This window comes from Streptomyces sp. NPDC048566, from assembly GCF_043199735.1.
Taxonomy (GTDB): Bacteria; Actinomycetota; Actinomycetes; order Streptomycetales; family Streptomycetaceae; genus Streptomyces.
The window spans coordinates 57,004-99,282 of record NZ_JBICWL010000022.1; the positions used below are offsets into that span (position 1 = coordinate 57,004).

General features: G+C 70.8%; 36 protein-coding genes and 1 pseudogene. 26 read left to right on the forward strand and 11 right to left on the reverse strand.

Features of this window, described 5'->3' with window-relative positions:
- Window positions 1-42: 42 nt before the first annotated feature.
- The 7 genes from ACGFS9_RS26195 to ACGFS9_RS26225 all read left to right on the forward strand — a co-directional run bounded on the left by ACGFS9_RS26195 (window position 43) and on the right by ACGFS9_RS26225 (window position 11,581).
- Window positions 43-2,328, forward strand: a complete 2,286-nt coding sequence (locus ACGFS9_RS26195) for an ABC transporter family substrate-binding protein (RefSeq protein ID WP_393256683.1) — start codon at window positions 43-45, stop codon at window positions 2,326-2,328.
- A 191-nt stretch (window positions 2,329-2,519) separates the two neighbouring features.
- Window positions 2,520-4,427, forward strand: a complete 1,908-nt coding sequence (gene typA, locus ACGFS9_RS26200) for a translational GTPase TypA (RefSeq protein WP_393256647.1) — start codon at window positions 2,520-2,522, stop codon at window positions 4,425-4,427.
- A gap of 841 nt (window positions 4,428-5,268) precedes the next feature.
- Window positions 5,269-6,303, forward strand: coding sequence for an ABC transporter permease (locus tag ACGFS9_RS26205; RefSeq protein WP_393256648.1), 1,035 nt, complete (start codon window positions 5,269-5,271; stop codon window positions 6,301-6,303).
- Between the two features lie 150 nt (window positions 6,304-6,453).
- The gene (locus ACGFS9_RS26210) at window positions 6,454-8,262 is read left to right on the forward strand and encodes an ABC transporter substrate-binding protein (RefSeq protein WP_393256649.1); all 1,809 of its coding nucleotides are present in this window, start codon (window positions 6,454-6,456) and stop codon (window positions 8,260-8,262) included.
- A gap of 95 nt (window positions 8,263-8,357) precedes the next feature.
- Window positions 8,358-9,338: an ABC transporter permease gene (locus ACGFS9_RS26215; RefSeq protein WP_393256650.1), complete on the forward strand. Its 981-nt coding sequence runs from the start codon at window positions 8,358-8,360 to the stop codon at window positions 9,336-9,338.
- A 10-nt stretch (window positions 9,339-9,348) separates the two neighbouring features.
- The gene (locus ACGFS9_RS26220; RefSeq protein WP_393256651.1) at window positions 9,349-10,410 is read left to right on the forward strand and encodes an ABC transporter ATP-binding protein; all 1,062 of its coding nucleotides are present in this window, start codon (window positions 9,349-9,351) and stop codon (window positions 10,408-10,410) included.
- Window positions 10,411-10,423: 13 nt separating this feature from the next.
- Complete coding sequence (locus ACGFS9_RS26225) at window positions 10,424-11,581, forward strand: ABC transporter ATP-binding protein (RefSeq protein WP_393256652.1); 1,158 nt, start codon at window positions 10,424-10,426, stop codon at window positions 11,579-11,581.
- A 64-nt stretch (window positions 11,582-11,645) separates the two neighbouring features.
- Here the strand turns inward: ACGFS9_RS26225 and ACGFS9_RS26230 are convergent, their stop codons facing one another.
- Window positions 11,646-12,380, reverse strand: coding sequence for a class I SAM-dependent methyltransferase (locus tag ACGFS9_RS26230; RefSeq protein ID WP_393256653.1), 735 nt, complete (start codon window positions 12,378-12,380; stop codon window positions 11,646-11,648).
- Between the two features lie 276 nt (window positions 12,381-12,656).
- On the opposite strand from ACGFS9_RS26230, the gene ACGFS9_RS26235 reads away from it, so the two are divergent.
- Both ACGFS9_RS26235 and ACGFS9_RS26240 read left to right on the forward strand, forming a co-directional pair.
- Window positions 12,657-13,175 (forward strand): DinB family protein, encoded by a 519-nt coding sequence (locus ACGFS9_RS26235; RefSeq protein ID WP_393256654.1) that lies wholly within the window; start codon window positions 12,657-12,659, stop codon window positions 13,173-13,175.
- A 3-nt stretch (window positions 13,176-13,178) separates the two neighbouring features.
- A complete protein-coding gene (locus ACGFS9_RS26240) occupies window positions 13,179-13,571 on the forward strand; it encodes a VOC family protein (RefSeq protein ID WP_393256655.1) in 393 nt (130 codons plus the stop codon).
- 174 nt (window positions 13,572-13,745) lie between these two features.
- Here the strand turns inward: ACGFS9_RS26240 and ACGFS9_RS26245 are convergent, their stop codons facing one another.
- The 5 genes from ACGFS9_RS26245 to ACGFS9_RS26265 form a co-directional block, all read right to left on the reverse strand.
- Window positions 13,746-14,792 (reverse strand): ABC transporter ATP-binding protein, encoded by a 1,047-nt coding sequence (locus ACGFS9_RS26245; protein ID WP_393256656.1) that lies wholly within the window; start codon window positions 14,790-14,792, stop codon window positions 13,746-13,748.
- 26 nt (window positions 14,793-14,818) lie between these two features.
- The gene (locus ACGFS9_RS26250) at window positions 14,819-15,856 is read right to left on the reverse strand and encodes an ABC transporter ATP-binding protein (protein WP_393256657.1); all 1,038 of its coding nucleotides are present in this window, start codon (window positions 15,854-15,856) and stop codon (window positions 14,819-14,821) included.
- 70 nt (window positions 15,857-15,926) lie between these two features.
- A complete protein-coding gene (locus tag ACGFS9_RS26255) occupies window positions 15,927-16,907 on the reverse strand; it encodes an ABC transporter permease (RefSeq protein WP_393256658.1) in 981 nt (326 codons plus the stop codon).
- A gap of 105 nt (window positions 16,908-17,012) precedes the next feature.
- Window positions 17,013-18,779: an ABC transporter substrate-binding protein gene (locus ACGFS9_RS26260; RefSeq protein ID WP_393256659.1), complete on the reverse strand. Its 1,767-nt coding sequence runs from the start codon at window positions 18,777-18,779 to the stop codon at window positions 17,013-17,015.
- Between the two features lie 82 nt (window positions 18,780-18,861).
- Window positions 18,862-19,890: an ABC transporter permease gene (locus tag ACGFS9_RS26265; protein ID WP_393256660.1), complete on the reverse strand. Its 1,029-nt coding sequence runs from the start codon at window positions 19,888-19,890 to the stop codon at window positions 18,862-18,864.
- Window positions 19,891-20,504: 614 nt separating this feature from the next.
- On the opposite strand from ACGFS9_RS26265, the gene ACGFS9_RS26270 reads away from it, so the two are divergent.
- From ACGFS9_RS26270 to ACGFS9_RS26290, 5 genes are read left to right on the forward strand one after another with little or no spacing between them, the layout of a single operon-like run.
- Window positions 20,505-22,136: an ABC transporter substrate-binding protein gene (locus ACGFS9_RS26270; protein ID WP_393256661.1), complete on the forward strand. Its 1,632-nt coding sequence runs from the start codon at window positions 20,505-20,507 to the stop codon at window positions 22,134-22,136.
- A gap of 54 nt (window positions 22,137-22,190) precedes the next feature.
- Window positions 22,191-23,114, forward strand: coding sequence for an ABC transporter permease (locus ACGFS9_RS26275; protein WP_393256662.1), 924 nt, complete (start codon window positions 22,191-22,193; stop codon window positions 23,112-23,114).
- The gene (locus ACGFS9_RS26280; RefSeq protein WP_393256663.1) at window positions 23,107-24,126 is read left to right on the forward strand and encodes an ABC transporter permease; all 1,020 of its coding nucleotides are present in this window, start codon (window positions 23,107-23,109) and stop codon (window positions 24,124-24,126) included. Before ACGFS9_RS26275 ends, ACGFS9_RS26280 begins: the two co-directional genes overlap by 8 nt.
- Before the next feature lie 6 nt (window positions 24,127-24,132).
- On the forward strand, window positions 24,133-25,119 hold the full coding sequence (locus ACGFS9_RS26285; protein WP_393256664.1) for an ABC transporter ATP-binding protein: 987 nt from the start codon (window positions 24,133-24,135) through the stop codon (window positions 25,117-25,119).
- A complete protein-coding gene (locus ACGFS9_RS26290) occupies window positions 25,100-26,161 on the forward strand; it encodes an ABC transporter ATP-binding protein (RefSeq protein ID WP_393256665.1) in 1,062 nt (353 codons plus the stop codon). Before ACGFS9_RS26285 ends, ACGFS9_RS26290 begins: the two co-directional genes overlap by 20 nt.
- Window positions 26,162-26,396: 235 nt before the next feature.
- Here the strand turns inward: ACGFS9_RS26290 and ACGFS9_RS26295 are convergent, their stop codons facing one another.
- On the reverse strand, window positions 26,397-28,523 hold the full coding sequence (locus ACGFS9_RS26295; protein WP_393256666.1) for a prolyl oligopeptidase family serine peptidase: 2,127 nt from the start codon (window positions 28,521-28,523) through the stop codon (window positions 26,397-26,399).
- Window positions 28,524-28,731: 208 nt separating this feature from the next.
- Between ACGFS9_RS26295 and ACGFS9_RS26300 the strand changes: the two genes are divergently transcribed.
- Window positions 28,732-28,926, forward strand: coding sequence for a hypothetical protein (locus tag ACGFS9_RS26300; protein ID WP_081219228.1), 195 nt, complete (start codon window positions 28,732-28,734; stop codon window positions 28,924-28,926).
- A gap of 13 nt (window positions 28,927-28,939) precedes the next feature.
- Here the strand turns inward: ACGFS9_RS26300 and ACGFS9_RS26305 are convergent, their stop codons facing one another.
- Together ACGFS9_RS26305 and ACGFS9_RS26310 are read right to left on the reverse strand one after the other, a co-directional pair.
- The gene (locus ACGFS9_RS26305; protein ID WP_393256667.1) at window positions 28,940-29,149 is read right to left on the reverse strand and encodes a DUF397 domain-containing protein; all 210 of its coding nucleotides are present in this window, start codon (window positions 29,147-29,149) and stop codon (window positions 28,940-28,942) included.
- A complete protein-coding gene (locus ACGFS9_RS26310) occupies window positions 29,146-30,021 on the reverse strand; it encodes a helix-turn-helix domain-containing protein (RefSeq protein ID WP_393256668.1) in 876 nt (291 codons plus the stop codon). Before ACGFS9_RS26310 ends, ACGFS9_RS26305 begins: the two co-directional genes overlap by 4 nt.
- A gap of 155 nt (window positions 30,022-30,176) precedes the next feature.
- Between ACGFS9_RS26310 and ACGFS9_RS26315 the strand changes: the two genes are divergently transcribed.
- The 8 genes from ACGFS9_RS26315 to ACGFS9_RS26350 all read left to right on the forward strand — a co-directional run bounded on the left by ACGFS9_RS26315 (window position 30,177) and on the right by ACGFS9_RS26350 (window position 38,332).
- Complete coding sequence (locus ACGFS9_RS26315) at window positions 30,177-30,659, forward strand: ATP-binding protein (protein WP_393256669.1); 483 nt, start codon at window positions 30,177-30,179, stop codon at window positions 30,657-30,659.
- A gap of 181 nt (window positions 30,660-30,840) precedes the next feature.
- A complete protein-coding gene (gene mshB, locus ACGFS9_RS26320; protein ID WP_393256670.1) occupies window positions 30,841-31,725 on the forward strand; it encodes an N-acetyl-1-D-myo-inositol-2-amino-2-deoxy-alpha-D-glucopyranoside deacetylase in 885 nt (294 codons plus the stop codon).
- A 46-nt stretch (window positions 31,726-31,771) separates the two neighbouring features.
- Window positions 31,772-32,197: a DUF6113 family protein gene (locus tag ACGFS9_RS26325; RefSeq protein WP_393256671.1), complete on the forward strand. Its 426-nt coding sequence runs from the start codon at window positions 31,772-31,774 to the stop codon at window positions 32,195-32,197.
- A 160-nt stretch (window positions 32,198-32,357) separates the two neighbouring features.
- Complete coding sequence (locus ACGFS9_RS26330) at window positions 32,358-34,577, forward strand: hypothetical protein (protein WP_393256672.1); 2,220 nt, start codon at window positions 32,358-32,360, stop codon at window positions 34,575-34,577.
- A 200-nt stretch (window positions 34,578-34,777) separates the two neighbouring features.
- A complete protein-coding gene (locus tag ACGFS9_RS26335; protein ID WP_393256673.1) occupies window positions 34,778-35,755 on the forward strand; it encodes an ABC transporter ATP-binding protein in 978 nt (325 codons plus the stop codon).
- Window positions 35,752-36,492 (forward strand): ABC transporter permease, encoded by a 741-nt coding sequence (locus ACGFS9_RS26340; protein ID WP_393256674.1) that lies wholly within the window; start codon window positions 35,752-35,754, stop codon window positions 36,490-36,492. Before ACGFS9_RS26335 ends, ACGFS9_RS26340 begins: the two co-directional genes overlap by 4 nt.
- A 5-nt stretch (window positions 36,493-36,497) precedes the next feature.
- Window positions 36,498-37,721, forward strand: coding sequence for a sensor histidine kinase (locus ACGFS9_RS26345; protein WP_393256684.1), 1,224 nt, complete (start codon window positions 36,498-36,500; stop codon window positions 37,719-37,721).
- On the forward strand, window positions 37,718-38,332 hold the full coding sequence (locus tag ACGFS9_RS26350; RefSeq protein WP_393256675.1) for a response regulator: 615 nt from the start codon (window positions 37,718-37,720) through the stop codon (window positions 38,330-38,332). The genes ACGFS9_RS26345 and ACGFS9_RS26350 overlap by 4 nt, the downstream gene beginning before the upstream one ends.
- Window positions 38,333-38,418: 86 nt before the next feature.
- On the opposite strand, the gene ACGFS9_RS26355 is transcribed toward ACGFS9_RS26350, so the two are convergent.
- Together ACGFS9_RS26355 and ACGFS9_RS26360 are read right to left on the reverse strand one after the other, a co-directional pair.
- Window positions 38,419-39,270, reverse strand: a complete 852-nt coding sequence (locus ACGFS9_RS26355; protein WP_393256676.1) for a tetratricopeptide repeat protein — start codon at window positions 39,268-39,270, stop codon at window positions 38,419-38,421.
- On the reverse strand, window positions 39,267-40,364 hold the full coding sequence (locus tag ACGFS9_RS26360; protein ID WP_393256677.1) for a GNAT family N-acetyltransferase: 1,098 nt from the start codon (window positions 40,362-40,364) through the stop codon (window positions 39,267-39,269). Before ACGFS9_RS26360 ends, ACGFS9_RS26355 begins: the two co-directional genes overlap by 4 nt.
- Before the next feature lie 141 nt (window positions 40,365-40,505).
- Between ACGFS9_RS26360 and fdxA the strand changes: the two genes are divergently transcribed.
- The 3 genes and pseudogenes from fdxA to ACGFS9_RS26375 all read left to right on the forward strand — a co-directional run.
- Window positions 40,506-40,826, forward strand: a complete 321-nt coding sequence (gene fdxA, locus ACGFS9_RS26365) for a ferredoxin (RefSeq protein WP_393256678.1) — start codon at window positions 40,506-40,508, stop codon at window positions 40,824-40,826.
- Window positions 40,827-41,044: 218 nt separating this feature from the next.
- On the forward strand, window positions 41,045-42,142 hold the full coding sequence (locus ACGFS9_RS26370; RefSeq protein WP_393256679.1) for a bifunctional succinyldiaminopimelate transaminase/glutamate-prephenate aminotransferase: 1,098 nt from the start codon (window positions 41,045-41,047) through the stop codon (window positions 42,140-42,142).
- Window positions 42,108-42,279, forward strand: a pseudogene (locus ACGFS9_RS26375) (methyltransferase); the annotation flags it as partial. The gene ACGFS9_RS26370 and the pseudogene ACGFS9_RS26375, both read left to right, overlap by 35 nt.

Here is a 42,279-nt window from a genome sequence, read left to right on the forward strand (position 1 = left end):
CACATGCCCCAGACAGCGGAGCGTCCCCCGGAGGTTGCAGTGATGTCCCACGACGGCGTCGGACTGCGCGCGGTGATGCGCTCGGCCGCATTCCTCACCGCGGGCGCGCTCGCGGTACCCGCCCTCTCCGCGTGCAGCGCGGACGAGGAGGCGAACCGGCCGGCGGCCGCGCAGGACATCGCCCCCGCGTCCCGGGCCCGGGTCTCCGACGGCGGCACCCTGCGCTGGGCGGTGGACGCGGTACCGCAGACGCTGAACACCTTCCAGGCGGACGCGGACGCCGCCACCAGCCGGGTCGCGGGCGCCGTCCTGCCGTCGATGTACCGGATCGACGCGAACGGCCGCCCGCAGATCAACCCCGACTACCTGGAGTCGGCCAAGGTCGTCGACACCGAGCCCAAGCAGGTCGTGCTCTACAAGCTCAACCAGCAGGCCGTCTGGAGCGACGGGCGCGAGATCGGCGCCGCCGACTTCGCCGCCCAGTGGCGTGCCCTGTCCGGCAAGGACTCGGCCTACTGGACGGCCCGCAACGCGGGCTACGACCGCATCGAGAAGATCGAGCGGGGCAAGAACGACCTGGAGGTCCGCGTCACGTTCGCGCGGCCCTACGCCGACTGGAAGTCGCTGTTCTCGCCGCTGTACCCGAAGAGCGTCATGGGCACCGCGGACTCCTTCAACGACGGCGCCCGCCGCAAGCTCAAGATCTCCGCCGGGCCCTTCGCGGTGAAGAAGGTCGACGTCAAGGGCGGCGAGGTGCGGCTCACCCGCAACCCGCGCTGGTGGGGCAGCCCCACCAAGCTGTCCGAGATCGACCTGGTCGCCGTCGCCCGGGACGAGCGGGCCGCCGCGCTCGCCGCCGGCAAGCTCGACATGGCCGAGGTCGACCCCGCGGACGCCGAGCGCATCACCGCCGCCCACGGCCGGTCCGGGCCCCAGGGCAGCGCCTCGGCCACGGGCTCGGCGCAGGCCACGCCGGGCGGCGGGAAGGCCGGCAAGGGCGGGAAGGGCGACTCCGGTGGGAAGGCGGGCGGAGGCGAGGACTACGGGGACGGGGACGACGCCAAGAGCGGCAGCGAGGAGTCCTCGGACGGCGAGGAGAAGGACACCACCGGCGCCGGCGGCGGCACGGCGAAGGCGGCGGAGCGGCAGGCGGCCCTGAGCGCGTTCGAGGTGCGCAGGTCCCTCGAACCCGCCTACACCCAGCTCGCCCTGAACGGCTCCGAGGGCCCCCTGGCCGACGAGCGGGTCCGCCGCGCCGTGGCCCGCGCACTGGACCGCAAGGAGCTGGCCAAGACGGTCCTCAAGCCCCTCGGCCTGCCCGCGGAGCCGGTCGGCAGCCACCTCGCGCTCGCGGGCCAGGACGCCTACGCCGACAGCAGCGGCGCGCTCGGCGACCAGGACACCGCCGAGGCGCGGGCCCTGCTCGCGGACGCCGGCTGGGTGCCCGGCGGGCCGGTCACCGAGCAGAAGAAGACGGAGAAGGCGGCCGGCTCCAAGGGAAAGAAGGCCGACACGGACGACAGCTCGGGCGACGACGGCACGTACATCGTCGGCGAGGACAACAAGCCCGCCGAGGCCGAGCGGGAGCTGCACCGGGACCCCCGGGACCACACGAGCGCCCACGAACGGACCGGCGCGCAGTCGGGCATCCAGGCCGACGAGCAGCAGGCCGGCAAGCAGTACGCCCGGCAGGGCGGCGCCCCCGGGGCGTACGCGCCCAAGGGCACGGCCGCCCCCGCGGGCGCCGCGTCCGGCGCGCTCGCCAAGGACGGCAAGGCGCTGACCCTCCGCTTCGTCCTGCCCTCCGGACAGGGGTCGGAGTCGCTGCGCGCCGTCGCCGACAAGATCGCGCAGATGCTCCAGCGCATCGGCATCCGCACGGACATCACGAAGGTCTCGGACGCGAGCTACTTCAAGGACCACATCGCCTCGGGCCAGTACGACCTGGCGCTCTACTCCTGGCCCGGGTCCGCCTTCCCGGCCACCGACGCCCGCCCGATCTACGCCAAGCCCGTCCCGGCGGCCGACGGGTCGCTGAGCGTGGAGCAGAACTACACGCGGGTCGGCACCGACCGGGTCGACCAGCTGTTCGACCAGGCACTGTCCACCCTGGACGAGGGCGAGGAGCGCTCGCTGGTCCGCAAGGCCGACGCCCGCATCTGGGCCGCGGCCGGTTCCATCCCCCTCTACCAGCGCCCCCAGCTGACCGCCGTGCGCCGCACTCTCGCCAACGCCGGAGCCTTCGGTTTCCAGACCCCGGTGTACGAGGACATGGGCTTCCTGAAGAAGGGCGGGCAGCCCGGTCCGAGCGCGTCGAAGACGGGATGACCTGCGGCTGAACCGCGCGGGTCCGCCGGGTGGCGGGCCCGCGCGGTGCCGTCCCCCGTGGCCCTGCGGAGGTTGCCTCCGCCAGGGCCACGTACCATGGGGTAAGGCCGTGGCGTGTCCAGCCCGGCAGGGTCCGCGTAGCACTGACGTACGCGCAGGCCGTCCACTCACCCCGGGAGAAGCGCCTCAATATGGCCACGCGCCACGACATCCGCAACGTCGCCATCGTCGCCCACGTCGACCACGGCAAGACCACCCTGGTCGACGCCATGCTCAAGCAGGCCGGTGCCTTCGCCGCGCACGCCGCCGAGTCGCTCGACGACCGCATGATGGACTCGAACGACCTGGAACGTGAGAAGGGCATCACGATCCTGGCCAAGAACACGGCCGTCAAGTACCACCCGAAGGATGGCGGCGACGCCATCACGATCAACATCATCGACACCCCCGGCCACGCCGACTTCGGCGGCGAGGTCGAGCGCGGCCTGTCGATGGTCGACGCCGTCGTCCTGCTCGTCGACGCCTCCGAGGGCCCGCTGCCGCAGACCCGCTTCGTGCTGCGCAAGGCGCTGCAGGCCAAGCTGCCCGTCATCCTGTGCATCAACAAGACGGACCGCCCGGACTCGCGCATCGACGAGGTCGTGAACGAGGCGTACGACCTCTTCCTCGACCTGGACGCGGACGAGGACCAGATCGAGTTCCCCATCGTCTACGCGTGCGCGCGCGACGGCGTGGCCTCGCTGACCAAGCCGGAGGACGGCACCGTCCCGGCCGACAGCGACAACCTGGAGCCGTTCTTCTCCACCATCCTGGAGCACGTCCCGGCCCCCTCCTACGACGAGGCCGCCCCGCTCCAGGCCCACGTCACCAACCTGGACGCCGACAACTTCCTCGGCCGCATCGCGCTGCTCCGCGTCGAGCAGGGCGAGCTGCGCAAGGGCCAGACGGTCACCTGGATCAAGCGCGACGGTTCGATGTCGAACGTCCGCATCACCGAGCTGCTGATGACCGAGGCGCTCACCCGCAAGCCCGCCGAGATGGCCGGCCCCGGTGACATCTGCGCCGTCGCGGGCATCCCGGACATCATGATCGGCGAGACGCTCGCCGACACCGAGAACCCGATCGCGCTGCCGCTCATCACGGTCGACGAGCCGGCGATCTCCATGACCATCGGCACGAACACCTCGCCGCTGGTCGGCCGCGGCGGCACGGGCAAGGGCGCGGACGCCAAGGCCGCGGTCAAGGACCGCAAGGTCACCGCCCGCCAGGTCAAGGACCGCCTCGACCGGGAGCTGATCGGCAACGTCTCGCTGCGGGTGCTCGACACCGAGCGGCCGGACGCCTGGGAGGTCCAGGGCCGTGGTGAGCTGGCGCTCGCCATCCTGGTGGAGCAGATGCGCCGCGAGGGCTTCGAGCTGACCATCGGCAAGCCGCAGGTCGTCACCCAGGTCATCGACGGCAAGGTGCACGAGCCGGTCGAGCGCATGACGATCGACGTCCCCGAGGAGCACATGGGCGCGGTCACGCAGCTCATGGGCGTCCGCAAGGGCCGGATGGACAACATGTCCAACCACGGCTCCGGCTGGGTCCGCCTGGAGTTCGTCGTCCCGTCCCGCGGCCTGATCGGCTTCCGCACGGAGTTCCTGACCGGCACGCGCGGCACCGGCATCGCCCACTCGATCCACGAGGGCCACGAGCCGTGGTTCGGCACGCTGACGACCCGTAACAACGGCTCGCTCGTCGCCGACCGCTCCGGCGCCGTCACCGCGTTCGCGATGACGAACCTCCAGGAGCGCGGCGTGCTGTTCACCGACCCCGGCACCGAGGTGTACGAGGGCATGATCGTCGGCGAGAACTCGCGCTCCGACGACATGGACGTGAACATCACCAAGGAGAAGAAGCTCACGAACATGCGGTCCTCGTCGGCCGACACGTTCGAGGCGATCGTCCCGCCGCGCAAGCTCTCGCTGGAGCAGTCGCTGGAGTTCTGCCGCGACGACGAGTGCGTCGAGGTGACCCCGGAGGCCATTCGCATCCGCAAGGTCGTCCTGGACCAGAAGGAGCGCGGCCGGTCCGCGAGCCGCGCCAAGCACGGCTGATCCGCCGCTCCGCACCGCCCCGTCCCGCGTCCGTGCCGCCGCTGAAGCGGCCGGCCGGGCCGGGCTGATCGTCCCGCCGCGGCGGGCCGGTCCACCGGCAACCGAGCCCGGGTGCCCCCAGCATGGGGGCACCCGGGCTTTTCGCAACCCGTTTTCCGCCCTTCCATGTCCGAAATGCGGAGCTGCTCGACCGATACGCATGTAACACGTCCGTTTCGGGGGCTTCTCCGGCGGATCATTTTGTCCAGATTTTGGAAGATGTACGCGGCAGCTGTGATGGAACCGAGACCTAAAGGCTGTGGTCGGTTATCTGGCTCATGTCAGATAGTTAGCCGCGTAACGCTCGGGTCAATGGGTCAAGCGCTGTGGGGACAGTGCCGACTCACGAGCACAGTGGGGTGCCTGATCCTCCGTCAGGGGTGGCGGAGATCGGAAGTGCCCCTCTTGTCCGTGCAACGGTTGAGTCTTGAGGAGGTACCCATGTGCGGTGTCACCGGCGCCATGTGGGTCACGACGTCCCCCGCGATCCGCGACGAGGCGCAGCCCCGGCCACGGCTCTGTGCCCGCGTCTGCTGACGCGGCGGCCCGGGCACTGGCCCGGCCCGGTGCGTCGCTGAGCACCACCCGGTTTCCCGCTTGTGGCGGCGGACCCCGATGTGGTTCCACCTACGCGCGTCCGACTGGGAATTCCGGTCGACCGCCGGGCATTTGACGTCTCCTCTCCACCGAACGGCGGCCGGGCACATCGGGTGACGGCCGCCGACTCGGCGCAGCCTCGTCCGCTCTCACGGGCCGGCCGCGTCCGGGTACGGCACACCCACACTTGCGGAATGGGCGAATTGTGACGAGTCCTATCGAGACTGAGGACGGCGCTGGACCGGTCGCCGTGGACGACGGGAAGGCCACGGACACGCGATCCGAGGCCGAGCAGCCCGTCGGCCGGTCTCCCGGCCAGTTGATGTGGCTCCGCTTCAAGCGGGACCGCTCGGGGGTCATCTCCGCCTACGTCGTGGGGTTCTTCTTCCTGATCGGCCTCTGCGCCCCGCTGATCGGCAAGCTGTACGGCAAGAATCCGTACACGGTGTACGCCGACGAGCGTCCCGAGCTGTTCGACAGCGCGGGCGTGCCGGTGCAGCCCAACGGCGGTATGAGCGGGGAGTTCTGGTTCGGACTGGAACCGGGCAACGGCTACGACGTCTTCACGAAGCTGATCTACGGCATCAGGACCTCGCTGATGATCTCCGTGGCGGTGACGATCGCCGTCGTGATCACCGGCATCCTGCTGGGCGTCACCGCCGGATACGTGGGCGGCAAGGTCGACTACGGCATCAGCCGGGTCATCGACTTCCTGCTGGCCTTCCCCTCGCAGCTCTTCTTCATCGCGAGCATGCCCGTCGTGGTCTCGCTCTTCGTGAGCCCGCGCGACGAGACGCCGACCTACGTCCGGGTGGTGGCACTGATCGCCGTCCAGTGGGTGCTCGGCTGGATGAGCCTCGCCCGCATCCTGCGGGGCACCGCACTGGCCCTGCGTGAACGGGAGTTCATCGAAGCGGCCAAGGTGAGCGGGGCACCCCCCTGGCGGATCATCCGCAAGGAGGTGCTGCCCAACGTGGTGACACCGCTGCTGGTGCAGGCCACCTACCTGCTCCCGAACTTCGTGACGATCGAGGCCGGTCTGTCCTTCCTCGGCGTCGGCATCGTCGAGCCGACGCCCGACTGGGGGCAGATGTTCGCCAAGGCCTCGACGGAACTCGTGCTGCAGAACGACATCACCTACATGTTCTTCCCGGGCGTCTCGATGATCGTCTTCGTCGTCGCGTTCAACCTGCTCGGGGATTCGGTCAGGGACGCCTTCGATCCCAAGACGGCTCGCTGACCCATGAGTTGTGGGCGCCTTCGCCCCGATCTCGAACGGCAATTCCACAGCACCTCAACGGCACTTCACTGGTCCGACGGCAGCGACTCACCAGCACCGCAGGTGCACTTGTTCGCACTGGTGATACACAGATGGGTAGGAATCTGAGTGATGAGTAGGGGCGGACGCCACACATACGCCGCAATCTCCGTGCTCGCGGCGGGAGCTCTCGTGCTCACCGGTTGCAGCAAGGGCGGCAGCGACAGCAAGGACGACGGCAAGAAGGACAAGGAGAACGCGCAGCGCCAGCAGGCGTCGATCAAGTTCGGCGACGCCGCCGACTCCACCGGCCCCGCGGCCGAGGTCCCCGGCGCCAAGAGCGGCGGCACCATGGAGGTCCTCCAGCGCGACAGCTACGCGCACCTGGACCCGGCGCAGATCTACGTCTCCGACGAGGGCTCGCTCGCCACGCTGCTCCACCGCGGCCTCACCGGCTACAAGGCCACGAGCAACGACGGTCGCCAACACGAGGTCGTCGGCGACCTCGCCACCGACTCCGGCACCACGACGGACGGCGGCAAGACCTGGAAGTACACCCTCAAGGACGGCATCAAGTTCGAGGACGGTTCGGCGATCACGTCCAAGGACGTCCGCCACACCATGGAGCGCCTCTTCGCGCCGTTCATCAACCAGGGCCCGCCCTACATCCAGCAGTGGCTGGCGGACACCCCGGGCGCGGACTACCGCAAGCTCCTGAAGGACGGCCCGTTCAAGGGCAAGCACCTGCCGGAGAGCATCCTGCAGACGCCGGACGACAAGACCATCGTCTTCAAGTTCAAGACGCCGCACCCCGACCTCCCGTACGCCCTCGCCATGGCGGGCTACGCGATCGTCTCCGAGAAGGGCGACACCAAGGAGAAGTACGACCGGGCGCCCGTGGCGACCGGCCCGTACAAGATCCAGTCGTTCAAGTCCGGCAAGTCGATGGTCCTCGTCAAGAACACCAACTGGGACGCGAAGACCGACCCGATCCGCCACCAGTACGTGGACCGGTTCAACTTCACCTTCAACCAGCAGTTCGAGACGTCCACCAAGACCCTGCTCGCCGACTCGGGCGCTGACCAGGCCGGCATCAGCTTCAACAACCAGGTCGACGCGGGCAACCTCTCCAAGGTCCTCAAGGACCCGAAGATGAAGTCCCGCACCGTCAGCGGCTTCCAGCCGTACGTCGGTCAGATGAACATCAACCTGAGCCACCCGGCCCTCAAGGACAAGAAGATCCGCGAGGCCATCGCCTACGCGCTGCCCATCACCCCGTTCGTGCGGGCCTACGGCGGCAACGACGCGATGGAGGTCGCCGGCGGCCTCATCAGCCCGACCGTCAGCGGCTACGACGCCTCCTTCGACCCGTTCGGCAAGCGCAAGAAGCCGGCCGGTGACCCGGAGAAGGCCAAGGCCCTGCTGAAGGAAGCGGGCAAGGTGGGCATGAAGCTGACCTTCGGCTACCTCAACACCCCCGAGGGCCAGCAGTACTCCACCGCCATGGCCGCGGGCCTGAAGAAGGCCGGCTTCGACGTCCAGCGCCAGGAGATCCCGGCCGAGACGTACTACGACCAGGTCAGCAAATTGGACAACAACTACGACATCTTCCACACCGCGTGGGGTGCCGACTGGCCGTCCGCCTCGACCGTGATCCCGCCGCTGTACGACGGCCGCGGCATCGCCGACGGTGCGCAGAACTACTCGCAGGTCAACGACCCCAAGGTCAACGCCGACATCGACCGCATCAACAAGATCACCGACCCGGTCAAGGCTGCGGCCGAGTGGGAGAAGGTCGACCAGTACCTCGTCAAGGACGTCGTCAACGTCGTCCCGACCGGGTACTACAAGCAGACCCAGATCGCCGGCTCCAAGGTCGGCGGCCTGGTCTACGACGACGTGATCGGTGGCGTCGACCCGCGTCGCCTGTTCGTCAAGTAACCGTCGCCCTGACGGGGCCCGGTGCGCCTGCCGCTCGAGAAGCGCTCGCACCGGGCCCCGCCGGGCCCCGCTGACGTCTGAGAGCTGCCCCTGTCATGCTGCGCTTCCTCATTCGCCGCTCACTCGGCGCCGTCGTCATCCTGTTCCTGCTGAGTATCGTCGCGTTCCTGCTGTTCTTCGGGATGCCGAGGGACCCCGGGCTGCTGATGTGCGGCAAGACATGCACGCCCGCCAACCTGGAGAACATCCATCACGTGCTCGGACTCGACAAGTCGATCCCCGAGCAGTACTGGATCTTCCTGCACAACCTGGTGCTGGGCAGCAACGACTTCGCCCAAGGGCCCTGCCCCACCCCCTGCTTCGGGTACTCGTACCACACCAACGAGCAGGTCTGGGGCACCCTCATGGACCGGCTGCCCACCACCGTCTCGCTCACGCTGGGCGCGGCCGTCATCTTCCTCTTCGTCGGCCTGGGCACGGGCATGTTCTCCGCGTGGAAGCGGGGCACCCTGTTCGACAAGACCGTGACGGCCGGGGCGATGGTGCTCAGCTCCATGCAGATCTACTTCCTCGGTCCGCTGGCACTGGCCGCCCTGGTGTACCAGAGCCACCTCTTCTCCAAGCCCGCCTACAACGACTTCACCGCCGGCCCGGTCAGCTGGTTCACCGGCCTGATCATCCCGTGGGTCATCCTCTCCACCATCTTCGCCTCGCAGTACACCCGTATGGCGCGCTCGTCGATGATCGAGCAGCTCCAGGAGGAGCACGTGCGCACGGCGCGGGCGAAGGGCATGTCCCGGAAGTACGTCTTCTTCCGCTACGCCTGGCGCGGCTCCCTCATCCCCATCGTCACCATCTTCGGCATCGACCTCGGCTCGCTGCTGGGCGGCGCGATCATCACCGAGTACACCTTCAGCCTGCCGGGCCTCGGCCAGCTCGCCGTCCAGGCCGTCTCCTTCAGCGACCTCCCGCTGCTGCTGGGCGTGATGCTCTTCTCCGCCGCCATGATCCTGCTGTTCAACATCATCGTGGATGCCTGCTACGCCTTCATCGACCCGCGCGTGCGGCTGTCCTAGGAGCATTTCCGTGACCACTTCGACCAAGGAATCCGCCGCCGGGGTGCCGGCGGACCCGGGCGCCTTCCTCTCGGTGCGTGACCTGCACGTCCGGTTCAAGACGGAGGACGGTGTCGTCCAGGCCGTCAACGGCCTCTCCTTCGACCTCGAACGCGGCAGGACGCTCGGCATCGTGGGCGAGTCCGGCTCCGGCAAGTCGGTGACCAACCTGACCATCCTCGGCCTGCACAACCCGATGTTCACCACCGTCGAGGGCGAGATCCTGCTCGACGGGCAGGAACTCATCACCGCGCGCGAGCCGGAGTTGGAGAAGGTCCGCGGCAACAAGGCCGCGATGATCTTCCAGGACCCGCTGACGGCCCTGTCCCCTTACTACACGGTGGGCCGGCAGATCGCCGAGCCGTTCATGAAGCACACCGGGGCGTCGAAGAAGGCGGCCTGGGAGCGGGCCGTGGAGATGCTGGGCAAGGTGGGCATCCCGAACCCCCGGGCACGGGCGAAGGACTACCCGCACCAGTTCTCCGGCGGCATGCGCCAGCGCGCGATGATCGCGATGGCCCTGGTCTGCGACCCCGACCTCCTGATCGCGGACGAGCCCACCACCGCCCTCGACGTCACCGTGCAGGCCCAGATCCTCGACCTGCTGAAGGACCTCCAGCAGGAGTTCGGCTCGGCCATCGTCTTCATCACCCACGACCTCGGCGTCATCGCCGACATGGCCGACGACATCATGGTGATGTACGCGGGCGGAGCGGTGGAGCGCGGCACCACGGACGAGGTGCTCCGCTCACCCCAGCACCCCTACACCTGGGGCCTGTTGAACTCGATGCCGCGCCTGGACTCCGACCTCGACGCGCCGCTGGCGCCGATCCCCGGCGCGCCGCCGTCCCTGCTGAAGCCGCCGTCCGGGTGCCGGTTCCACCCCCGGTGCGCCTTCCAGCACGAGGTGGGGGGCGCCCGCTGCGTGGACGAACCTCCGCTGCTGCCGGCGGGCCGGGGCGGCGCCTGCCACCTCACGGCCGAGCAGAAGCGGGACATTTTCATCGAGCAGATCAAGCCCCGGCTGCGGTAGGGAGAACAGCGTCATGAAGGAAGACGTCGCGAAGGACGTCCCGACGGGTGATGCCACGCTGCCCGCTCCGCGCCCCGCCGCCGACGGCGGTTCCGGCGAGCCGCTGCTGGTCGTGGAGAACCTGGTCAAGCACTTCCCCGTCAAGGGCGGCTTCCCGATCCGGCGCACCATCGGCGCGGTGCAGGCCGTCGACGGCATCGACCTCACCGTGAACGCCGGTGAGAGCTTCGGCCTGGTCGGCGAGTCCGGCTGCGGCAAGTCGACGACGGGACGGCTGATCACGCGCCTGCTGGAGCCCACCTCCGGCAGGATCAGCTATCGCGGCCAGGACATCAGCCACGCCGGCCGCAGACAGTTGGCGCCGGTCCGCTCCGAGATCCAGATGATCTTCCAGGACCCGTACTCGTCGCTGAACCCGCGGCAGACGGTCGGCAAGATCATCTCCGGTCCGATGGAGGTCAACGGGATCAACCCGCCCGGTGGCCGGGAGAAGCGGGTCCGTGAACTGCTGGAGACGGTGGGGCTCAACCCCGAGCACTTCAACCGCTTCCCGCACGAGTTCTCCGGCGGCCAGCGCCAGCGCATCGGCGTCGCCCGCGCGCTCGCCCTGGAACCGAAGCTGATCGTGGCGGACGAGCCGGTCTCGGCGCTCGACGTCTCCATCCAGGCGCAGGTCGTCAACCTGCTCCAGGAGGTGCAGCGGGACCTGGGCATCGCTTTCCTCTTCATCGCCCACGACCTCGCGGTGGTCCGGCACTTCTCGCAGCGCGTCGCCGTCATGTACCTCGGCAAGGTGATCGAGGTCGGCGACCGGGACTCGATCTACACGCGCCCCCGGCACCCCTACACGCACGCCCTGCTGTCCGCCGTGCCCGAGGTGGAACTGGAGCCGACGGGCGAGCAGCGGCGCGAGCGGATCAGGCTGGCGGGCGACGTGCCGTCCCCCGTCTCCCCGCCGTCGGGCTGCCGGTTCCGCACCCGCTGCTGGAAGGCGCAGGACAAGTGCGCCCGGGAGCAGCCCCCGCTGGTCCGGCTGGACGGCAACGCCGACGGCCACTTGACGGCCTGCCACTTCCCCGAGGACCCCACGGTCGAGGCCCGCAGCGGGGACATCGTGCTCGACCCGGCGCTCGCGGCGCTGGAGAAGGCCGAGGGCGAACCCGCCGAGTAGCGGCGGGCGGGAGGGGCACGGGGGTGGGTCCGGCCGTCCGGCCGGACCCACCCCCGCGCCCCGCTCAGGCGGTGACCGCCACGGTGATGATCTCGGGGGAGGTGGCCGACAGCGGGCCCCGGGCCCAGTCCCCGTACTGCTCCTGCACGGTGAACCCGGCGGAGCCCAGGAACCGGCGCAGGGCGTCCGCTCCCAGGAACCGCAGGGTGCTCCGGCTGACGCGGGGCCGCTCCCAGCCCGGATGCTCGAAGGTCTCGCTGAACGTCACCCGGTCGCCGAGCACCGGAGCCTCGACCCGGTGACTGACCCGAACGGCGTCCCCGTCCGCGTCCCGCACCGCGCGCGCCCGGTCCGGCGTCCACGACTCCCAGGGCCGGACCGCCGGGTTGCGCGTCTCGAAGGCGAACCGGCCTCCGTCGGCGAGGGCCCGGCGCACGCCCGCGAGCGCGGCGCGTACCTGCTCGTCACCGAGCAGCACCTGGAACGCGTGCCCCGTCATCACCACGAGGTCGAACTCCCCTTCCCAGCGCGCCGATCCGAGATCCCCGAGCACCCACTCGGCCGGCGCCCGCCGGCGCGCCTGCACCAGCATCGCCGCCGCGGGATCGAGCCCGCACAGCCGGCCCCCGTGCCCGGCCTCCCGGGCTCTCGCCAACAGCCGCCCCGTCCCGCACCCGACATCGAGCACGGACCGCGCGGACATCACCAGGTCCAGATAGAAGTCGTCGCCGGGCCCCCATGGGTTGAGCTGGTCGTACAGGGCGGCGAGCGAGACGTCACTGAACGAACGATCAGCCATCGCAGCAGTCTCTCAGCCAACGCGGCACTCCGAAACAGTGATCACCAAGGAATCCGACGATCGGGCGGGCGAAGATACGGCAGTCGCGGCACGCGACGAAAACCCCGGCCCCCGGGACCGGTCCGGGCGAACTTGGCAGACCGCGAGGGTCCGTGCTCGAACACCCTCCCCTCGGCCGTCCGCGGACGCTCCCCCCGTAAGCGGGTGGCCTCCGGCCGGGGCGTCGGGTGCTTAATCGGTCGACAGCGGCCGGGCCGACCGGGATGCTTCACCCCGATGACTTCGACTTCGCAGACACGGACCGACACCCCCGTCTCCTGGGACGAGCGCACCCAGTTGACCACCTTCCTCGACTACGCCCGGGCCACCGCCCGCGCCAAGTGCGACGGCGTCTCCGAGGAGGACGCCCGCAAGGCGCCGCTCCCCGGGTCCCCGCTGATGACGCTCAGCGGGGTGGTGAACCACCTGCGCTGGGTGGAGTACTCCTGGTTCCAGGTCGTCTTCCTCGGCGAGGAGGACGAGGGGCCCTGGACGGACGAGGACCCCGACCGCGAGATGCGCGTCGCCGTCGACATACCGCTGGCGGAGATCCTCGACGCGTACGAGGAACAGAGCAAGCGCTACCGGGAGTTGGTCGCCGTGCACGAGCTCGACGCGACGGCGCAGCGGCCGATCCGCGACGGCCGGCGGGTCGACCTCCGGTGGATTCTCCTGCACCTCGTGGAGGAGACCGCGCGGCACAACGGCCACCTCGACATCCTGCGGGAACTGGCCGACGGCACGACGGGAGCCTGAACCATGACGGAGACCGGGGCCCTCGGCCCGACCATCCGCACCATCACCTTCGACTGCACCGGCGACCCGTACGATCTCGGGCTGTTCTGGAGCGCGTTGCTCGGCCGCCCGCTCGCCGACGACGACAAGCCCGGCGACCCGGAGGCGGTCGTCGCCGACCCGGCGGGCGGCCCGACGCTGCTGTTCGTGCGGGTGGAGGAGGGCAAGACGGCCAAGAACCGCGTCCACCTCGACCTCCGGCCGCAGGGCCGTACCCGCGCGGCCGAGGTCGAGCGGGCCCTCGCCCTGGGCGCCGTGGAGATCGCCGACCGCACCCGCCCGGACGGCGGGGGCTGGGTCGTCCTCGCGGACCCGGAGGGCAACGAGTTCTGCGTGGAGCGGGGGGACGCGGACTGACGCGCCCTCCCTCGTCCGGCCGCCGGCCGCGCCCGGTGGGCCCCACCGCCGAAGAAGGCCCGCACCCGGGAGGGCGCGGGCCTTCGATCCCCTGGAACGGGACGATCGCGGGCTCGGGTCAATGGGCCGGTGACGTCGGTTCCGAAAGGAGGGCGGCTGACGGATTGGGGTGTGTCAGACCGCCGCCTCGGGGTCCTTGGCGAGACGCGGCGCCGGCACGGTCTCCGTCGTCTCCGGGTAGTGGCACGCCGTCAGGTGGCCGGCGTTGCTGCCGGAGATCTGCACCAGCGGCGGCTCCTCGGTGGCGCACTTGTCCTGCGCCTTCCAGCAGCGGGTGCGGAACCGGCAGCCCGACGGCGGGTTGAGCGGCGAGGGCACGTCACCCTTGAGCAGGATGCGCTCGCGGCCCGGCTGGTCGTCGGCGGTCGCCTCGGGCACGGCCGACATCAGGGCGCGGGTGTAGGGGTGGCGCGGGTTGTCGTACAGGTCCTCGCGGTTGGCGATCTCGACGATCTTGCCGAGGTACATGACGGCGACGCGCTGCGAGAAGTGCCGGACCACCGCGAGGTCGTGGGCGATGAAGAGGAAGGCGATGCCCAGGTCGCGCTGGAGTTCCTGGAGCAGGTTGACGACCTGCGCCTGGATGGAGACGTCGAGGGCGGAGACGGGCTCGTCCGCGACGATCAGCTTCGGTTCCAGGGCGAGCGCGCGGGCGACCCCGATGCGCTGGCGCTGGCCGCCGGAGAACTCGTGCGGGAAGCGGTTGAAGTGCTCGGGGTTGAGCCCCACGGTCTCCAGCAGTTCACGGACCCGCTTCTCCTGGCCCCCGGGCGGGTTGATCCCGTTGATCTCCATCGGACCGGAGATGATCTTGCCGACCGTCTGCCGCGGGTTCAGCGACGCGTAGGGGTCCTGGAAGATCATCTGGATCTCGGAGCGGACCGGCGCCAGCTGCCTGCGGCCGGCGTGCGTGATGTCCTGGCCGCGATAGCTGATCTTGCCGGAGGTGGGCTCCAGCAGCCGGGTGACGAGCCGTCCCGTCGTCGACTTGCCGCAGCCGGACTCGCCGACCAGACCGAGGCTCTCGCCCTCGGCCACCTGGAAGTCGAGACCGTCGACGGCCCGCACCGCGCCGATCTTCCGCTTGAAGGGGAAGCCGCCCATCACCGGGAAGTGCTTGGTCAGTCCGGTGACGTCCAGGAGGGGGTTCGTGTTGCTCATGATCGTGAAGTCCCGTCTCAGTTACGTCAGTGCGACCGGGTCGCGATGACGTCGGCGAAGTAGTCCCGGCGCTGGTCCGCCGTGAGGTGGCAGGCGGCGCCGCGCCCGTCGGTGACCTGGAGGGGCGGCTGCTCGGTGGAGCAGAGCGTGCCCTCGACCTTCTCCCTGAAGGTGCACCGCGGGTGGAAGCGGCAGCCCGACGGCGGGTTCAGCAGCGACGGCGGCGCACCCGGGATGGGCGACAGCGGCACGTCGACCGGCCCGTCCAGGCTCGGCATCGAGCCCAGCAGTCCCCAGGTGTAGGGGTGCTGCGGCGCCCGCAGCACCTCCTTCTTGGTCCCGCGCTCCACGCACCGGCCGCCGTACATCACCAGCACGTCGTCCGCGATGTCGGCGATGACACCGAGGTCGTGCGTGATGAAGATGATCGCGGTGCCGAACTCCTGCTGGAGGTCCTTCAGCAGGTCCATGATCTGTGCCTGCACGGTCACGTCGAGGGCGGTGGTGGGCTCGTCCGCGATCAGCAGCTCCGGGTCGCAGACCAGCGCCATCGCGATCATCGCGCGCTGGCGCATACCGCCGGAGAACTGGTGCGGGTAGTCGTCCACCCGGATGTCCGGCTGCGGGATGCCGACGCGCCGCAGCATCTCGATGGCCCGCGCCCGGGCCTCCTTCTTGGACGCTCCGGTGTGCTTGCGGTACGTCTCGCCGATCTGCTTGCCGATGGTGTGGTACGGCGACAGCGACGCCAGCGCGTCCTGGAAGATCATCGCCATCTTGTTGCCGCGGAGCCGCTCCATCTCCCGCTCGGAGGCGGTGAGCAGTTCCTTGCCGTCGAGCAGGATCTCCCCGTCGATGGCGGTCCGGTTGCGGTCGTGCAGGCCGAGGATCGTCAGGTTCGTGACGGACTTGCCGGAGCCCGACTCACCCACGATGCCGAGCGTCTTGCCCTTGGCCAGGTCGAAGGTGAGCCCGTCGACGGCCTTGACGACGCCGTCCTCGGTGGAGAAGTGGACCTTCAGATCCCTGACGGACAGGAAGGGCTGCTGATCGGTGCTCGTCACGGGGACGCTCCTGGGGGGTGATGCGAGGGGTAGCTTGCGGGCGGCGCGGGGACGGCGGCGGGCGCCGGCGTCAGCCGAGCCGGATCCGCGGGTCGATGAGGGCGTAGACGGCGTCCACGATGATGTTGAAGAGGACGATCGCGCCGGCCGAGAGGAGGGTCACGCCGAGCAGCATGGGCAGGTCGCTCTGGTCCACGGACGCCACCGCGAGCCGGCCGATGCCGGGGAGACTGAAGGTCGACTCGGTGATGATGGCACCGCCGATCAGCGTGCCGAGGTCGATGCCGAACACCGTGACGATGGGGCCCATCGCTCCGCGCCAGGCGAAGCGGAAGAAGACGCTCGCCCGGGACAGGCCCTTGGCGCGGGCCGTGCGGACGTAGTCCTCGCTGAGCTGCTCCACCATCTGGGAGCGCGTCATACGGGTGTAGTTGGCGGTGAAGATGATCGCCAGCACCAGCCAGGGCAGCAGCAGGCCGGAGAACCAGGCGACCGGGTCCTGGCTCAGCGGAACCCACTGCGGCTGGTCGAGCCAGCCCAGCTTCGCGACGAAGATGAACATCGCGATGTAGCCCACGAAGTAGATCTGGAGGGAGGAGCCGAGCAGCGAGAAGGAGCTGGCGAACTTGTCCAGGAACTGGCCCTGCTTCAGGGCGGCCACCATGCCCGCGCCGATGCCGAGGATCAGGAAGACCACCGCGGAGCCGAAGGCCAGGGACAGCGTCGTCGGCAGCCGGTCCATGATCGTGTCGTAGACCGGCACGTTGTTGGCGAAGGAGTAGCCGAGGCACGGGGCGTCGCAGTTCCCGAAGCCGGCGTAGTCGCGACCGACGAAGATGCCCTTCAGCCAGTACCAGTACTGGACCGGGATGGAGTGGTCGATGCCCAGGTTCTTCCGGATCTGCGCGAGGTTCTCAGGCGTGCAGTTCTTGCCGCAGGACATCATGGCGGGGTCACGCGGCACGGCGTAGAAGAGCCAGAAGGTGATGGCACTGATGATCAGCAAGATGACCAGTGCGCCGGTGACTCGGCGGACAAGGAAGCGGAACATGAGGCGTGACTTTCCGGACGGGGCGCCGTCGCCGGGAGGAAGTAGAGGGGGGTGGGCCACAGGGGGCGGCCATGTGCATGGCCGCCCCCGACAGGTCGTGCGGGTTTACTTCATCGCGTAGAGCTTGGTGAGCGCGACGCAGGTGTTGCCGCCGTCCCAGATGACGTTGCCGACCTTGGAGCCGTACAGGTAGTTGCGGATCGAGTGGTAGTCGGGGACGACCGCCGCCTGCTCCATGATCATCTCGTCGACGTTGCCCCAGGCCTTGTTGGCCTCCTCCACGTCCGCGGTCTTCGCGGCGGCGTCGATGGCCTTGTTGATGCTCGGGTCGTTCAGCTGGGCGTAGTTGCTGCGGCCGTCGCCGATGTTGTCGCCGCTCCAGCACGGGTAGAACTGCGAGTAGCCGCCCGGCCAGTCCGGGCTCCAGCCGGCCGCGAAGAGGTCGAAGCCGTTGTCGATCTTGCCGATCTGGGTGTAGAAGGTCGACTTGTCGACCTGCTTGTTGACGACCTTGAAGCCGGCCGCCTCCAGGGCGTTCTTGATGGCGACGGCGGACTTCACCGCGTTGTCCGACTGCTGGTACGCGATGACCAGCTTGTAGCCGAGCTTGCCGGCGTCCTTCAGCACGGACTTGGCCTTGGCGGCCTGGCCACCCGGGTGCTTGTCCACGCCGTAGAGGTCGAACTTCTTGTAACCGGGCGTCACCGGGGCGAAGATCGTGGTGGCGATCTCGCTGGTGGAGGCGCCACCGCGGATGGTCTGGAGCTGCTGGTGCGGCCAGGCGTAGTTGATCGCCTTGCGGACCTCGAGGTCCTTGACGCGGGTCATGTTGATCGGCCAGTAGTAGGTGACCGTGTCGACCGCGGTGAGGACGCGCTTCTTCAGCTCGGGGTTGGTGAGCACCTGGGCGATGCGCTCGGGGGCGATCTCGTTGAAGATCGGCACCGCGTACTGGTCGTTGCCCTTGTCCGCGATCCAGCGGTCGGTTGAGGCGACCAGCTCGTAGCCCATCTGGAAGACGTACTTGTCCGGGTAGGCGTTGCGGATCGGGTCGGTCTTCGGGTCCCAGTGCTCGTTGCGCACGAAGGTCATCTGCTTGCCGATGTTGCGGACGTCGACCTTGTACGGACCACAGGAGATGGGGCGCTTGTCGTACTTCTGCTTGGTGTCCTTCTTCTTGGGCACCAGCGAGTAACCACGCATGGCGAGCGTGTAGTTGAAGTCGACGCGGGCTTCCTTCAGGCGGAAGGTGACGGTCTTGCCGTCGATCTCGATGGAGTCGAGGGTCTTGCCGTCGTAGGGGCCCTTGTACTTGTCGCCACCCTCCAGGAAGTCCTGGACGTAGCGCGGACCCTCGGTGACGAAGGAGGCGAAGAGGCGCTCGAAGGTGTGGCGGACGTCGTCCATGGAGAGGTCGGCGCCGTCCTCCCACTTGATGCCGTCCTTGATCGTGAAGGACCAGGTCTTGCCGCCGTCCTTCATCGTGCCGGCGTCGGTCGCGGCGTCGCCGACCAGGGTCGCGTTGCCCTTGGCGTCCAGCTTGTAGCCGGTCAGACCACGCATGACCGGGACGGTGATGGCGCTCTCGGTCGAGACGTAGATCTGGGCCGGGTCCATGTGGTCCATGTCGAACTGCTGGAGGGAGTAGATCGTCCCGCCCTTGACCGCGCCCGAGACCTCCGGGGCCGGGCCCATGGAGTCGGCCTTGGTGCCCACCGGGATCTCGGTGGTCTTCGAGCCGGTGACCTTCGGGCCCTTGTTCTGCGAGGAGCCGCCCTTGCTGCCACTGTCGCTGCTGCAGGCGCTCAGCACCGAGGTCGACGCCGCGGCGACGCCGGTGGCGATGAGGAAGTTTCTACGCGAGAAGGACATGCTTCCTGCCTTGAAATGGGAGTGATGAGACGGTGTCCGGGCACGCCGGCTTCGTTGCCTTGGTGCTGGGGAGTGGCTTGGGCTAGCGCTTGGACTTGGGGTCGAGTGCGTCACGCACCGAGTCGCCGAGCAGGTTGAAGGCCAGGACGAAGATCACCATGGAGAGGCCCGGGAAGAGCATGAAGGTGAGGTCCTGCGTGTAGAACATCGCGCCGCGGGCGATCATGACGCCCCAGTCCGGGGTCGGGTCGATCATTCCGACCCCGAGGAAGGCGAGGCCCGCCTCGGCCGTGACGTACGCCGGAAGCATCAGCGTGGACTGAATGATGATCGGAGTCCACAGGTTGGGCAGGAGTTCCTTGAAGACGATACGTCGCGGTGATGCACCCGTGACCTTGGCGGCCTCGACGAACTCCCGCTCGCGCAGGCCGAGTACCTGGCCGCGCAGCAGGCGGGCGATGGAGGCCCAGCCGAAGGCGGCGAGCACGATGATCAGCGCGATCGCCCGCAGCCAGGTCGGCACCTCCTCGTCCGGCGCGATGAAGAGGGCGTACACGACCGGCATGAACGCGATGAAGAACAGGGTGGACGGGAACGAGAGCAGGATGTCGATGATCCGGCCCACGACGTAGTCCGTCTTGCCGCCCACGTAGCCGGCGGCGGTGCCGATGACCACACCGATGACCACGGTGAGGAGAGTGGCCGCCACCGCGATGCCCAGCGAGGTCCGGATGCCGTACAGAAGGAAGCTGAAGACGTCGCGGCCGAGCTGGGGCTCGATGCCGAACCAGAACTCGGGGCTCATCCCGCCGTTCGGGCCGGTGGGATAGGCGAAGGCGTCCAGCAGCTCGGGACGCTGGCTCGCATAGGTGGTGTACGGGTCCTTGCCGTACAGCTTGGCTATGACGGGAGCCAGGGCCGCGATCGCGAAGAAGAAGATCACCACGTAAGCGGATATGACACCGGTGCGGTCGCGCTTGAACCGCTTCCAGGCGAGTCGTCCAGGGGACCGACTCTCCGAGCCCTTGGGGTTCGCCGACGAATCCGGGATCGATCCGATCTCGTCGGTCACCTCAAGTGATGCGGCCGTGGGAGGAGTGGGGAGTGTCATGGTGCTCCATGCCCGATGGGGTCAACGGCATCCGCAGGGCGCTCCCTACGGGCTACGCCGGACTTTTTCAACGCAATTCATGCAAGGTCAATAAAATCTCGATCCCCTTGGGTTTCTCTTTACCTTTTTTGCCCTTGCTTGACCTGAGCGTAACTACGCGGGTAGCGCACCGTGGCCGTTCTGTGTCCGGATTCGGACCAACTGCGCGAATCGGGCAACGAGTTCGATAACCGGACGGCGGAGTCTCGGAATGCGTACATCTCGTGCGCCGAAACGAACGGTTCGGCATCGAAGCGCGGAGATCCGTTGCGCCGATCTTCAAGATCCTTTGGGGAGATCTTCACGATCCTTTGCGTGGTCCGCCGCCGGTCCGGCCGCCGGCGATCGCTCCGGGGCGCCGCAAGATCCTCTGACGCGCCGTCCGGAACGGATCGTTCCGCGGGGCCCGCCGCGATCCGTTCGGCCCACACCGCCACCCGAAAGGGCGGAGTAAATGTGCGATACGGAACAAATGGAAAGATATTGGGCCGTAAAGGCACGACAGGCACGACGCACCGGAGCCGAACGCCCGACCCCGGCCCCGGCGGCACAGCGCACTCTCGAGGAGGCACTCCATGCGTGGAGCCACACACGCCAGATGGGCCGCATGTGCGGTGGCGGTCGCCCTCGCGGCGACCGCCTGCGGGGGCGGAGGAAGTGACAGCGGCGGTGGCGACGGCTCCGGCACGGTCAGCTCCTCCTGGGGAGACCCGCAGAACCCGCTCGAACCGGCGAACACCAACGAGGTCCAGGGCGGCAAGGTCCTGGACATGATCTTCCGCGGGCTGAAGCGGTACAACGCCGAGACCGGCGCCGCCGAGGACATGCTCGCCGACAAGATCGAGACCTCGGACTCGCAGAACTTCACGATCACCATCAAGGACGGCTGGAAGTTCAGCAACGGCGAGACGGTGACCGCCCAGTCCTTCGTGGACGCCTGGAACTACGGCGCCAGCCTGAAGAACAACCAGAAGAACGCCTACTTCTTCGGGTACATCGAGGGCTATGACAAGGTGCACCCGGACTCCGGCAGCCAGAGCGCCGACACGCTCTCCGGGCTGAAGGTGACCGGCACGAACACCTTCACGGTCAAGCTGAACCAGAAGTTCTCCACCTTCCCCGACACCCTCGGCTACGTGGCGTACGCGCCACTGCCCAAGGCGTTCTTCGACGACCACGCGGCCTGGGTGAAGAAGCCGGTCGGCAACGGCCCCTACACGATCTCCTCGTACACCAAGGGCTCGCAGATGTCCCTGGTGAAGTGGGACGACTACCCGGGGGACGACAAGGCCAAGAACGGCGGCGTGACCCTCAAGGTCTACACGGACAACAACACCGCCTACAACGACCTGCTGGCCGGCAACCTGGACCTCGTCGACGACGTGCCCGCCGCCCAGCTCGCGAACGCCAAGAGCGACCTGAGCGGCCGGTACATCAACACCCCGGCCGGCATCATCCAGACGCTCGCCTTCCCCTTCTACGACCCGAAGTGGAACACCGACGGCGCGAAGAAGGTCCGCCAGGGGCTGTCCATGGCGATCAACCGCCAGCAGATCACCGACACCATCTTCCAGAAGACCCGGACCCCGGCCAGCGACTGGACCTCGCCGGTCCTCGGCGAGAAGGGCGGCTTCCAGAAGGGCCTGTGCGGCGACTCCTGCGACTACAACCCCAGCGAGGCCAAGAAGCTCGTCCAGGAGGGCGGCGGCCTGCCCGGCGGCCAGATCAAGATCAGCTACAACGCGGACACCGGCTCCCACAAGGAGTGGGTCGACGCCGTCTGCAACTCCATCAACAACGCCCTCGGCAACAACAAGGCGTGCGTCGGCAACCCGATCGGCACCTTCGCCGACTTCCGCAACCAGATCGGCGAGCACAAGATGCCCGGTCCGTTCCGGGCCGGCTGGCAGATGGACTACCCGCTGATCCAGAACTTCCTCCAGCCGCTGTACTACACGAACGCCTCGTCCAACGACGGCCTGTGGACCAACAAGGAGTTCGACGACCTGGTCAACCAGGCGAACGCGGAGACCGACACCGGCAAGGCCGTCAAGCTCTTCCAGCAGGCCGAGGGCGTCGTGCGGGACAACATGGCCGCCATCCCGCTCTGGTACCAGAACGGCAGCGCGGGCTACTCGGACAAGGTCTCGAACGTGGCGCTCAACCAGTTCAGCGTCCCCGTCTACAACGAGATCACCGTCAACTGAGCCGCCCGGGGCGGGCCCGCCGCACGGGCCCGCCCCACTACCTCCGGAGCACTCATGGGACGGTACGTCATCCGGCGCCTGCTGCAGATGATCCCGGTCTTCATCGGCGCCACACTGCTGATCTTCCTGATGGTCAACGTGATGGGCGACCCCATCGCGGGCCTGTGCGGCGACCGGAGCTGCGACCCCGCCACGGCCGCCCAGCTGCGTTCGGAGTTCGGTCTCGACAAGCCCCTGTGGCAGCAGTACCTCACCTACCTCGGCAACATCTTCACCGGCGACTTCGGCACCGCGTTCAACGGCCAGCCGGTCACCGAGCTGATGGGCTCCGCGTTCCCGGTCACCATCCGGCTCACCATCGTCGCCATCGTGTTCGAGATCGTCATCGGCATCACCCTCGGTGTGATCACCGGTCTGCGCCGCGGCCGTCCCGTCGACACCGGCGTCCTGCTGTTCACCCTCATCGTGATCTCCGTGCCGACCTTCGTCACCGGCCTCCTGCTCCAGCTGCTGCTCGGCGTCAAGTGGGGCTGGATCCAGCCCTCGGTCTCCTCCGAGGCGACCTTCGGCGAGCTGATCGTGCCGGGGCTGGTGCTGGCGTCGGTGTCCCTCGCCTACGTGACCCGCCTGACCCGTACCTCCATCGCGGAGAACAGGCGGTCCGACTACGTCCGGACGGCCGTGGCCAAGGGCCTGCCCCGGCGCCGGGTCACCATCCGGCACCTGCTGCGCAACTCGCTGATCCCCGTCGTCACCTTCATCGGCACCGACATCGGCGCGCTGATGGGCGGCGCGATCGTCACCGAGCGGATCTTCAACATCCACGGCGTCGGCTATCAGCTGTACCAGGGCATCCTGCGCCAGAACACGCAGACCGTCGTCGGCTTCGTGACCGTGCTCGTCCTCGTCTTCCTGGTCGCCAACCTGCTCGTCGACCTCCTGTACGCCGTACTCGACCCGAGGATCCGCTATGCCTGAGCAGCCGCCGTACGAGGAAGAGCCGCACCACGGCCCCGAGGGTCCTCCGCCGGAGGACCTCGCCATCGCCGCGACGGGCATGGGGGGACCGATGGACCTCGGGGCGAGCGAGGCGGAGACGCTGGAGCGGACCCCCGGCGGGCCGGAGGGCACCGGGCCGCAGGAGAAGCCGCGCTCCCTGTGGTCCGACGCCTGGCGGGACCTGCGCCGCAACCCGGTCTTCATCATCTCCGGGCTCGTCATCCTCTTCCTGGTCGTCATCTCGATCTGGCCCGGCCTGATCACCGACCAGAGCCCCCTCCAGTGCGACCTCGCCAAGCGCCAGCAGGGCTCGCAGCCCGGACACCCCTTCGGCTTCGACGGGCAGGGCTGCGACGTCTACACCCGGACCGTCTACGGCACCCGGGTCTCCATCAGCGTGGGTGTGCTCGCCACCCTCGGGGTCGCCCTCCTCGGCTCGGTCCTCGGCGGCCTCGCCGGCTTCTACGGCGGCCTCAACGACTCGCTCCTGTCCCGGCTCACCGACATCTTCTTCGCGATCCCCGTCGTCCTCGGCGGTCTGGTCCTGCTGTCGGTGGTGACCAGCAACACGATCTGGCCGGTCGTCGGGTTCATGGTGCTGCTCGGCTGGCCGCAGATCTCCCGTATCGCGCGCGGCTCGGTCATCACCACCAAGGAGAACGACTACGTGCAGGCCGCCCGCGCGCTCGGCGCCTCCAACTCCCGCCTGATGCTGCGGCACATCGCGCCGAACGCGGTCGCCCCGGTCATCGTGGTCGCGACCATCGCGCTCGGCACGTACATCTCGCTGGAGGCCACCCTGTCCTACCTGGGCGTCGGCCTGAAGCCGCCCAGGGTCAGCTGGGGCATCGACATCTCCGCGGCCTCCGCCTACATCCGCCAGGCCCCGCACATGCTGCTGTGGCCGGCCGGCGCGCTCGCGATCACCGTGCTCGCGTTCATCATGCTCGGCGACGCGGTGCGCGACGCCCTCGACCCGAAGCTGAGGTGACCGGACGTGCTGCTCGAAGTGCGCGACCTGCACGTGGAGTTCCGAACCCGCGACGGCGTCGCCAAGGCCGTCAACGGGGTCGACTACGGCGTCGACAAGGGCGAGACGCTCGCCGTCCTCGGCGAGTCCGGCTCGGGCAAGTCGGTGACCGCCCAGGCCGTGATGGGCATCCTCGACATCCCGCCGGGCAGGATCACCGGCGGTGAGATCCTCTTCCAGGGCCGCGACCTGCTCAAGCTGAAGGAGGACGAGCGGCGCAAGGTCCGCGGCGCCGAGATGGCCATGATCTTCCAGGACGCGCTGTCGTCCCTGAACCCGGTGCTGAGCGTCGGCGACCAGCTCGGCGAGATGTTCGTCGTGCACCGCGGGATGTCCCGCAAGGACGCCCGCGCCAAGGCGGTCGAGCTGATGGACCGGGTGCGCATCCCGGCCGCCGCCGAGCGGGTGCGCGACTACCCGCACCAGTTCTCCGGCGGCATGCGCCAGCGCATCATGATCGCCATGGCGCTGGCCCTGGAACCCGCCCTGATCATCGCCGACGAGCCGACCACGGCGCTCGACGTGACCGTGCAGGCCCAGGTGATGGACCTGCTCGCCGAGCTCCAGCGCGAACTCGGCATGGGGCTCATCCTCATCACCCACGACCTCGGCGTGGTCGCGGACGTCGCCGACCGGATCGCGGTGATGTACGCGGGACGCATCGTCGAGACCGCCCCGGTCCACGACATCTACAAGGCGCCCGCCCACCCCTACACCAAGGGACTGCTGGAATCGATCCCGCGTCTGGACCACAAGGGCCGGGAGCTGTACGCGATCAAGGGGCTGCCGCCCAACCTCATGCACATCCCGCCGGGGTGCGCCTTCAACCCGCGCTGCCCGATGGCCCAGGACATCTGCCGCACCGAGGTGCCGCCGCTCGCCGAGGTCGACGCCGACCGCGGAAGTGCCTGCTTCTTCTGGAGGGAGTGCCTCGATGACACAGACGGCCACTGAACCCCTGCTGGAGGTCAGCGGGCTGGTCAAGCACTTCCCGCTGACCCGGGGCATTGTCTTCAAGAAGCAGGTCGGCGCGGTCAAGGCCGTCGACGGCGTCGACTTCACGCTCGGGCGCGGCGAGACCCTCGGCATCGTCGGCGAGTCCGGCTGCGGCAAGTCGACGGTCGCCAAGATGCTGGTCCACCTGGAGAAGCCCACCGGCGGGACGATCAGGTACAAGGGCGAGGACATCAGCCGGCTGTCCGGCAAGGCGCTCAAGGCGGTCCGCCGCAACATCCAGATGGTGTTCCAGGACCCGTACACCTCGCTCAACCCGCGGATGACCGTCGGCGACATCATCGGGGAGCCCTACGAGATCCATCCCGAGGTGGCGCCGAAGGGCGACCGCAGGAAGCGGGTCCAGGACCTGCTCGACGTGGTCGGGCTGAACCCCGAGTACATCAACCGCTACCCGCACCAGTTCTCCGGGGGCCAGCGCCAGCGCATCGGCATCGCCCGCGGCCTCGCGCTGCGCCCGGAGATCATCGTGGCGGACGAGCCGGTGTCCGCGCTGGACGTCTCCGTGCAGGCCCAGGTCGTCAACCTGCTGGACAAGCTCCAGAGCGAGTTCGACCTCAGCTACGTCTTCATCGCCCACGACCTGTCGATCGTGCGGCACATCTCCGACCGGGTCGGGGTGATGTACCTCGGGCGGATCGTCGAGACCGGGCGGGACGTCGAGATCTACGACCATCCGACGCACCCCTACACCCAGGCGCTGCTGTCCGCCGTGCCGCTTCCGGACCCCGAGGCGCGGGAGCACCGGGAGCGGATCATCCTCGCCGGGGACGTGCCCTCGCCCGCGAACATCCCGTCGGGCTGCCGGTTCCGCACCCGCTGCTGGAAGGCGCAGGAGCGCTGCACCCTGGAGGTCCCGGTGCTCGCGGTGCCGGCCGAGTTCCGTCACGTCGACGGCCCGGCCGCCCACGCCTCGGCCTGCCACTTCGCCGAGGAGAAGCAGGTCGTCCCGCCGGAGGCGCCCTCCGACGGCACGCCATAACCGCACAAAGGCGGAGGAACGTCGTTAACACGCAGGCAACTTGACCGACGCGGTACCGATATACGGACACGCCAAGGTGAACACCGTACGGCCGTGCGGGTGCCGTAGACGAGCCGGGGCGCGCCATGTCGCCCCGGCTCGTCGCCGTGCGACGGCCCGGCGCCGCCCGCGCGGAGGGACGGCGCCGCCCCTCCGCGGCGCGGAGGGTGGCCGTGGCGTCCGGCGGGGCTGCCGCTCAGCTCGCGCCGAGGGAGCGCTTCAGGAAGTCCACCTGGAGCAGCAGCAGGTTCTCCGCCACGGTCTCCTGCGGGGTCATGTGGGTGACGCCCGACAGCGGCAGCACCTCGTGCGGGCGCCCGGCGGCCAGCAGCGCGGAGGACAGCCGCAGGGCGTGCGCCACCACCACGTTGTCGTCCGCGAGCCCGTGCACGATCATCAGCGGCCGGTGCGGCTCGGCGGGCGCGGACAGCCCCTCGTCGGTGACGAGCGAACTCCCCGCGTACGCGGCCGGGTTCGCCGCCGGGTCGCCGAGGTAGCGCTCCGTGTAGTGCGTGTCGTACAGCCGCCAGTCCGCCACCGGAGCGCCCGCGATGCCCGCGTGGAAGACGTCCGGGCGGCGCAGCACGGCCAGCGCCGCGAGCCAGCCGCCGAACGACCAGCCCCGCACCGCCACCCGGGACAGGTCGAGCGGGAACCGCTCCGCCAGTGCGTGCAGCGCCTCCACCTGGTCGTCGAGGGCGAGGGTGAAGTCGTCCCGGATCGCCTTCTCCCAGGCGGGGGACCGGCCCGGGGTGCCCCGGCCGTCCGCGACGACCACCGCGAATCCCTGGTCGGCAAACCACTGGGAGGTCAGGTGGGCGTTGTGCGCGGCGACCACGCGCGGGCCGTGCGGACCGCCGTAGGGGTCCATCAGGACGGGCAGGGGAGTGTCGCCGTCGTAGTCGGCCGGCATCAGCACGGCGCATGGGATTTTCCGTGCGCCCCCCTGGGTGAGTGTCACGCGCGGGGACAAACCGGGATCTTCGGCGTACGAGAGGATGGTCGTCGGCTTCTTCGCGCCGCGCAGCACGCGCACCTGGGTGCCCGGCCGGTCGGGTACCGAGGACACGAGCACGGTCACGCCCCCCGCGCGGACCGCCGAGTGCACGCCGGGCTGTTCCGAGAGGCGCTCGACGCCCAGCTCGTTCACCCGGTACACGTGCACGTCGCCGATCTCGGGCAGGGCCGCCGTCTCGCCCGCCGACGCGGCCACCAGCACGTCGTCGGCCGACACGTCGAGCACGGCCCGGACGTGCAACTGCGAGCCGGTCAGCGGCCGCTCGCCGAACGCGAGGACGCGCGCCCCGCCCTCGTCGGCGATCCGCACGAGCTGTCCGCCGGGGCTCCAGCACGGCACACCGGGGAAAAGATCAAGCCAAACCCGATCTTCGTCCGCGTGCACCATCCGGGTCGACCCGGAGTCCGCGTCCACGGCCAGGAACAGCTGGCTGCGCTGGTCGCGCGCCTGCACCAGGATCAAGGGCGCACCCGCCTCCGACCAGTGCACACGCGCCAGATACGGGTACCGGGCCCGGTCCCAGGAGACCTCCGTGCGCCCCCCGTCCAGCCCGACCACGAAGAGCCGCACGTCCGCGTTCGGGGTCCCCGCCGCCGGGTAGGGCACCCGCCGGGGCTCGTCCTGCGGGCGGGCCGGATCGGCGATCCACCAGTCCTGCACCGGCCCGTCGTCCACCCGGGCGACCAGCAGCCGGTCGCTCTGCGGCGACCACCAGAAACCCCGCGAACGCCCCATCTCCTCCGCGGCGACGAACTCCGCGAGCCCGTAGGAGACCCGGCCCGCCCCGGCCGCCTCCGGCTCCGCGAGGGCCCGGTCGTCCTCGCCCCCGGCCCCCACGACTCGCAGCGCGCCTCGGGCGACGTACGCCACCAGCCGGCCGTCCGGGGACGGCCGCGGGTCGATCACCGGTCCCGGGACCCGGAGTTCCCGCGCCGTCCCGGCCCGCAGCTCCGCCGTGAACAACCGCCCCGAAAGAGTGAAAGAGGCCAGCTCGACGGCCGTGTCCGTGGCATATCCGACGATGCCGGCGCCCCCTTCGCGGCTGCGTTCCCGGCGCGCCCGCTCCGCCGCCGGGAGTCGCTCCTCGGCGCCCGCGAGGAGCGTCGCCGGGTCCGCCGCCGGACGCTCCGCGTTCTCCGCCACGTCGAGCACCCACAGCCGGTTCGCCCGGTCCGTGCCGGACGACGATCGCAGGAACACCACACGGGAACCGTCCGGCGAGACGGTGAACGCCCGGGGTGCCCCGGAGGTGAACCGCTGCGTGCGGGCATGCCGGCGCGGGAAGGGCAGAGGCTCGTTCGTCATGGGCCGACCATATTGGCCATGCGCCCCCTTGTGCGGCCGTGCGCCGATCGATGCGCGCGTACGGATAGTTATGATCACTAGCGCTGCGTGGGTAAGAACCTGCTGGCTGCTGTTCGGACGTACCGACCCCGTGCGAACCCTCGTACGGGGATCTGCATGTCCCCTGTACAACCCCCCTGGTCCCTGGGAACTTTGGAGGTGAGCCGCCGTGGCACTTTCGATTTCGGCGGTGGTGCTGCTGGCGATCATCGTCTTCATCCTGGTGAAGAAGTCAGGACTGAAGGCCGTCCACGCCCTGGTGTGTGTCCTGCTGGGGTTCTATCTCGCCTCGTCGACGATCGCGCCCACGATCAACGACCTGACGACGAACATCGCCGGGATGATCGGGAGCATCAAGTTCTGAGTCGGCGCGCCGGTCAGCGCCCCGCCGCGTACGCCACGAAGTCGGCCCAGGCTCCCGGCGTCAGCCCGAGCCGGGGGCCGGCGGGGTCCTTGGAGTCGCGCACGTGGACGGTGCGGGGCGTTGCGGCGACCTCGACGCAGGAATCACCGTCGGGGCCGCTGCTGTGACTGCTCTTGAACCACGCCGGTTCGCCGGAGTTCCCGTCGGTGGGCTTGCCGATCATGTCTCTCCCAGTAGTTGTTCGACGAGGGCGAGCGACTCCCCGGGTGGGAGGGCCTGGGCCCGGATCGTGCCATAGCGCAGTTCGAGCACGCGGAGCTGTTTCGGATCGGAGGTCGGGCGGCCGTTGAACGCGCCGTCGGAGCGCGCGACCGCCGTTCCGTCCTCGAACTTGAGCACTTCGATCCTGCCGCTCATGCCGGGATGCGCCGCACTGTCCATCGGCATCACCTGAAGCGTGACGTTGTTCAACCGCCCCACCTCCAGCAGGCGTTCGAATTGCTGCCGCCGCACCATTGTCCCTCCGACCCGGCGGCGCAGCGTCGCCTCTTCGAGCACGAAGCCCAGAGCGGGCGCCGGTGAACGCTCGAAGATCGACCGGCGTGCCATCCGCGCCGACACCCGCCGCTCCAGGTCCTCCGCCGAGTAGCTGGGCTGCCACGACTCCAGCAGCGCACGGGCGTGCTCCGGTGTTTGCAGGAGCCCCGCGATGCTGCTGCACTCGTACACGCCGATCTCGACCGCTCGCGCCTCCAGCGAGGCCAGCTCCCGCACCTTCTTCGGGTACCGGACCTTCGCCACGTCCTCCCGCATCGCCGCGAGCAGCCCGCCCGCGCCCAGGACCTCGTCCGCCCTGTCCAGGTACTCGGGGCGGGGAATCCGCCGACCCGCCTCGATCTTGTACACCATGTCCTCGCCGTACCCCACGGACTCGCCGAACTCGGCCGCCCGCATCCCCACCGCCTCGCGCCGCAGCCTCAGCTGCCGCCCGACGGTGGCGACCACGGCGACGCCCCAGTCGTCGTCCGGGTCCACCTCCCACCCGGGTTCGTCCGCCTCGCTCCTGAGCCGTCCCGCGTCGCCGTCCGTCGCCATGCCGCACCCCTCCGCCGTACCGCCGTGCCTCGACGCGCCCTACCCGTACGGCGGTTGTGGACAGCCCGGACACGGCCGGACAAGCCCCGGACAGTCACCGTACGCACCGGCGTCGTCACTGTGCACGGTAGGCGGCAGCCGCCACGCTGAGTGACGTGAACCGAGATTTCGCCGCTCCGGCCGCCCGGCCCACGGGACCCATCAGGAACACCAGCGTGCTGCTGTCGCCCACCCCGCGCGGAGCGCGGCTGGCCCGGCTGCTCGCCACCGAGCAACTCCGCGCCTGGGGGCTCCCCTTGGACCGCGCACCGCACGTCGTGGCCGAGCTGGCGGCCAACGCCGCCACCCACGGCCGGGTCCCGGGACGCGACTTCCGGCTCACGCTCTACGTCGTGGGCGGCACGCTGCGGATCGAGGTCTGCGACACCCGCGGTGACCGGGCTCCGGCCCTGCGGGACCCGGCGGGCGCCGCCGAGTCCGGACGCGGACTCGTCCTCGTCGACGCGCTCGCCGACCGCTGGGGGGCCGTGCCGGGGCCGCCGCCGCGCAAGACGGTGTGGGCCGAGATCGACCTGGCTCCGCACCCCGCCCGCCCGTGCCACGCCGGCGACGGTCCCTCCCGAGGGGCGCGACGGTGAACGGACCCGCCGCCCCCCGCCCCGCCCTCCCATGCCCCGGGCACGCTCACCCGCGCGAGTGAACGTCGCGGGCGGGCTCCCGGGGCCCGGCCGGGAGACCCGTGGCCGGCGCGCGCCGGTGCGTCGCCGGTCCCGCCGCCCGGCCCCGCCGCCGGAGGCCGCCGCCTCGTAGGCTGGCCCCATGACGGAACTGCCCGACCGGCGTCTGCTCCTGGTGCACGCGCATCCGGACGACGAGTCGATCAACAACGGCGCGACCATGGCCCGCTACGCGGCCGAGGGCGCGCACGTGACGCTGGTGACCTGCACCCTCGGCGAGGAGGGCGAGGTCATCCCGCCCGGACTGGCCCACCTCGCCGCCGACCGTGAGGGCGGCCTGGGCGCGTTCCGGGTCGGGGAACTCGCCGCCGCCATGAAGGAGCTGGGCGTCCACGACCACCGCTTCCTGGGCGCCCCGGGGCGGTACCGCGACTCCGGCATGATGGGCGTCGAGCAGAACCACCGGCCCGGTGCCTTCTGGTCCGCCGACCTCGACGAGGCCGCCGACGCTCTGGTGGAGGTGGTCCGCGAGGTCCGTCCCCAGGTCCTCGTCACCTACGACCCGCACGGGGGATACGGCCACCCCGACCACATCCAGGCCCACCGCGTCGCGACGCGCGCCGCCGAGCGGGCCGCCGACCCCGCGCACCGCCCCGATCTCGGGCCCGCCTGGCGGATCGCGAAGACCTACTGGAACCGGATGCCGCGACCGGTCGCCGAGGAGGCCTTCGGCCGGCTGCGGGAGGCGCTCCCCGGGCTGCCCTTCGAGCGGGCCGCCGCCGTGGACGACGTACCCGGCGTGGTCGACGAGGAGGCCGTCACCACCGAGATCGACGGAAGCGCCTTCACCGCCGCCAAGATGGCCGCGATGCGGGCGCACACCACCCAGATCACCGTGGACGGCCCCTGGTTCGCGCTCTCCAACGACCTGGCGCAGCCCCTCTTCACCACCGAGTACTACGAGTTGGCGGGTGCGCCGCGTCCGGCCCGGCGCGAGACGGACCTCTTCGAAGGGATCGACCGGTGACCCGCGAAGGCCGGGCGACGGTGACGGCGCGAGGAACGGAGCGGTGATGAGCACGACGGGACAGCGCGGCGGCGGAAGCATGCTCGCGCAGCCACTGACCCGGCCCTCGGGCGGGCGCATCGCCGCCTACCTGGGCCTCTTCCTGCTCGGCGCGGTCGTCGGGGCCGCGGGGGCGCTGGTCCAGGCCGGCTGGTTCCCGCTGGGGCTGCTGCTCGCGCTCGCCGGTGCCGCCGGACTCTTCCTCGGCGGCTCCCGGGCCACCGCGTCCCGGGCGGGGGCCGTCGCGCCCGCGGCGGGCTGGATGGTCGCCGTCGTCCTGCTCACCGCCAGTCGCCCGGAAGGGGACTTCCTCTTCGGCGCGGGCCTCGGCTCCTACCTCTTCCTGCTCGGAGGCATGGCGGTGGCTGTGATGTGCGCCACCCTCGGCCAGGGGCGGCAACCGGGCGTGCCCCGTGCCCGACTTGGCAAGTGACGTACCACTTCGCCGTATCGGTCAGGTGCGGGTCCCGTGCGAGTTTCGCCATCGGCCGAGGTTTGCGCGCCACACATGGCCAGTATGGTTGTGCGCGCCGCCGAGCTGCCCGAGATGAGGTCGAGGAAACGGGCGGCGGAGCCAACCGGGAGAACCTGCCTTGAGTCGTGAAACTGACAGTTCGTCCTCCGGGCCCAACGGGCGCGGTGGAGCCGCTTACCCGTCGGGGACGCCGCCGTACGGGACCCCCACGGCCTCCGAGAGCGGTGCCGACGCCGGCCGTTCGGCCACCGGTAAGCCGCCGGAGGAGCGCAAGACCGAAACCACGCTGACGACACGGATCCGGATCAACATCCCCGGATCGCGGCCCATCCCGCCCGTGGTCGTCCGCACCCCCGTCGCGGACGCCGAGGCGTCCGCCGAGTCGGGCGAGCGCGCGGACACCGGCGCCACCCGCCCCTCCGGTGGCCCGAGTTCGCCCCCGAGCGCCCCGGCCGCCACCACGGCGCCGTCCGTTCCGGCCCCGGCGCAGCCGCCGGCCGCCGAACAGACCGGCGGGTCCGAGGAGAAGACCAGCGACTGGTTCGCTCCCCGCAAGTCCGGTGCTCCCAAGGGCGGCCAGGGCGGCGGCTCCACCAACGGCGCCGGGATGCCCGGCGCCCCGGCCCCCGCCGGTCCGGCCGGCCAGGGCGCACCCGCGGGCAACCGGCCCGGCAACGGGCGTCCCACCCCGCCGAACGGCGCCGGCCCGCTCGGCGTCACCGGCGGCGTCCGGCCCCCCGGGTCCAACGGCGGCGGCACCAACGGGGCCGGGCTGCCCGGCGCCACCGGCGCCGGACCCGTGGCGCCCGGCCACGGCGGCGGCACCGGGTCCTTCGACGTCTCCGGCGCGCTGCGGGACACCGGCTCGTTCCCCGCGGTCGGCTCGCCGGGAGCCGGCGCGCCGAACGGCGGCGGTGAGCCCCGCCGCGACGACCTGCCCTACTTCACCGAGGGCCGGGGCGGTCCCGCCGGCGCGACCGGCGGCCCGGTCACCGGCGACGGCCCGCTGGTGCCGCCGGCCGGCGCCGGCGCCGCCCCCGGCAGCCTGGCCGCGGGTCCCGCCGGCCCGAACGGGAACCCGAACCACCGGACCGGCACCGGCGACCCGGGCCCGGGATACCCGGGCGGCGGTCTGGGCGGCGGTCTCAGCGACGACACCGCGATCCTCACCCCGCAGAAGCCGGCGCCCGATCCGGGTCCCGGCGGCTACGGCGCCCCCGCGGAGAACGTCTCCGGTCACACGCTGACCAGTGGCATCCCCGTGGTGACCCCCGGCCGGAACTCCCCGTTCGGGTCCGGCGCGCAGTCCGACGGCCCGCTGCCGCACACCCCGCCGAAGCTGCCCGAGCCGGTCCGCCCGGCCCCCGCGGCGGCGCAGCCGGCGAAGAAGAAGGGCCGCAGCAAGCCGGCCCTCCTCGCCGGCCTGGTCGTGGTCCTGGCCGGCGGCGCCTACGGCGCGGGCCTGCTCATGAACCACTCGGACGTGCCCAAGGGCACCACCGTCCTCGGCGTCGACATCGGCGGCGGCACCCGCGACGACGCCGTCCGGATTCTCGACGAGTCCTTCGGCGACCGGACGAACAAGCCGCTCAAGCTGTCCGTCGACGGCGACACCGTCTCCCTCAAGCCCGACCAGGCCGGGCTCCAGCTCGACACCCAGGCCACCGTCCGCTCCGCGGCGGGCAGCGACTACAACCCGATCTCCGTGATCGGCTCGCTGTTCGGCCGGCAGCGGGTGGTCGAGCCCGCCATGCCCGTCGACGAGGAGAAGCTCCAGGCGGCCCTGGAGCGGGCCGCGGGCGGCGCGGGGACGGCGAGCGACGGCACGATCAAGTTCCGGCCGGGCAAGGCCGTTCCGGTGTACGGCAAGCCCGGCAACGGCATCGACGTCAAGCCCTCGATACAGGCCGTCGAGGACGCCTACCGCGCCCAGGTGGAGACCGACACCAGCACGCCGGTGAAGGTCGCCACCACCACCCGTCAGCCGACGGTGTCCAAGGACGCGGTGGACCGCAAGATGGCCACCTTCGCGACGCCCGCCATGTCGGCGAACATCACCGTCCGCACCGACCCGGCCCACGCCATCTCGTTCAGCCCGCAGAACTCCATCTGGAAGTTCCTGAGCGTCCGGCCGGTCAACGGCAAGCTGGTCGAGCACTACGACCTGAACGCGCTCAAGTCGCTGTACGGAGGCGCCTTCGACGGCGTCACCGTCACGAAGGGCGACGGCAGCAAGAAGCCGGTCAGCCCCGAGGACGTGGCCTCCGCCGTCGGCCGGGCCCTGGTCGGCAAGACGGCCGCCGAGCGCATCGTGACCATCCCCACCAACCCCAGCTAGTGCGGTCGGGGCACTAGGACGGGGCGCACGGCGCCGAGGGCGTCCGGCCGGTTCCGTACCGGCCGGACGCCCTCGTTCCGTTTGCGGCCCGGAGCGCCGCGCTGACCCCGCTCGCGGGGCGCCGGCATGACATCTGTCATCCGGGACCCGGGACACGGCGCACTGCCGCCCGCACCCCCGCGGCGGCCACGATGGACCGCATGACAACCACTGCGACCGCGGCGGCCACCACCTCGGTGGCCGCGTTCGCGTCGGTGACCAAGAGCTACGGCGACGTCCGCGCCGTGGACGGCCTGACGCTCGACCTGCACCCCGGCGAGACCGTCGCCCTGCTCGGCCCGAACGGCGCGGGCAAGTCGACCGCGCTGGACCTGCTGCTCGGCCTGAAGAACGCCGACAGCGGCACGGTCCGGGTGTTCGGCACCACCCCGCGGGAGGCGATCGTCGCCGGCCGGGTGGGCGCCATGCTGCAGAGCGGCGGCCTGATGGACGAGGTCACCGTCGGCGAACTGGTCCGGCTCGCCTGCGCCCTCCACCCCCGCCCCCACCGCGTCACCGACGTCCTCGCCCGCGCCGGCGTCTCCCAGATCGCCGACCGCAAGGTCGACAAGCTCTCGGGCGGCCAGGAGCAGCGCGTCCGCTTCGCCCTGGCCACCGCCGGCGACAGCGACCTGATCGTCCTCGACGAGCCCACCACCGGCATGGACGTCACCGCGCGCCAGGCGTTCTGGGCGACCATGCGGGAGGAGGCCGACCAGGGCCGCACCGTCCTCTTCGCCACGCACTACCTGGAGGAGGCCGACGCCATCGCCGACCGCGTCCTCGTCCTGCACCGGGGACGTCTGCTGGCCGACGGCACGGCGGCCGAGATCAAGGCCCGCGCCGGCGCCCGCAGGATCTCCTTCGACCTGGAGGGGGCCGTCGACGAGGCCGCGCTGCGCGCACTGCCCCGGATCACCTCGATCGACGTCTCCGGGCAGACCGTGCGCATCCAGTCCGCCGACGCGGACGCGACCGTGTACGCGCTCTACGGACTCGGCCTCCACCCCCGCAACCTGGAAGTCGCCGGACTCGGGCTGGAACAGGCGTTCGTCGCCATCACCGCCGCCGAGGAAGCCCACCGCGCCGCCGCCGAAGAGGCCGCCCGCACCACCGCCGAGGAGGCGAATTCCCGGTGAACAGCCTGATCAAGCTGGAGATCACCCGCGCCCTGCGCAACCGCAAGTTCCTGTTCTTCTCGGTCGTCTACCCCTCGGCCCTGTTCCTGCTCATCGCCGGCAACGCCGACAGCACCACGAAGGTCGAGGGCACCGGCCTCACCCTGCCGACGTTCTTCATGGTCTCGATGGCCTCCTTCGGCGCGCTGACCGCGGTGCTCATGGGCAACAGCGAGCGCATCGCGAAGGAGCGGGAGAGCGGCTGGGTGCGGCAGCTGCGGCTCACCCCGCTGCCCGGCCGCGGTTACGTCCTCGGCAAGACCGCGAGCGCCGCCGTGATCAGCCTGCCGTCGATCGTCATCGTCTTCGTGGTCGCCGCGGCCGTGAAGGACGTCCGGCTGGACGCCTGGCAGTGGCTCGCCCTCACCGGGGTGATCTGGGCCGGCAGCTTCGTGTTCGCCGCGCTCGGCGTGGCCATCGGCTACCTGGCGAGCGGGGACGCGGTCCGGCCGATCACCATGATCGTCTACTTCGGCCTGTCGATGCTCGGCGGCCTGTGGATTCCCTCGACGACCTTCCCCGGCTGGCTCCAGGACATCGCGAAGTGGCTGCCCACGCACGCGTACGCTGCCCTGGGGCAGGCCGTCGAACTGGGCGAGGCCCCGCACGCGAAGGACATCGCCCTCCTCGTCGCCTTCTTCGCCCTCTTCGCGGGCGGCGCGGCGTGGCTGTACCGGAAGGACACGCTGAAGGCGTGAGCGCCATGACGGAAGACCCGCTGCCCGAGGGGGCCCGCATCGAGGGGCCGGTGCGCACGGGGGAGTCCCCCCGCACCCTGCGCGAGGCCCTGCGCAAGTCGGTGTGGATCGTCATCTGGCTGGTGTTCCTCAGCTCGCCGATCCACGACCTCGCCGCCGGCGACCACTCCACGCCGGCCACCGTGGCCGGCTGGGCCGGTCTGGCGGCCTTCGTCGCGGTCTACCTCACGCTGGTCTTCCGCACCATGGGCGTCGCCGCCTCCCGCCTGCCGGCGGTGTCCCTCATGGTGCTCACCCTCCTCGCGCTCGCCGTGGTCCTCTCCCTCACCCTCGGCCCCGCCTGGCTCGGCCTGTTCGTGTACGTCTCGGTCGCCTGCGGCACGGCGTTCCCGCTGCGGGTCTCGTACTGGACCATCCCGCTCACCGCGGGCGTCATGATGCTCGTGGGCCTGCACGGCGGCGCCGAGGACGCCCGCAGCCTCGTCCTGCTGGTGGTCCTCATCGGCTTCGCGATGACGGGGGTGCGGCAACTGGTCCGCACGACGGTGGAGCTGCGCCGGGCGCGGGCCACCGTCGCCCAGCTCGCCGCGAACGAGGAGCGCCTGCGGCTCGCCCGCGACCTGCACGACCTGCTCGGCCACTCGCTGTCCCTGATCACGCTCAAGAGCGAGCTGGCCGGACGGATGCTGCCCGACCACCCGGAGCGGGCGGCCCGGCAGGTCGCCGACATCGAGCAGGTCAGCCGGCAGGCCCTGGTCGACGTCCGCGCGGCCGTCACCGGCTACCGGCGGCCGAGGCTCGCCGGCGAACTCGCCGGCGCACAGGTGGCGCTGACGGCCGCGGGCGTCGCCGCCGGCCTGCCGGCCGAACCCGACCTGCACGGGGTGTCCGACGAGGGCGAGTCCGCGCTCGCCTGGTCGCTGCGCGAGGCGGTCACCAACGTCGTACGGCACAGCGGCGCCCGCCGCTGCACGGTGGAGCTGGTCCGCCGCCAGACCCTGGACGGGCCCGTCCTCGAACTGTCGGTCGAGGACGACGGTTCGGGCGGTTCCGCCGGCGGTGTCCCCGGCAACGGCCTGACCGGCCTCGCCGAACGCCTGGAGAAGGCGGGCGGTTCGCTGGAGACCGGAGGCGCGCGGCGTGGGTTCCGGCTGGTGGCCCGGGTCCCCCTGACCGGCGGGCGGGGCCCTGGGGGAGCGGCGGAGGACGCCGTAGGATCCGGTGCATGAGCCGCACGATCAAGGTCCTGCTCGCCGAGGACCAGTCGATGGTCCGCGAGGCGCTGGCCGCCCTGCTGGGACTGGAGCCGGACATCGAGGTGGTCGCGCAGGTGGCCCGCGGCGACGAGGTGCTGGCGGCGGCCCGCGCACACGAGGTCGACGTGGCGCTCCTCGACATCGAGATGCCGGGGATGACGGGCATCGAGGCCGCGGCCGAGGTGCACCGCGAACTGCCCGGCGTCAAACTGCTGGTCCTCACCACGTTCGGCCGGCCCGGCTATCTCCGCAGTGCCATGGAGTCCGGCGCCGACGCCTTCCTCGTCAAGGACGCCCCCGCCGCCCAACTCGCCGCCGCCGTACGCAAGGTGCTCGACGGCGAACGCGTCATCGACCCCACCCTGGCGGCCGCCGCGCTCGCCGAGGGCGCCAACCCGCTCACCGGACGCGAACGCGAGGTCCTCCGGGCCGCCGCCGACGGCTCGACCAACGCCGAACTCGCCACCACCCTCCACCTCTCGCAGGGAACGGTCCGCAACTACCTGTCCACCGCCATCCAGAAACTCGCGGTCCGCAACCGCGCGGAGGCGGTGCGGACGGCCCGGGAGAAGGGCTGGCTGTGAGGGCGGCGCCGTGCGATGCGGTGCGGTGCCGGGCGGGGTCGCGGACGACGGGGGACGGCCGGTGACGGGGGCCGTCCCGCCGCCGGTCAGTTGAGCATCGCGCGGGCCGCGAGGGCCTGCCGGCGAACCCGGTCGGCGGCCGGCTCGTCCACCGCCGACACGACATCGGCGTAGGCGTCGAGTTCGGCCGCCCCGCCCAGGAAGTCGCCCCGCTGGACCAGGAGTTGCGCGCGCTCGTGGCGCAGGCGGGCCGGGTGGGACGGCAGCAGCAGGGACAGGTCGAGCGCCCACAGGGCGACGTCGGAGTGCTCGGGACGGGCGGCCGACCAGGCGCGGATGTTGTTGAGGACGCGCAGCACCACGTCCAGCGGGTCGGCGGGGGAGAGCATCGACCGGTCCGGCGGGGCACCGGTCGCGCCCGCCACCAGAAGCTCCGCGTCCGACCCGGTCAGCACCCGCCCCCCGTCGAAGGGGTCCGCGAGCACCTGCTCCTCCGGTGGCCCGAAGCCCACCACGAAATGGCCCGGGAGCGCGACCCCGTGGACCGGTGCGCCGGCCCGCCGGGCGACCTCCGTCCACACCACGGAGAGCAGGATGGGCAGCCCGCGCCGCCGCCGCAGGACCGCGTGCAGCAGGGACGACTCCAGCCGCCGGTAGTCGGCCGGGGAGCCGTGGAAGCCGCAGCGTCCGCCGAGCAGCTCGGCGAGCGCGCTCGCCCAGGCGCGGGGGCCGCCGGGCCGGAACGGCAGCCGCCCGGCCAGGTCGTCCAGCTCGATCTGCGCCGCGTCGATCCCCGCCTCGTCCAGCGCGCCGTCACCGGCGGCGCCCACCAGCAGGCACAGCAGCGCGAGATCGGGGCGCTCGGACCGCGCCTCCTCGGCGAACCGCCGCCGCACCGCGTCGGCGCGCTCCGGTCCCGGTGGCTGAAGGGAGGTCATGGCCGGTCCGTGCCCCTCCGCGCCGATCGGTCCGTCTCGGCGCCGCCCGTCCCACCCGTCGCCGCGCCGCCCGCCGGGCCGGCACCCGGCGCGGCGGCACCGGGCGGCACCCACCGGTAGTGGTGGTAGGCGTGGTGGGAGGTGAAACCGAGCGCCGCGTACAGGGCGCGGGCGGCGGTGTTGTCCCGCTCCACCTGGAGCCAGGCCGCCGAGGCGCCTTCGCCCAGCGCGCGCTCGGCCAGCGCGGACATCACGGCGGTGGCCAGCCCTCGCCGCCGGTGCGCCGGGTCCACCTCGACGGCCGCGAAACCGGCCCAGCGGCCGTCCACGACGCACCGGCCGATCGCGGCGGGCGTCCCGCCCGCCTCGCCCGGCACCGTCGCGAACCACACCGACGGCCCGCTGCCCAGCACCCGCAGCGCCACCTCGTCGGCCCCCCGGCGCCCGTACCGGCCGAGCCAGGCGGTGTCCGCCGACCGGGCGAGCGTCACTCCGGCCGCCTCGCCGTCGGCGAGCGGGGCGAGCGCGCCGGTCCACAGCTCCGCCGTCACCTCGTTCGTCCAGCCGCGCTCCGCCAGCTCCGCGCAGAGCGCCTCCTGCGTGCCCTCGGCGCCCGTGCTGGTCTGGAGGTACGCGGGCAGCCCCCGGGCCGCGTACCAGTCGCGCACCCGCGCCAGCGCCTCGTCCAGCGGCACGCCCGGGTCGCCCAGCGGCAGCACCGAGTTGGCGCGCCGGGTGAAGCCGGCGGCGGCACGCAGCTCCCAGTCGCCGAGCCACTCGCTCTCGACCGGCCGCCAGGCCCGCGCCGCGACCCGCGCCAGCTCCGCGTACGACGCGGCGGGGCCGCGCCGCCGCGCCGGAGCGGACGGCACGACCTTGCCCGCGACCAGCGTCGACTGCGCGATCCGCACCCGCTCGCCGGTCCGTCGTGTGATCAGCAGCACACCGTCGTCCCATGATGTGAGAACACCGACCGTATCGGTGAACTTCTCCACCGTGTCTCCATCGTCCGTCATGCGCCGCACGGATACGCGTTTCCCCACGTCAGCAGGGGTGATACGGACGTCGAGTCGGCCGGAGGCAAAGATTTCCACGGGTCGGTTCACCCCTCCTGTTCGGATCATGCCCAGGAACGGAGATACTAGGGGCGGGCATCGACTACGCCGCGCTCCCGCGCGCCAGGCGGCGGAGCCTGCGAAAGGCCCGCCAGCGCCCTATCGAGGAGGAACGACAGCGTGACCTACGTCATCGCGCAGCCTTGTGTCGACGTCAAGGACAAGGCGTGCATCGAGGAGTGCCCGGTCGACTGCATCTACGAGGGCTCCCGGTCCTTGTACATCCACCCGGACGAATGCGTCGACTGCGGAGCCTGTGAGCCGGTGTGCCCGGTCGAGGCGATCTTCTACGAGGACGACACTCCCGAGGAGTGGAAGGACTACTACAAGGCGAACGTCGAGTTCTTCGACGACCTCGGCTCGCCCGGCGGCGCCAGCAAGCTCGGCCTGATCGAGCGCGACCACGCCTTCATCGCGGGGCTTCCGCCGCAGAACCAGTAGGCGGCCCGCCGGGTCGGCCCCCGGCGGCGGCCGGAGCGGCACCGCCTCGGCCCCGTACGGCCTGATCGCTCCGATCACCGTACGGGGGCGAGGCGTTCGCCTTTTCCGCGACCGTTTCCGCCCTCGGGGTCGGCCCGCGACCCCAGGCCCGCCGCCCGTGCGGGGCGTCCGCGACGCACGGGCGAGGGTCGTACGTACGAGAAAGTGAGCCCGATCCCGTGTCCGCAGTCTCCGACCGGCTTCCCACCTTCCCCTGGGACAAGCTGGAGCCCTACAAGGCGACCGCCGCAGCTCACCCGGGCGGTATCGTCGACCTCTCCGTCGGCACCCCGGTGGACCCGGTGCCCGAGCTGATCCAGAAGGCACTGGTCGCCGCCGCGGACTCGCCCGGCTATCCCACGGTCTGGGGCACGCCCGAGCTGCGGGACGCGCTCACCGGCTGGGTGGAGCGACGGCTCGGCGCCCGCGACGTCACCCACCGCAACGTCCTGCCGATCGTCGGCTCCAAGGAACTCGTCGCCTGGCTGCCCACCCAGCTGGGCCTCGGTCCGGGAGACACGGTGGCCTACCCGCGCCTCGCGTACCCGACCTACGAGGTCGGCGCGCGGCTCGCCCGAGCGGACCACGTGGCGTACGACGACCCGACCGCGCTGGACCCGACGGACCTGAAGCTCCTGTGGCTGAACTCCCCGTCGAACCCGACCGGCAAGGTCCTCTCCGCCGCCGAGCTGGCCCGTACCGTCGCCTGGGCCCGCGAGCACGGCGTCCTCGTCTTCTCCGACGAGTGCTACCTGGAACTGGGCTGGGAGGCCGACCCGGTCTCCGTTCTCCATCCGGACGTCTGCGGCGGCTCCTACGAGGGGATCGTCGCGGTCCACTCGCTCTCCAAGCGGTCCAACCTGGCCGGCTACCGCGCCGCGTTCCTCGCCGGCGACCCCGCCGTCCTCGGCGAGCTGCTCCAGATCCGCAAGCACGGCGGGATGATGACCTCCGCGCCCACCCAGGCGGCCGTGGTCGCCGCGCTCGGCGACGACACGCACGTCCGCGAGCAGCGCGAGCGCTACGCGGCCCGCCGCACGGCCCTGCGCGACGCCCTGGTCCGGCACGGCTTCCGCATCGAGCACAGCGAGGCCAGCCTGTACCTCTGGGCCACCCGCGACGAGTCCTGCTGGGCGACGGTGGCGCACCTGGCCGGGCTGGGCATCCTGGTGGCCCCCGGCGACTTCTACGGCACGGCCGGCGAGTCGTTCGTCCGGGTGGCGCTGACCGCCTCCGACGAGCGGGTGGCCGAGGCGGTGGCCCGCCTCACGGCCTGACCGCCCGCCTGCCCGGCCCCGCGGTGTGCGGGCGCCGGACGCGACGTGACGGGGGTCCTGCGCGACGGCGAGCTGGTCTCCTCCAGCAGCCAGCCGTCCCTGATGGCGGTGATGCTGGTCGAGCTGGCCGTCCGCGA

Coding starts and splice junctions, on each gene's coding strand:
- ACGFS9_RS26305 (WP_393256667.1), bottom strand. CDS start 29,149: ATGATCGGCAAGCCCACCGACGGGAACTCCGGCGAACCGGCGTGGTTC.
- ACGFS9_RS26265 (WP_393256660.1), bottom strand. CDS start 19,890: ATGACACTCCCCACTCCTCCCACGGCCGCATCACTTGAGGTGACCGAC.
- ACGFS9_RS26270 (WP_393256661.1), top strand. CDS start 20,505: ATGCGTGGAGCCACACACGCCAGATGGGCCGCATGTGCGGTGGCGGTC.
- ACGFS9_RS26260 (WP_393256659.1), bottom strand. CDS start 18,779: ATGTCCTTCTCGCGTAGAAACTTCCTCATCGCCACCGGCGTCGCCGCG.
- ACGFS9_RS26280 (WP_393256663.1), top strand. CDS start 23,107: ATGCCTGAGCAGCCGCCGTACGAGGAAGAGCCGCACCACGGCCCCGAG.
- ACGFS9_RS26350 (WP_393256675.1), top strand. CDS start 37,718: ATGAGCCGCACGATCAAGGTCCTGCTCGCCGAGGACCAGTCGATGGTC.
- ACGFS9_RS26290 (WP_393256665.1), top strand. CDS start 25,100: ATGACACAGACGGCCACTGAACCCCTGCTGGAGGTCAGCGGGCTGGTC.
- ACGFS9_RS26225 (WP_393256652.1), top strand. CDS start 10,424: ATGAAGGAAGACGTCGCGAAGGACGTCCCGACGGGTGATGCCACGCTG.
- ACGFS9_RS26310 (WP_393256668.1), bottom strand. CDS start 30,021: ATGGCGACGGACGGCGACGCGGGACGGCTCAGGAGCGAGGCGGACGAA.
- ACGFS9_RS26335 (WP_393256673.1), top strand. CDS start 34,778: ATGACAACCACTGCGACCGCGGCGGCCACCACCTCGGTGGCCGCGTTC.
- ACGFS9_RS26240 (WP_393256655.1), top strand. CDS start 13,179: ATGACGGAGACCGGGGCCCTCGGCCCGACCATCCGCACCATCACCTTC.
- ACGFS9_RS26255 (WP_393256658.1), bottom strand. CDS start 16,907: ATGTTCCGCTTCCTTGTCCGCCGAGTCACCGGCGCACTGGTCATCTTG.
- ACGFS9_RS26215 (WP_393256650.1), top strand. CDS start 8,358: ATGCTGCGCTTCCTCATTCGCCGCTCACTCGGCGCCGTCGTCATCCTG.
- ACGFS9_RS26235 (WP_393256654.1), top strand. CDS start 12,657: ATGACTTCGACTTCGCAGACACGGACCGACACCCCCGTCTCCTGGGAC.
- ACGFS9_RS26295 (WP_393256666.1), bottom strand. CDS start 28,523: ATGACGAACGAGCCTCTGCCCTTCCCGCGCCGGCATGCCCGCACGCAG.
- ACGFS9_RS26210 (WP_393256649.1), top strand. CDS start 6,454: ATGAGTAGGGGCGGACGCCACACATACGCCGCAATCTCCGTGCTCGCG.
- ACGFS9_RS26275 (WP_393256662.1), top strand. CDS start 22,191: ATGGGACGGTACGTCATCCGGCGCCTGCTGCAGATGATCCCGGTCTTC.
- ACGFS9_RS26325 (WP_393256671.1), top strand. CDS start 31,772: ATGAGCACGACGGGACAGCGCGGCGGCGGAAGCATGCTCGCGCAGCCA.
- mshB (WP_393256670.1), top strand. CDS start 30,841: ATGACGGAACTGCCCGACCGGCGTCTGCTCCTGGTGCACGCGCATCCG.
- typA (WP_393256647.1), top strand. CDS start 2,520: ATGGCCACGCGCCACGACATCCGCAACGTCGCCATCGTCGCCCACGTC.
- ACGFS9_RS26345 (WP_393256684.1), top strand. CDS start 36,498: ATGACGGAAGACCCGCTGCCCGAGGGGGCCCGCATCGAGGGGCCGGTG.
- ACGFS9_RS26245 (WP_393256656.1), bottom strand. CDS start 14,792: ATGAGCAACACGAACCCCCTCCTGGACGTCACCGGACTGACCAAGCAC.
- ACGFS9_RS26355 (WP_393256676.1), bottom strand. CDS start 39,270: ATGACCTCCCTTCAGCCACCGGGACCGGAGCGCGCCGACGCGGTGCGG.
- ACGFS9_RS26195 (WP_393256683.1), top strand. CDS start 43: ATGTCCCACGACGGCGTCGGACTGCGCGCGGTGATGCGCTCGGCCGCA.
- ACGFS9_RS26230 (WP_393256653.1), bottom strand. CDS start 12,380: ATGGCTGATCGTTCGTTCAGTGACGTCTCGCTCGCCGCCCTGTACGAC.